Origin of the sequence: Prevotella sp. Sow4_E9_plate, from assembly GCF_052116205.1 — a bacterium.
GTDB lineage: Bacteria > Bacteroidota > Bacteroidia > Bacteroidales > Bacteroidaceae > Prevotella.
Map to the genome: position 1 here is coordinate 1 of NZ_JBQKLN010000033.1, position 44,034 is coordinate 44,034.

The window sequence follows — 44,034 nt, forward strand, 5'->3', positions numbered from 1 at the left end:
GTACACCCCGAACCGAACTTTAATTAGCAAGATTTTCAAAGATCTCTCGTGCTTACAGCGTATAGCTGCTTAGCACATTATTGAATTATTAACGAACTATTGTTATAGATAAAACTGATTTTATATCGACGGGTTGCCTTGTCTAAATCCTTCAGGACTTCAGACATGGAACGGTTGCTATAGCTTCGAGAGATGCGCTGTCCAAACGATGCCTGTACCAACAGACACATCAGGAAAGCGAACATATATTTCTTCATAATCTTTATATTGATTTGATACATATTACAAATAAGCCAACTTGTAAACAGACCTGTCAGCGACAGGGTTATTCTACAACAAGTTGCTCATTGTCCAAAGAGAGAACTATCTGCTGTGAATGATTCAATTCATCCACTACACTCTGCAGAATGTTCTCGCTGTTCCATTCATAATAGAAACGAAGCTGCTTGGCTTCCTGGTTCTGGAACACAATCTTCACTCCATAATACTCTGCCATTTCTCCGAGCATCGTTTCTAAGGAAACATTGTCGAAAGTCTTATGCACAATTTCCTTCTTGACATCAGATGACGTAGCTTTATCACTGACAGCAGCAGTATTTGGACTGGATACTACTTTTACCTGAGACGTATCCCCTGCCGATGTTTCTTCTACCTGACGATGCGAACTGAATGTATGAATGGCAGCAAAGGCGATGCAAGACAGCAAACATACACCTATAAAGGAAGCAGCGAGTTTGCGCCAATCAAAACGGGACTTCACTACCGGATGCTGGTCAGCAAACAATTGCCATTCCTTATCTACATCCAAATCTTTCTCTGTCGCTTCTTTATCAAAAGCCATACGCATCTCCATCATCGTGAGATAGGTCTGGCGAGACTTCTCATCTTGGAGAATCTCTTTCATCTGAGACTCAGAATAATGCTCTGGGTGCTCACTCATGTCGATTACTTGTGTTAACTTATCCATTGTTCTTGGGATTAAAATGTTCTTTTATTCGTTTGATACCTTGAGCAAGATGCTTATAGACGGCAGCCTCACTGATACCTAACTCTTCTGAGATTTCACGATAAGTGAGTTTCTGGCGATAATGCATATTGACCACGCGGCGGGTTTGGAGCGTCAATTCTTCATCTACAAAACTAAGCATCTGATCTGCCTTGCTCATCTCATGGTCTATCTCGTGAATGATTCGGTTTTCATCATGCACGATATCTACCGTATGGTCCACTTTAAGACCAGCCTTGACCTTTTCGTGAAGGGTCATCTTTCTGAGATAATTCAAACATCGGTTTCGAGTAAGAACGAGAAAGTAACCTTCCGTACTTTTAGGTGGAAGCCGAAGCTTTCCACTGAGCAAATCTGCAAAAATATCGCTCACCACATCCCTTGCGGTCTCTTCATCCCCTAGAATCATCCTCGAAACGAGAAACATCTTTGAATAATGCTGGCGAAAAAGTTGTTCTATCTTTTCCATTTCTATTTTTATCTGTATTGTTTATCCCAAGAACACATCAAGGTACAAAATTCCCAACCCATGAAGAAGAAAAAATATAAAAAAGTTAGCGCATAACAGTAGACCGCCGCATGCACATCACCTGTCATGCAAGCGCATATCAGCTGATATGCAAGCTCACAACAGCTGTTGTGCGACCAGAGATACTAGCTTTTCCAAAAACTTTAGCTGTCTTTTCCAACAATATATCAATAGCATACAAAAGAAAAAGAGGGTGCATCATAATCTTATGACACACCCTCCTTATTATATATGTGACTCTATTCTACTGATTAGTCCACGATAGGAGTATCTGCATAGTCGAGTACATTCTTTCTATTAGCTTGCATACGCTCGTACTCTTCCTTAGAGCCGACGATGAGCTTCTCCCACTGACGGAGACCAGTACCTGCAGGAATCAAGTGACCGCAGATTACATTCTCCTTCATACCCTCAAGGTAATCAACCTTACCACGGATAGCAGCCTCGTTCAAGACCTTAGTAGTTTCCTGGAAGGAAGCAGCACTCATGAAGCTCTTTGTACCAAGAGCAGCACGGGTGATACCCTGAAGAATCTGAGTAGAAGTAGCAGCTACGGCATCACGAACCTGTACAAGTTTCTTGTCACGACGCTTCAAGGCAGAGTTCTCATCACGCAATCTGCGTGCTGTGATAATCTGACCTGGCTTAAGTTCGGTGCTGTCGCCGGCATCGGTAACAACCTTCTTACCCCAGATACGATCATTTTCCTCAGCGAAGTCGAGCTTGTCAACCAACTCCTGCTCCAGGAATGTTGTATCACCTGGATCGTCGATACGAACCTTACGCATCATCTGACGTACCACAACCTCGAAGTGCTTATCGTTGATAGCCACACCCTGGAGACGGTAAACGTCCTGAATCTGGTTAACGATATACTCCTGAACAGCAGTAGGACCCATGATGGCGAGGATATCGCCAGGAGTTACACTACCATCAGAAAGAGGAGTACCAGCACGTACAGCATCATGCTCCTGTACCAGAATCTGCTTAGAGAGAGATACGAGATACTTCTTCTGATCACCAGTCTTAGATGTTACGATGATCTCACGGTTACCACGCTTTACCTTACCCATGGTTACCTCACCATCGATTTCTGATACGACAGCAGGGTTAGATGGGTTACGAGCCTCGAGAAGCTCGGTAACACGTGGAAGACCACCGGTGATATCACCAGCACCACCAACCGCACGAGGAATCTTAACCAACACCTCACCGGTCTTGATAGTCTGACCATCCTCAACAATGAGGTGACCACCTACAGGGAAGTTGTATGTACCAACTACCTCACCATTAGCATCGATAACATCACAAGAAGGAACCATCGCCTTATTCTTTGAATCAGTGATGATCTTCTCCTCCAAACCAGTGGTCTCATCGACCTCGGCACGGTAGGTCTGATCCTTCTGAACGTCATTGAACTTCAATGTACCGGCATACTGGCTGACGATAACGGCGTTGAATGGGTCCCAACGGGCAATCACAGTATCCTTTTCAACAACTTCACCTTCCTTATGATACAGAGAAGAACCGTAAGGAACATTCAATGTAGCAAGGATGATGTTTGTATTTGGATCAACGAAACGGATTTCGGCCAAGTGGCTTACTACCTTCTCGCACTTGATATCATTTCCTTCCTCATCTTCCTCGATGAAAGGAACAGTGCTCAATTCATCAAACTCGATACGAGACTTGTTCTTCGCAGCAATCTTAGCATTGGCAGCAGCGTTAGACGCAATACCACCGGCGTGGAATGTACGGAGAGTAAGCTGAGTACCAGGCTCACCAATAGCCTGAGCTGCGATGACACCGACAGCCTCACCAAGCTGAACCATGCGGGCTGTAGCCAAGTTACGACCGTAACACTTCATGCAGACACCCTTCTTGCTCTCACAGGTAAGTACGGAACGAATCTCAACGCTCTCGATAGGAGACTCATCGATTGCCTTAGCCTTTGGCTCAGTAATTTCCTCACCTGCCTTGACTATCAACTCACCTGTAGTTGGGTGGATAATGTCATGAACTGATACACGACCCAGGATACGCTCATAGAGTGAAGAAATAATCTCATCACCATTCTTCAATGCTGTACATACCAGACCGCGCAATGTACCACAATCCTCCTCAGTAATGATGACGTCATGAGAAACGTCAACAAGACGACGAGTCAGGTAACCAGCATCGGCAGTCTTCATAGCGGTATCCGCAAGACCCTTACGGGCACCATGAGAAGCGATAAAGTACTCCAACACTGACATACCCTCCTTAAAGTTAGAAAGGATAGGGTTCTCAATGATCTGCGCACCCTCTGCACCAGCCTTCTGAGGCTTAGCCATCAAACCACGCATACCTGACAACTGCTTAATCTGATCCTTAGAACCACGGGCTCCGGAATCAAGCATCATGTATACAGCGTTGAATCCCTGGTCAGCTTCAGTCATCTCCTTCATCAAGATGTTACCCAAGTCGGTATTTACGTGAGTCCATGCATCGATAACCTGGTTGTAACGCTCCTTGTTGGTGATGAAACCCATATTATAGTTGTTGGTGATTTCCTCAACCTCCTTGCGACCACGCTCAACGATAGCCTCCTTCTCTGGTGGGATAATGATATCACCAAGGTTAAATGACAAACCTGCAACGTATGCCATACGATAACCCAAGTTCTTGATACCATCGAGGAATTCACATGCCTCAGCCATACCTACGGCCTTGATTACACTAGAAATCAAGCCACGGAGAGTCTTCTTGGAGATGACATCGTTGAAGAATCCTACCTCATCAGGGATGATACCATTCACGATAACACGACCTACAGAAGTCTCAACCATACGCTTCTGAATCTTACCGTCAACCAAGTCGTCAACGACAACCTTTACCAAAGCGTGGAGATCACAACGACCCTCGTTACGGGCAATCAAAGCCTCCTCAGGACCGTAGAATGTCAATCCCTCGCCCTTTGCACCTGGACGAATCTTTGTAATATAGTAGAGACCAAGCACCATATCCTGAGAAGGAACGGTGATAGGTGCACCATTAGCAGGGTTCAGAATGTTATGGCTCTGGAGCATCAGAATCTGAGTCTCCAAGATAGCCTCATTGCTCAATGGAAGGTGAACAGCCATCTGGTCACCATCGAAGTCGGCGTTGAACGCTGTACATGCCAATGGGTGCAACTGGATAGCCTTACCCTCAATCATCTTAGGCTGGAAAGCCTGAATACCGAGACGGTGAAGTGTAGGGGCACGGTTCAACATAACCGGATGACCCTTCATCACGTTCTCGAGGATATCCCAGATAACAGGCTCGCGACGGTCAACAATCTTCTTGGCACTCTTAACAGTCTTGACAATACCACGCTCAATCAACTTGCGGATGATAAATGGTTTGTAAAGCTCAGCAGCCATCAACTTAGGAAGACCACACTCACCCATCTTCAACTCAGGACCTACAACGATTACCGAACGAGCAGAGTAGTCAACACGCTTACCCAACAAGTTCTGACGGAAACGACCCTGCTTACCCTTCAAAGAGTCAGAGAGAGACTTCAATGGACGATTGCTCTCACTCTTGACAGCAGAACTCTTGCGAGAGTTGTCGAACAAGCTGTCAACAGCCTCCTGCAACATACGCTTCTCGTTTCGGAGAATCACTTCAGGAGCCTTGATTTCAACCAATCTCTTCAAACGGTTGTTACGGATGATAACACGACGATAGAGGTCGTTCAAGTCTGATGTAGCGAAACGACCACCGTCCAGCGGTACCAATGGGCGAAGCTCTGGAGGAGTAACAGGAATAATCTTCATGATCATCCATTCAGGCTTGTTAATACCCTTGCTGGCACGGAAACCCTCTACTACCTGAAGACGCTTCAAAGCCTCAGTCTTACGCTGCTGGCTAGAATCGTTGTTAGCTCGGTCACGAAGTTCGTATGACAGATTGTCGAGGTCTACATCCTGAAGAAGCTCATAGATAGCCTCTGCACCCATCTTGGCAATGAACTTGTTAGGATCAGAATCATCCAAACGATCATTTTCCTCGCTGATCTGGTTGTCGATAATGTCGATATACTCATCTTCTGTCAGGAGATCGAGCTTATGAGAACCGTTTACTTCCAATCCATCAGCATCTGTCTTACCTTCCATCACACCAGGCTGGATAACTACATACTTCTCGTAGTAGATAACAGCATCAAGTTTCTTGGTTGGCATACCGAGGAGGTAACCAATCTTGTTAGGAAGAGAACGGAAATACCAGATGTGAGCTACAGGAACAACGAGTTCGATGTGACCAGAACGCTCACGACGAACCTTCTTCTCAGTAACCTCTACACCGCATCGGTCGCAGACGATTCCCTTGTAGCGGATGCGCTTGTACTTACCGCAGGCGCACTCATAGTCCTTGGTAGGACCAAAAATGCGCTCGCAGAAGAGACCATCACGCTCCGGCTTGTATGTTCGATAATTAATGGTTTCAGGCTTAGTAACCTCACCATACGAATTTTCCAGGATCTCCTCAGGAGAAGCGAGACCGATGGTAATCTTCGTAAAATTATTCTTTACCTTTGTATCTTTTTTGAAAGCCATGTTTCTATATCTTAATTAGGGGTTCTCAAAATTAATCCAGCTTGATGCTCAAGCCAAGGCCGCGAAGCTCATGGAGCAATACGTTGAGTGACTCTGGAATGCCAGGTGTTGGCATTGGATCACCCTTCACGATTGCCTCGTATGCCTTGCTACGTCCTACAACGTCATCTGACTTGATAGTCAGAATCTCCTGCAATACGTGGCTGGCACCGAATGCCTCGATGGCCCAAACCTCCATCTCTCCGAATCGCTGACCACCAAACTGTGCCTTACCACCAAGTGGCTGCTGAGTAATCAGAGAGTAAGGACCGATGGAACGTGCGTGCATCTTATCCTCAACCATGTGACCCAACTTCAAGAAGTAAGTCATACCAACTGTAGCTGGCTGGTCGAACTGCTCACCTGTCTCACCATCATAGAGGTAAGTAGAACAGAAGCGAGGCAAACCAGCCTTATCTGTCCATTCAGAAAGGTCTTCCAGCTTAGCACCGTCAAAGATAGGAGTAGCGAACTTAACACCCAACTTCTTACCTGCAGCACCGAGGATACACTCAAAGATCTGACCAAGGTTCATTCGAGAAGGCACACCCAATGGGTTCAATACCATATCAACAGGACGACCGTCTGCCATGAATGGCATATCCTCAAGACGAACTACCTTAGAAACGATACCCTTATTACCGTGACGACCAGCAAGCTTATCACCTACCTGAATCTTACGCTTCTTAGCGATGTAAACCTTAGCCATCTGAAGAATTCCTGATGGAAGCTCATCACCGATAGTAATAGCAAACTTGCGACGCTTCAACTCAGCATCAAGCTGCTTGTACTTGCGGATATAGTTCATGATCAAACGCTGGATCAAACCATTGGTATGGTCATCATCTGTCCAACCATTAGACTGAACGCCATCATACTCCAGGTTCTTCAAGGCAGTAGCAGTGAACTTGCTACCCTTGGTAATGATTTCAGCACCTGTATAATCCTTGACGCCCTCAGAAGTCTTTCCCTCTGTCAGAGTGAGCAACTTATCAACGAGGATATCCTTCAAGTCGTCTCCCTTTGCCTCGTACTCCTCATCAATCTTTGCAAGTATAATCTTATCCTGCTTCTTGGATTCACGAGTCTTCACTGCACGTGAGAACAACTTCTTGTCAATAACAACACCACTCAAAGATGGATTAGCCTTCAATGAAGAATCCTTCACATCACCAGCCTTGTCACCGAAGATAGCACGGAGCAACTTCTCTTCTGGTGAAGGATCGCTCTCACCCTTAGGTGAAATCTTACCAATCATGATATCGCCTGGTTCAATTCTAGCACCTACGCGAACGATACCATTATCATCGAGGTCCTTTGTAGCTTCTTCGCTTACGTTTGGAATATCAGAAGTAAATTCCTCTACACCACGCTTAGTCTCACGAACATCAAGAGAATACTCGTCTACGTGAACAGAAGTCAACACGTCATCGCGAACCATGCGCTCAGAGATAACGACGGCATCCTCATAGTTATAACCCTTCCAAGGGATATAAGCAACGAGCAAGTTACGACCCAAAGCCAACTCACCATTTTCAGTAGCATAACCCTCAGTCAGGATATCGCCAGCCTTCACACGTTGACCCTTATTGCAGATAGGACGCAAGTCGATGGTCATATTCTGGTTGGTACGACGGAACTTAGGAATACGATACTCCTTCAAAGCAGGCTCGAAGCTTACGAACTCATCATCCTCTGTACGATCGTAAAGAATACGGATGGTTGTAGCATCTACATATTCGATAACACCCTCGCCTTCTGCAGTAACCATAGTACGTGAATCTTCACAAACCTGCTTCTCAAGACCAGTACCTACGATAGGTGCATCATTGTGAAGCAATGGAACAGCCTGGCGCATCATGTTACATCCCATCAACGCACGGTGACCGTCATCATGCTCCAAGAATGGAATCAAACCTGCTGATACAGAAGCAATCTGCTGAGGTGACACGTCAACATAATCAACGTCTGCAGGAGGAACAACTGGGTAATCAGCATCCTGACGGCACTTAACAACGTCACGGATAAATTCACCTTCTTCTGTCAAAGGAGCATTACCCTGACCAATAATCTTAGCCTCTTCATCCTCAGCGGTCAAGAATACGACATCAGCATTATCCATGTCAACCTTGCTGTCGTTAACCTTACGGTAAGGAGTAACGATAAAGCCAAGGTCATTGATCTTTGCATACATACAGAGAGAAGAAATCAAACCGATGTTTGGACCTTCAGGACTCTCAATAGGACAAAGACGACCATAGTGAGTATAGTGTACGTCACGAACCTCGAAACCTGCACGCTCACGAGACAAACCACCAGGACCGAGGGCAGAAAGACGACGCTTGTGAGTTACCTCAGCCAATGGGTTGGTCTGGTCCATGAACTGTGACAATGGGTTTGTACCGAAGAATGAGTTGATAACACTAGAGATGGTCTTGGCATTGATCAAATCTGTTGGTGTAAACACCTCATTGTCACGAACGTTCATACGCTCACGGATTGTACGGCTCATACGTGCCAAACCGATAGAGAACTGGTTAGCCAACTGCTCGCCAACGGTACGAACACGACGGTTAGACAAGTGGTCGATATCATCAACTGTAGCACTTGAGTTGATGAGCTGAATCAAATATTTGATAATCTCGATGATATCGTCCTTAGTCAAAACGCGGACATCCATATCTGTATCGAGACCCAACTTCTTATTAATACGGTAGCGACCTACCTCACCCAAATCATAACGCTTGTCTGAGAAGAACAAGTTCTGGAATACTTCGCGTGCACTGGCATCATCAGCAGGATCAGCATTACGCAACTGACGATAAATGTAGTTGACAGCCTCTTTTTCAGAGTTACTTGGGTCCTTTGCCAATGTATTGAAGATGATGGTAAACTTGTTTGCAGCCTCTTCATTCTTGTGAAGAAGAACAGTAGAAGCACCACTCTCAACAATCTCCTCGATGTTATCGACAGTCAACTCGGTTTCACGTTCCATGATAACCTCGTTACGTTCGATAGATACAACTTCACCAGTATCCTCATCAACGAAGTCCTCATACCAACTCTTCAGGACACGTGCAGCAAGCTTGCGACCGATAGCAGCCTTCATATTCTTCTTGTTAACCTTAACCTCCTCAGCAAGGTCGAAAATCTGGAGAATATCCTTATCCTGCTCATAGCCGATAGCACGAAGCAAGGTAGTAACAGGCAACTTCTTCTTACGGTCGATGTAAGCATACATCACATTATTGATGTCAGTAGCAAACTCAATCCAGCTACCCTTGAAAGGAATGATACGGGCAGAATAGAGAAGAGTACCATTTGCATGAACACCCTGTCCAAAGAACACACCAGGTGAACGGTGCAACTGAGAAACAACAACACGCTCAGCACCATTGATGACGAATGTACCGTTAGAAGTCATGTAAGGGATAGTACCCAAGAATACATCTTGAATGAAAGTACCGAAATCCTCATGGTCAGGATCAGTACAATACAGTTTCATCTTAGCCTTCAAAGGTACGCTATATGTAAGACCGCGCTCCAAGCACTCATCGATAGAATAACGAGGAGGGTCAATATAGTAATCCAAGAACTCAAGAACGAAATTATTACGAGTATCGGTGATAGGGAAATTCTCAGAGAACACCTTATACAAACCGTCATTCTTGCGTTCCTCAGGCGGAGTATCCAACTGTAAGAAGTCCTTAAAAGACTTTAACTGCACATCGAGAAAATCCGGATATGGGTACGGATTATGGACGCTGGCAAAATTTACTCTGTTATCAACAATTTTTGTAGCCATTAGAAGTTATTAAATGGGGTTTTATTAACATGATAATAAAAGACACAAAAAGGTTAGGACTCGCCTACTAGGAGAATCCTAACCATTATGTAAGAGATGTAATTAATCTAATTACTTGAGCTCTACCTTAGCACCAGCCTCTTCGATAGCCTTCTTAAGGTTCTCAGCCTCGTCCTTAGATACACCCTCCTTGATTGTAGAAGGAGCACCGTCTACGAGATCCTTAGCCTCTTTCAAACCGAGACCACAAGCCTCCTTAACAGCCTTTACTACCTGGAGCTTAGCGCCACCAACTTCAGCGAGAACTACGTCGAATGAAGACTTCTCCTCAGCTGCAGCTGCACCACCAGCAGCAGGACCAGCAGCTACAGCTACAGCTGCAGCAGCAGGCTCAATTCCATACTCGTCCTTGAGGACTGTTGCCAACTCATTAACTTCCTTAACAGTAAGATTTACTAACTCTTCTGCAATAGCTTTGATATCTGCCATTTTATTCTAAATTTTTATTTGTTTATACTATTAAAATTGATAACATTGTGATTGATTACTCAGGACGCTCGCCCAATGTCTTAAGCACACCGTGAATAGTGTTGCTTCCTGATTGAAGAGCAGAAACAACGTTCTTTGCTGGAGACTGGAGCAAAGCAACAATCTCTGCGATAACCTCGCTCTTGCTCTTGATTGCTGAAAGTTCTGCGAGCTTGTCTGCACCAACATAAAATCCTTCCTCTGCATAAGCAGCCTTCAATGCTGGGATGCCTTCCTTCTCGTATTCCTTCAACAACTTAGCTGGTACATTAGCTACGTTAGTGAACATAACTGCTGTAGTACCCTTCAAGCTGCCATAAAGCTCAGAGAAATCGATGTCTGATGCCTCAAATGCCTTGTGAAGCAAGGTATTCTTAACAACAACCATCTTAATCTCACTCTTGAAACACTTGCGACGAAGATTGCTTGTCTTCTCTGCATCCAATCCTGTAACATCTACAAGATAGAAGTGAGGGAATTCCTGAAGCAACTGTCCAAGTTTGGTGATGATAGTATCTTTAACTTCTTTCTTCATTTTACAAAACTTTTAGAGTTATTCAACTGATTTAGGATCAATCTTGATACCCTTACTCATAGTGCTAGAAATAAAGATACTCTTGATATATGTACCTTTAGCAGCAGCAGGCTTCAACTTGATAACTGTATTGATGAACTCCTTAGCATTTCCGTAGATCTGCTCTGAGGTCATACTAACCTTACCGATTGAAGTGTGGATAATACCAGCCTTATCAACCTTAAAGTCAATCTTACCTTGCTTAACTTCCTTAACTGCCTTAGCAACATCCATAGTTACAGTGCCACTCTTAGGGTTTGGCATCAATCCACGAGGACCGAGAACACGACCCAAAGGACCAATCTTACCCATGCAAGATGGCATTGTGATGATGACATCAATATCTGTCCAACCACCCTTAATCTTCTCAACATATTCGTCGAGACCTACGTAGTCAGCGCCTGCTTCCTTAGCAGCAGCTTCCTGATCAGGAGTACAGAGAGCGAGCACGCGAGTAACCTTACCGGTACCGTTTGGCAATGAAACAACGCCACGAACCATCTGGTTAGCCTTACGTGGGTCAACACCTAAACGTACATCAATATCAAGAGATGCATCAAACTTGGTTGTGGTAATTTCCTTAACCAACTCTGCAGCCTCTTTCAAAGTGTACATCTTCCCTGCTTCAACCTTATCAGCTACTGATTTTTGATTTTTTGTCAGTTTACTCATTTTTCTAATTGAAGTTTTAAATTATTTACCAGGGAAGTCTCCCTTTACAGTAATACCCATACTTCTTGCAGTACCAGCGATGAGCTTCATAGCTGACTCTACAGTAAAGCAGTTCAAGTCCTTCATCTTATCCTCAGCGATTACCTTTACCTGATCCCAAGTAAGAGAAGCAACCTTCTGACGATTAGGCTGAGCAGAACCACTCTTGATTTTTGCAGCCTCTTTCAACTGTACAGCAGCAGGAGGAGTCTTGATAACGAAATCGAACGACTTGTCAGTGTAGTATGTAATAACAACTGGCAATACCTTACCTGCTTTGTCCTGGGTACGGGCGTTGAACTCCTTGCAGAATCCCATGATATTAATACCTTTAGAACCCAGAGCAGGTCCTACTGGAGGTGAAGGATTTGCAGCGCCACCTTTAATCTGTAATTTGATTAATCCAGCAACTTCTTTAGCCATTTTCTTGTTAATATTTAAAATTGAAACTTATAAAAGGATCTAAAATTCTCGTAACAGAATCCTATTCCTTTTCTACTTGCATAAAACCTAATTCCAACGGAGTTTTACGTCCGAAGATCTTAACCGTTACCTTCAGCTTATGTTTCTCCAAGTTAACCTCTTCGATAACACCACTGAATCCACTGAATGGACCTTCCATTACCTTAACAGTATCATTAACGAGATAAGGACAATCAAGATTCTCCTCAAACTCAGTCTCTTCTGCTGCTCCCAACATTCGATTGATATCTCTCTGTGGGACAGGTGTAGGCTCATCCAATCCTCCAAGGAAACCTAGAACGTTAGGCATGAAACGCAGTGTATGCGCAACATCACCCTTCAGTTTAGCCTCCACAAAAACATAACCTGGAAGAGATACTTTTTCTTTAACGACTCTCTTACCATTACGCACAGCCGCATGCTTCTCAACTGGTATAAGCACCTGAGAAACATTTGCTGCAAGTAAGTCATTGTGCTTCATCTCAGCTTCGATGTATTCTTTCACCTTAGCCTCTTTACCGCTTACGGCCTTGAGCACATACCATTTATTTCCTGCGTCTGCCATTTCCTTTAAAAATTAACCTGGATAAACAACACCCATAAAGGCTTTGAATATAGAGTCCATCGCGAACACCACCAATGCAATGACTAGGGAAGCAGATAATACAACCATTGCACTATGAGTAAGTTCGGCACGTGATGGCCAAGTAGTCTTATGCGCAAGTTCATCGTAACATGCCTTGCAATAATTTACTATTTTATTCATATTATCTTCTATTTTGCACGGGTTGAAGGGCTCGAACCCTCGACACCTGGTTTTGGAGACCAGTGCTCTACCAACTGAGCTAAACCCGTAAGTTGACTTCCGCCTCCGCAGAAGCGGAAGTCATATATAGTAAGTCTAGATAATTCTAAAATTACTGAATATCGTCGAGGAGTGCTGTAATCTGACCAGAACCTACTGTACGACCACCCTCACGGATAGCGAAACGAAGACCCTCGTTCAAAGCAACCTTGTAGATCAACACTACCTCAATCTCTACGTTATCACCAGGCATTACCATCTCAACTCCCTCTGGAAGCTTGATTTCACCTGTACAGTCCATAGTACGGAGATAGAACTGAGGACGATACTTGTTACCGAATGGAGTATGACGTCCACCCTCTTCCTTCTTCAATACATAGATAGAAGCCTTGAAGTGATCGTGAGGAGTAATAGCACCTGGGTGTACAACTACCATACCACGCTTAACTTCTGCCTTGTCAATACCACGGAGAAGCAAACCTACGTTATCACCTGCCTCACCCTCAGCGAGTACCTTACGGAACATCTCAACACCAGTGATAACAGACTTCTTATCCTCACCAAGACCGAGCAACTGAACTTCGTCACCTACCTTGCAACGACCAGTCTCGATACGACCAGTAGCAACAGTACCACGACCTGTGATTGAGAATACGTCCTCGATAGGCATCAAGAATGGCTTGTCAACCTCACGCTCAGGCTCCTGAATCCACTCATCAACTACGTCCATCAAGTTCTCAACAGACTTAACCCACTTCTCTACACCGTTCAAAGCACCGAGAGCAGAACCGCGTACGATTGGAGTATCCTCCTCATAACCGTACTGTTCGAGGATCTCATGAAGCTCCATCTCAACGAGCTCAAGCATCTCCTCATCGTCAACCATATCACACTTGTTCAAGAAAACAACCAAGCGAGGAACGTTTACCTGACGTGCAAGAAGTACGTGCTCACGTGTCTGTGGCATAGGACCATCAGTAGCAGCACAAACCAAGATAGCACCATCCATCTGAGCAGCACCAGTAACCATGTTCTTTACATAGTCAGCGTGTCCAGGACAGTCAACGTGCGCATAGTGACGCTTTGCAGTCTCATACTCGATGTGAGCAGAGTTGATAGTGATACCACGCTCTTTCTCCTCAGGAGCATTATCAATCTGATCGAATGACTTAACTTCCTCAGTTGTACCGAGCTTCTCATTCAATACCTTAGAGATAGCAGCGGTCAGAGTAGTCTTACCATGGTCAACATGACCAATTGTACCAATGTTAACATGCGGTTTGGTACGCACGAATTCTTCTTTAGCCATAGCTTTTCTTTTTATTTATATAAATGAATAATCTGTTCCTCTACCATCCTAAAGCATCTAGAACGATAGAGCTGTAACTGAGAGTTGAACTCAGGACCTCTTCCTTACCAAGGAAGTGCTCTACCACTGAGCTATTACAGCAAGTTAATAAATTGAGCGGAAAACGGGGCTCAAACCCGCGACCCCCAGCTTGGAAGGCTAGTGCTCTATCAACTGAGCTATTTCCGCTTATCAAAGAAAGTGGGTAGTGATGGATTCGAACCACCGAAGGCATAGCCAGCAGATTTACAGTCTGCCCCATTTGGCCACTCTGGTAACTACCCATAAACTTTCCTTTCGAGCCTCTTGTCGGATTCGAACCAACGACCCCGAGATTACAAATCACGTGCTCTGGCCAACTGAGCTAAAGAGGCAATCTTTACAGCCGCAATACGGCTAAGTTTTCGACCTATCGGAAAACGGCTGCAAAGATACAACTATTTTTTGAATCCACAAAATTTTTTCGTGTTTTTTTTATCGATTCCTTGTTTTTTCTTTAAATTTGGTCAATTGAACCTTCATAGAATCCACTGCCTGGTCAACTCCCTCCTCAAAAGTATCGCATGTCTTCTCCACGAACAAATGGGTTCCTGGGACTGCAACATCGAGATGGACTTCCTTGTTAAGGGCAGTAGCAGGTTTTACGACCTTTAATTGCACCTCTACTTTCTGTATATCTTCATAAGTTTTCTCCAACTTGGCGATTTTCTTCTCGATAAACGCCTGTAACTTCTCAGTAGCGTCGAAATGAATCGACTGAATCTTAATTTCCATAGTGACCTCCAATTTTAAAAGGTTATGCCCTTGGATGGGCTTCATTATAAACTCGCTTTAACTGTTCGAACGTTGTATGCGTATAAATCTCCGTAGTAGAGAGCTTGGCATGTCCCAACAGTTTTTTCAAACTTTCAATACCAACATGATGATTCAACATTGCCGTAGCAAACGTATGCCTCAAGACATGTGGACTTTTCTTTTTCAACGAGCAGACCCTCGAGAGGTTTTCCTTCACAATAGAGCGAACATTTGCAGTACTCATCCTCATCCCCTTTCTAGAAAGAAACAAAGCATCCGACTTTCGCTCCAAGCTAAGATTCCTTAGCCTTATATATCCTTGTAAAGTTTCACAAAGCTCGTCACCAAACGGAATGACACGCTGCTTATTTCCCTTTCCCGTGACCTTCAACTCTTTATTCAGAAAGTTGACATCCTCATCATTCAAGCCAACCAGTTCCGAGACTCGCATCCCAGTTTCATAGAACGTTATAATTAAGGTACGCGCACGTACACTATTATAATCAGCCCCCCACTGTTGCTTATCCAGCAAATCCTCCAACTCACTCTCTTTCAAGAATTGCGGCAGAGGTTTTTCTTTTTTCGGCCCTTGGACTTGATAAACAGGATCACTTCCCACATAATGCCTCGACAAGGCAAAACGATAAAAAGTCTTCAAAGCACTCAACCTTCTACAGACTGAAGTAGCCTTATTTCCCTCGTCAATCATCTGAGCCATCCAGTTACGGACGAGATCAGCATCAACGGTTTCCCAAGAGAAGGAATCAGACAAGTCCCTAGCAAACTTCTCGAAGTGTTTCAAATCATCCCGATAGCTTTCTACTGTCCTTTGCGACCTATTCAGTTCACACTCTAAGTATTCTAAGAACTTGTCAATATTCAGCATAAGGTTGCTCATTCTGTTATTCGGCAACGAAGTTACGAAAATTAATTCAAACTACCAAATTTTTTGAGGATTTTTTACTATTATTCCTCGTTTGCGCGCAACTGCTGTACGTAAATGGCGTGTTCCATCTTGAGACGCTTCAAAACAGATGGCTTGTCGTACTGCTGACGAGCACGCAACTCCTTAACAACACCTGTCTTTTCAAACTTTCTCTTAAACTTCTTGAGAGCTCTCTCGATGTTCTCACCGTCCTTAACTGGTACAATAATCATTTTTTTGCTTTTAATTTATAATGTTAAACTTATATTATTTCTTGCGTAATGGGCATGATGCCACAATTTGCGGGTGCAAAATTACATCTTATTTTTCAGATAACCAAGAATTTAGACGTTTTTTTTGTTTTAACGCCTTCATTTTATGGTTTTTGTGGCATTTTCCAGCCATTTTTTCTCCTCTTCATCAAGATAAGGAGCCAATTCTGCATACACCTTAGCATGATATTCATTGAGCCAAGCCAGCTCTTCCGGCATGAGCATTGTCAAATCAATTGGTGCTGTATCTATTGGACAAAGGGTTAGAGGTTCTATCTGTAAGAACTTACCGAATTCCGTTTTCATATAATCGGAAAGCAAGACTGTGTTTTCGATACGTACTCCAAACTTTCCCGCCAGATAGAGTCCTGGTTCATCCGTCAAAGTCATGCCGGCACGTAATGGAGTCGGCATATACTCCATTCGGATTTGGTGAGGTCCTTCATGCACGCTCAGATAGGATCCAACACCGTGACCTGTACCATGCAGGAAATTGAATCCTTCTCTCCACATGCACTCTCGTCCCAAAGCATCGAGTTGAGTACCGGAAGCGCCATCAGGGAATTTAGCCAATTCCAACTGTATATGAGCCTTCAGTACCAACGTATAGATGTGTTTCATTTCCTCGGTAATCGGCCCCAGAGCAATGGTACGGGTAATATCGGTAGTGCCATCCTGATATTGTGCACCAGAATCAAGGAGCAGCAATCCCTCCGGCTTCAAAGGAATATCAGTTTCCGGCGTTGCCTCATAATGAACGATAGCTCCATGAGCCTGATATCCAGCAATTGTGTCAAATGAGATATCACGGAACAATTTCTGTTCTGCACGCAAAGCAGTCAACTTCTTATCGATTGAGATTTCGGTTTCCCCTCCAGCCTCAACAGCCGGAAGCAGCCATTTGAGGAATTTCACCATCGCCACACCGTCTTTCAACATCGCACTACGATATCCGGCTATCTCGGCCTCATTCTTCACAGCCTTCATTGCCGGTATTGGGGAAGAAGCTTGAACTATCTCCTGACATCTTACTGCTTTCCAAAGATAATAGCTGGTTTCGTTACCATCCAGGAGAATATTATATTCAGAATAAGCCTTCAGCCCCTCTTCCACCTTATTATATTTATATATAGAGACACCGTTGGATTCCAGATATGCACGTATCTCGGAGCTGACTTTAGCTTCATCAACAAAAAGTGACACCTTGTCCGAAGCTATCAGGAGATAGCTGACAAACACAGGGACGCAATGCACGTCAGTACCACGCAGATTCAGAGTCCAGGCGATATCATCCAGGGCAGAAACCAACATGCCATCAGCATGCTGAGCTCTTAAAGCCTGTCTGATACGCTTAATCTTAGAAGAAACATCCTCACCAGCAAATTCCATTGGCTGAATTTCTACAGGTTTCAAAGGAATGGAAGGACGATCTTTCCAAATTTCCTCCAACGGATCAAAATTGGTACGAACCGTGATGCCACCTGCTTTACGCAAATCAGCAATCAATCCAGAAGTTGAGGAATAGGAATTAACCCATCCGTCCAAACCCACTTCTGGAGAGTCTACATCCTGCAGCTCCTTCCCCAGCCATTCTGCAATCGAAAGAGTTCCCGGAATTTTCAATTTCATCAACTGAAACTCAGTACCTTTCAACTGTTCCTCAGCAGCAAGAAAATAGCGGGAGTCTGTCCACAACGCAGCAGAATGCATGGTCACGACTGCTGTTCCTGCAGAACCATCAAAGCCTGATATCCAAGCCCTACCCATCCAATGGTCAGCAACATACTCACTTTGATGAGCATCAGTACTAGGAAAAATGAACGCAGCAAGATGCTCACGCTTCATAACCTCCCTTAAACTTTCCAATCTTTGATTAATCATATTCATCGGCACACATTTTATTATAATTATGCATTTCGTTTATTACTACCATTCCTCTCTGGAAAGAGAAGAAAATATAGTATTTTGCTAATTAGAGATTACAAAGATACGAATTTTAAGAATTAATCACAAATTTAAGCGGAAATAAATGCACGTTTTACATTACTTTTTAGTAATTTTGCGGTCGGAAAGCCAAAAGAGCGAGATTTACGGTCTTTTTATCTGATGACAATCCAGCAAAACAAAAGTTGCAACACATTGCAACTCAGTAAGCAAGAAATTTATAAACATCTTAAATAAAATATTGTAGTTATGGAATTTTTAACAAATGACAAGCTCGTTATCGTCGGTGCAGGCGGTATGATTGGTTCAAACATGGTTCAGAGCGCTTTGATGCTCGGTCTTACTCCTAATATTTGTCTCTACGACATCTTCGAGCCAGGTGTTCACGGTGTTTTCGATGAGATTCAGCAGTGCGCATTCCCTGGTGTTAACGTTACTTATACAGTAAATCCAGAGGAAGCTTTTACTGGCGCTAAGTACATCATCTCTTCTGGTGGTGCTCCTCGTAAGGAGGGTATGACTCGTGAGGACCTTCTCAAGGGTAACTGCAAGATCGCTGCTGAGTTCGGTGATAATATCAAGAAGTACTGCCCAGAGGTTGAGCATGTAGTTGTTATCTTCAACCCAGCTGACGTTACAGCTTTGACAGCTCTTATCCACTCTGGTTTGAAGCCAAATCAGTTGACTTCACTCGCAGCTCTCGACTCTACTCGTTTGCAGCAGGCTTTGGCTCTCGAGTTCGGTGTACAGCAGGATAAGGTTACTGGTGCTCACACTTATGGTGGTCACGGCGAGCAGATGGCAGTATTTGCTTCTCAGGTTAAGGTTGACGGCAAGCCATTGGCAGAGATGGGTCTTTCTGACGAGCGTTGGGAGGAGATCAAGCACCACACAGTACAGGGTGGTTCTAACATCATCAAGCTCCGTGGCCGTTCTTCATTCCAGAGCCCAGCTTACAACGCAGTTAAGATGATCGAGGCTGCTATGGGTGGTGAGAAGTTCACATTGCCAGCAGGTTGCTATGTAAACTGCGACAAGTGCGGTTTCAAGAACGTAATGATGGCTATGCCTACTACTATCGACAAGACTGGTGTTCACTTCACAGAGCCTACAGGTACTGAGGAAGAGCTCGCTAGCCTCCAGAAGTCTTACGAGCACCTTTGCAAGATGCGCGATGAGATCGTAGAGCTTGGCATCGTACCTCCAGTAGCTGAGTGGAAAGAGATGAACCCTAACTTGTAATTCTCCACTTCGGATTTTTAGAAGTTAACTCGATAAGGGCTGAATCGTGAAAATGCTTCATGATTCAGCCTTTTTTGATTTCCATTTTTCCTGCCTTCAGCAACTTTATCCGCAAATACGCCATAAAGTTACACTTTTCAGTAAATCAGGTTATACGACTTTGGCATTATTTTTGTAATTTTGCAAACAGAAATAACAAATAAAAAAGGATAATAGAAAATTATGGAATTGATAAAGACCAAATCATTCGGAGGCGAGCGCCCTCTCTTCGGTGCTCACGATGTGCGTTTAGAAGATATTACGATTACAGATGGCGAATCGGGCATCAAGTGCTGCCAAAACATAGAATGCCACCATTCCAAGTTTTATGGCAAATACCCTTGGTGGCATGTGGATGGTTCCCTCATCACAGACTGCTACTTCGCCCCAGAAAGCCGTTCGGCCATCTGGTATAGTGATAATATGGTGATGAAAGACTGCACCATCGATGGTCCTAAGTTCTTCCGCGAAATGAAGAATCTGGATTTGGAGAACGTCAACATCACGGATGCAGACGAGACTTTCTGGAAGGTAGATGGACTGAAACTGAAGAACGTAAAGCTCCACGACGGCACCTATCCATTCATGTTTTCCAAGAACATCTATGTAGATGGACTGGAGAGCGATTCCAAGTATGTATTCCAATACTGCAGGAATGTGGAGATTCACAACGCCAAGATTACAACCAAGGACAGTTTCTGGGAATGCGAGAATGTAACCGTCTATGATTCGGAACTGAATGGTGAGTATCTGGCCTGGCACAGCAAGAACATCAAGTTCGTACGTTGCGACATCAGCGGCGAGCAGCCTCTCTGCTACATGGACCATGTAACTCTGGAGGATTGCACCTTTGATAAGGAATGCGACCGTGCCTTCGAGGATTGCACCAACATCGATGCACAGATTAAGGGAAGTATCACCAATATCAAGAACCCCATCTCCGGAAGAATCGAGGCAGACGAAGTGGGAAGCGTAACATATACTGAGTTTGCCAAAGCGCCAAAGGGTGCATGTAAAATCACAGATAAATCGAAATAGTTTAAGAGGTAATTACAGAAATGACAACAATCAAGTAAATTACTTATGGTTCCCATAACTAATTATTCTTACACTTAACTGAAATCTCCGTTCATAGACACTGAACGGCCGTTCAAAAGCTTTGAATGTACGTTCAATGTCTTTGAACGGAGATTCAAAGTCTATGAACGAAGATTTCGATTAGGAGAAAAAGAGAATCATCCTATATAAATAAGAGATTTATCCTATATAGATAGAAGAAACAACATAGATAGAAAACAAATATGAAATACAATTTTGATGAAATCATCGAACGTCGTGGAACCAACTCATACAAATGGGATCTGGTGAAGGAAGACGGCGTTATTCCGATGTGGGTAGCAGATATGGACTTCCAGACTGCTCCCTGCATCATCGAAGCTCTGCAGAAGCGCGTAGCTCACGGCATCTTCGGCTATACCCTCGTACCTGATTCTTATTACGAGGCTATCATCAGCTGGTTCTCCCGCCGCCACCAGTGGAAGATAGAGAAAGACTGGATTCTCTATACTTCAGGCGTTGTACCAGCCATTTCTTGCTGTCTGAAAGCCATCTGCATGCCTGGCGAAAAGGTATTGGTACAGACACCTGTCTACAACTGCTTCTTCTCCTGCATTACAAACAGCGGCTGCGAAGTAGTAGAAAACGAACTGAAACGTGTGGGCAACTGCACTTATGAGATTGATTTCGAAGACTTCGAGCGCAAATGTGCCGACGAGAAGACCACAGCCTTCATCCTCTGCAATCCTCACAATCCAGCCGGAAGAGTGTGGAAGAAAGAGGAACTTGAGCGAATAAACGACATCTGTCTCAGGCACGGTGTAAAGGTCATCGCAGATGAAATTCATTGCGAACTCATCATGCCTGGCTATCAGTATACTCCATTTGCCAGCATCAGCGAGGCTTGCCGTGACAACTGCGTAGTATTGAATTCTCCATCAAAGTCATTCAATATTGCAGGACTTCAGATAGCCAACATTATCAGTCCGGATGCAACATTGCGCCGCCGCATCAACCGTGCCATCAACATCAACGAGGTTTGTGACGTAAACCCATTCGGCGTTATCGCTCTCCAGGCAGCTTACAATGAGGGAGAAGAATGGTTGGATGAATTGAACCAATATCTCTACGAGAACTATCAGGCAGTAAAGGAATTCTTCAATACCGAATTGCCACAAGTTCGCGTTACCCGCCTTGAAGGCACCTACCTGGTATGGCTCGATATCCTGCCATTCGAACTGTCAAGCGACGAGGCTTATGAGAAGCTGATGAATGATGGCAAGGTATTCGTCAACAGCGGTACGATGTATGGCAGGAAGGCAGGCCAGGGCTACCTGCGCCTCAACATCGCCTGTCCTCGCAAGACCCTGATGCAGGGTTTGATTCGCATCGCACGAGTTCTAAGCCAGTATATGGATGAAGAGGATTTGAGCGGATGCCCTGCATAAAAAAGAGCGGATGCCCTGCATAAAAGAGCGAAGAAAGAGAAAAGAATACTAAATACAATGTTTAAAACAAGATAATATGGAAAATGAAGTTTTGAAAGCCATCAAGGAGAGAAGAAGCATTCGTCGCTTCAAGGCAGACCAGATTACCGACGAAGAGTTGAAGACTGTATTGGAGGCCGGCACATGGGCAGCAACAGGTCATGGAACCCAGGAGCCATTCATCATAGCAGTTCAGAATCCTGAGATTTGCGCACAGCTTCGCAAGATGAACGCAGACATCATGGGTGTAGAGAGTGATCCATACTACGGAGCGCCAACCATCGTCATCGTCCTGGCTCCAGAAAGTAATGTGAACGGAGTAAAAGACGGCAGCCTCATCTTGGGCAATATGATGCTTGCAGCCCACTCTATCAGCCTTGCATCTTGCTGGATTAACCGTGAAGACGGCATGTTTGCATCAGAAGAAGGCAAGAAGTTGATGAAGGATTGGAATCTTCCTGAAGGTTTGATGGGAGTAGGAGCTCTGGCTTTAGGTTACGCATCTGCTCATCCTCATACCGTTAAGCCTCGCAAGGAGGATTACTACCGCATCATCAAATAAAAAAAAGCAAAAAGAACAATGCAAGCATGGAAGGAAACAAATAGAATTCTATGCCAAACATCAAAAAAAAGGTCTCATGATTTCAAAAACCATGAGACCTTTTATTTATATATAAGATTCTATATATTATATAATGTAACTAAAGTTTCCCACCCCAAAATAATGGGGTAAAAATAACTGTTTCTCAATAAAAAGTTGTATCTTTGTAATCGCTAAAGAAAAAAAACAACGATTTAAAGAGTAACTGTTATGGATGCAAAATTAAGACTCATGGGATGAATCATGTGGAATAGGGAATGCTGATAAAGCCGGAAATCATGTCTTATATTGCCAAATTGTCCATTGGGGCGATATGGCGAAAGTAGTATTCCAGTCAGCCAGCGTCCACTTCCAAATCTTCAGTTTTGCGCCTATCAGTGACTGCACCCCGCATTTCAGGCTTGCATTGAATGCGAATGTCGGATCACCTTTTGCCGGCACCGTGATGGAAGCATCGGCATCAAGTCCTAACCGCGGGCCGACAGCGATTTCCGGACCGGCGAAACCGTAGATCATCGCATCGCAAGAGACATAGAAGCCTATGCCTGTTCTCAAGTTCACGTTGCCCTTGATGACATCCATGGAAAACTTGTTCTCTATCTGCCTGTATTCACCATAGGCCTTCCATGAGCCCTCATAGAGGACACCGGCCTTGAGTTTATTCTCAAACCTATACGACAGGCCGGTGCTGAGGCTGCCTGTCAGCGTACCGTCAACCTTGAAAATGACACCAGGACTGAAAGTGATGCTCACGGGGACAATGCCAGCCATGAAGACCGCGGTATAGCCGGGAAAACTTATCAGCCGCTGGGTGAACTTGTCTTTTGGCAATGTAAGGCTCTTGCCAACATTCAAGTTCATTTCGGGCTTGAAAGCGAGTCCGCCATAGACACCGGCATCAAATTTCTTTAACGTTATGCCTTTCTTAAACGAGAAGCCGGTCTTTAATTGCAGCTTGGCGTTGACCTTTGCCTTAACGGGAACTTTCAGTCCGATGCTCGCATCCGCTTTTGAATCCAACTTGATGTTTGCTTTCAGCGTGACATCCTTATTGACAATAGCCCAGTCGATGTCAGACTTGTCCAGATCCTCTGCCGTTGCATAAGCATAGCCGTCCGTCCCGGAGGCCCGGGTGAACTGGCTGCGTGCAAGTGCCATGTCTTCCGTCACCTGCACGTCCTCTCCAGCGCCACCATTGTCGGTATAGAGGATAACTGCCGGATGGATGGTGTCTCCCTCCATATATCGGGCGGACATGTCTTCAACAGCATTGGTGCCACCGGCGCGCGTCCAGGCTTTTGCGGCTTGATGGTTGACATGGATTTTTGTATCGAAATTTATCTCCGCATCCTCCGGCAGTACGTCTGCCAACGAAGCGCTCTTGTCAACAGTGAGCACATAGCGGCCGTTATCCAGCATTTCAGATGTGACGCGCCGGATGTAAGGAAGGCTGTTCACTTTTTGCCATACCGCCATTGGTCTGCCAGAGAAGCGGGTGATGCCCATCTTGTCGGCCAATGCCTTGCTGACAGCAATCCGTGTGGTGTCGGCATTTAGGATAATGACATCATTGGATGCCGTGAAGTGGTGGTAGGTCAGTGAGATAGCGGATGAGTCAGCCGTCTCAGCCCCGCTGCCTCCCGGGGATGCTGCGTCGTCTGAGCAACCTGTTACAAAGAAGGCAGGGATTATCAGCATGATAGCTAGCCAATGAAAGCAATTGGCTTGCCTTAGTGCCGGAATAAGTTTGAATAAGGTCTTGTTCATCATGCCAGTGTTAAATTATTTTATCTTGAAGTTAAACGTCTTGCCATATTCGCGAAGAATGGACAGACGGAGCGTCTTTTCAGAAAGGTCGTAGAGGGCTGACCATTGGGTCTGCGACGTGAGTTCCTCGGTCGGAGGCTGTGAGACGGCCTGAAGCAGCGGCATGGCATCGGCCGCTTTCAGTACATAGTTGTTGGCACGCAGGGTGTTTCTCAGTGTATCATAACGCACCTTGCCGTGTTTTGATCCCCAGCCGTCGGTAGTGCCAACCATCGTCGGCGAGACATAGAAATTGGTGACACAGCGCAGGGTGTCGTTCCCTTTCAGCACCTCCATTACTCTCGGTGTGGTCTCGCCTTTGGAACGGGTATATTCCACAATGGCATAGTCGCCAGTGGCATCGGCCATGAAGTAGTGGTAGTTGCCGCGTCCGCTGCCGCGCATGTCCATATCGTAACTGCCCAGGAGCTGTATGGCCTCATTCACGGTTGAGGCCTTGTCGAGCAACATTCTTATAGCTGTCGTCGTACCAATGCGCGGCTTGCCTGTCTGCTGGTTGGTCTGGTTCTCGTTAAGTGACAGCACACCGATGGCAAAGCCGTCCTCATTGATGCCGTCGAGGGCGGCATAAGGCAGTCCCATCAAGAGTGAGAGATCAGTTGTTCCATCGGTATAGAACCCCTTGCCATAGCCTAAGTTCATGCCATCGACCATCGAAATGGACCGCTTCCCGCCAGCCGGTGCCGTATGCACTAAGATGGCCGCTATTGACTTGTAGCTCTTTCCGTCGGCAGTGGAATGACGGTAGTCGTAGTTGCGTCCCATCATGAAGTTGCCGCTTTGACGCTCAGGTGCAGCGAAGGCGCTACAGCCTGTGCCAAGAGAGACCTTTGCCTGACTTTTAGGAATACTGTCATAGAGCAGGTAGGCGATGTAGCTGAAGAGCTGGTTGGTTTGTGTGTAACCGGCCTTCAGTACGTCATCCAGTCTGTAATCGGCCGTATAGTCGATTTCGTACAGTCGGCCGGTCCCGTCAACATCCCTCATGGCATGCAGCATTGCCAATTTGCCGTCGTCTTTGATGAAGGCTGCTGGATTGTGTGTGATGACGGTCGGAGCATCGTTGTCATCATTGCCGCACGAAGTTGTAAGGATTGCAATAATCACGCACGCTACTGACAACAAGTTGCGTGTGAGAACAGTGTTGGAGCATCTTTTCTTTAGCATTTGTTTCTTTGTCATATTTGTCATATTTGTGATATTTGTTAATATTCGCACCGGTTGGTGTCGGCAAAGATACGAAATGTTTAAGACATACGAAAGTCCAATCCTCTGTGGAACAGAGATTTTTGTGCGTAGAACAAAAACTTGCTGTTAGCGCAATAGCTAAGTTTGCTGATAGAGCAAAAATTGTGGATAGCGCAACTTTGGCCTCAGCCATTTGCGATAGCCCTCTTTCGCCATTTGGACGGCGGACAGCCTTCTTTCGTCGTGAATATCTTCGTGAAATAGCTCAGCGAAAGAAACCCCGATGCCTCGGATATAGCGGCGACCGTCAGTTCCGGATGCTGCGCCAACTGTTGTTTGGCGTAGGCAATGCGGAGTTCGGCAATCCATTCGCGGAATGACACGTGATAAACCATCTTGATGTATGATGAGAGGTAGGTGCGGTTGGTTACGAGTGTGGCTGCCAGTTCCTCAATGGTCAGCCCTTGACGGGTATAGCCGTCGGCAGTAATCCACTTGTCCAACCGCTCCTTGATGGTGGCGTGATAAGTTGGAAGGAGCGCATCATCATGTTCATTGCAGTTAAGCGTTTGGCTTGTTTCCTCCATCATCTCTTTCTCTAAAATACTTTCCACCTGTTCGTAAAAAAGCAGATAGTTCAGATAGGAGCAGTAAAGATAAATGTAGAAAGGAATGCTCGACAAAATCCAAAGGAAAACGAAGCGGTCGGGGAGGAAAGTGAGCAGTCCGCAGCCAACGCCATATATCAGCGCCCACCATGTGAAGATGGACATCCAGTGGATGTAGGCGCCGATGTCCTCTGAGTGCATGTCGTCGAACAGTCGCACGGCACGGCGGTATGTGAGGATGATGTTGCGTGAAAGACAGATGCCGTAGGCAATAAGCCAAAGTGCCATGAGTGCAATTGCGGCATGTTGCATTGTTCCCTTTGACACGCCCAACAACAGCACAATGGAGAGAAGAACGTAGGCCAGCCATCCAGCGATATGCATAAGGAACCGCCTCACTGTAAAGTAATGGGGCTTGAGCAGTACCATGAAGGCGCAGTTGAAGAGCCAGTAAGTAAGGTAATAGGTGGAGAGATTCATCATGATGGCTGCCTCTTTCCAAAGAAACCGGGGAGCCACAAATAAATGCACCGAATAATTGGCTGACAGTGCCAGCAGCGCTCCGGCCATGAGGCGACGCGACATGAGATAATTGCTGAAGATGCGCTTGTCGGGTGTCTTTGCCAAAAGAAAATAGAAAGCAAAGAACAGCATCAGCACAAGAGCTATGCCGAGGGAATTGTCGTATAATGTGTAATTTGGAGAAATCATGATGTTGCGATAAATGTTGTTTGTCAATATCTGTATGGCGGAGTCAATTAGCAAGTGCAAATTTATGATTTATGCCTTAATTCCGCAACTAAGCGTGTAATTTGTTATTAACAAAAGTTTCCCTCCCAAAAATAATGGGGTGAAAATAACAGTTTCTCGATAAAAAGTTGTATCTTTGTAATCGCTAAAGAACAAAAACAACGATTTAAAGAGTAACTGTTGTGGATGCAAAATTAAGCAATTTTTCTGAGTTATCAAACATATTAAGTATTAAAAGTTCATAGCGAACCAATTTAATGGCACTTTTTACCCGTTTTGCCAAACAGCGTAATGCCGAGAACCCAAACGCCATCCGCTTTAACGAGTCTACGGAATCGAAACTGAAGGTTGCCGTTGACATGATAAAGAGAGCTTGGAGTCATAAGTGCCTGCGAGCCAAGTATGTTCTTTGTGACAGCTGGTTTACTTGTGAATATCTCATCGCCGAAGTTAGAAAGCTTGGCAAAGGAGCCTTGCATCTTGTAGGATTGGCGAAAATGGAAAAGAAGTGGCATAAAAAACTTTTTAGGTAACCGTTAAAATGCCCTGTTTATAGGGATTGATGGAACATTAAGGACTCAAAAATGCCCTATAAACTGGGATGGGAAACCTTAGTAATGTAATCCTTTTATACATTATAATTTAACCTTTGCCAAAACCTTACCGGTGGCACCCGAAAGACTCGCTACGAAGGCTCCAGCCTTATCACCAGCCTGCTTCAGGAAAGCCGCATCGTTCATCATGGAACTCATCAAGCCCTCGAAGTCCTCATAGGTATTGATTTCAAAACCGCCACCCGACTTCAGCAAGCCCTGAGCCTCCTGAAACTTCTTGTTGTTTGGACCAAAGATAACCGGCATATTCCATACAGCAGCTTCCAGAGTATTATGAATACCCACACCGAAACCACCGCCGATATAAGCCACATCACCATAATTATACATGCTGCTCAGCAATCCGAAGCAATCGATAATCAGCACATCAGCCTTGGCTGCCTCCTCAGGGGTAGTCTGCGTATAGCGTACCACCTTCTTATCCTTCAAGAGAGAAAGAATCAGCTTCAGATGCTCCTCGGCAATCACATGAGGAGCAATCAGCAGTCGCCAATCCTTATGCTCATTGAAGAAACGGATAAAGATTTCCTCATCTGGAGGCCATGAACTACCAGCCACAAAGACCTTGTAGTCTGGATGAGATGCTTTCTCAGAAGACGCAGCAGAATCAGAACCAGCCACCCCACTTCTGAAAGCTTCGCAGATAGGCAAGTGCTTTGCCGCCTGCTTAATCTGGAGCACACGGTCGAAACGGGTATCTCCTACCACATCCACATCAGTGATTCCGATGCTTTCAAGCAATCGCTTGCTTTCCTCATTCTGAACAAAGAAACGGGTAAAGCACTTCAACACACCAGCATAACTCCTGCCATACCACTTGAAGAACACCTGATCCTCACGGAAAATACTGCTCACACTATAGGTAGGAATATTGCGATGCTTCAGGATATGAAGAAAATTAGACCAGAACTCATACTTGATGAAGAAAGCCATCACAGGACGTACAAGGCGGAGGAAACGAATGGCATTCAGACGGGTATCTACTGGCATATAACAGATGATGTCTGCACCCTCATAGTTCTTGCGCACCTCATAACCTGAAGGAGAATAGAAGGTAAGCAAAATCTTATACTGCGGATATTCCTTGCGGATGCGTTCCATCAAAGGACGTCCCTGTTCAAACTCGCCGAGCGAAGCCGCATGAAACCAAATGTACTTAGCTGTAGGATCCACCTTCTGCTTCAATATCTTGAAAGCCTCACGTTCGCCACGCCACATCTTGCGCACCTTTTCATTAAACAAGCTAGCTATGGCTATGCCCCAAAGGACGAAATAGATTACGATATTATAGATCATGATATTTCTTTATATTGGTTACTATCTATAAATACGTGAACTCTCTGAGGAAAATGCCGCCACATGTGCAGAACATATTTCCCCAGAGAGATATTTATATCTGTGAATTAACCCAAAACTTCGATAGCCTTGCGAAGACGACGCAATGTCTCCTCCTTACCGAGGAAGGCAGAGATGTCGAACATTCCAGGGCCCTTACCCTCACCCACAAGAGTCAGGCGGAAGGCGTTCATCACATCACCGAGCTTATAGCCCTTGTCCTCTACCCATTTCATCACGATAGGCTCCTGACCCTCGATTGAGAAATCCTCTATACCCTCGAGTACCTCAGCGAGTTCGGTCATCTGCTGTGCAGAATACTCCTTCCAGCGCTTCTTGGCTGTCTTTGCATCATACTCTGTAGGAGGAATGAAGAAGAATGAGCACAATGGCCACAACTCATAGACGAAGTTCACACGGTCCTTCATCATGTGTACCACCTGCTTTACGCGGTCCAGAGTCTCCTCTACACCATTGTTTGCCACAATAGGTGCAAAGAGATTGGCAATCTCATCGTCACTCTTCATGAGGATATACTCATGGTTGAACCAGATGCCCTTCTTGAAGTCAAACTTGGCACCAGCCTTAGAGCAACGGGAGATATCGAATGCCTTCACCAACTCATCGAGAGAGAAGATTTCCTGCTCTGTACCAGGATTCCAGCCTAGGAGCGCCAGGAAGTTGACTACAGCCTCTGGGAAGTAGCCACTCTCACGATAACCAGAAGAAACCTCACCCGTCTTAGGGTCATGCCACTCCAATGGGAATACAGGGAAACCAAGTCGATCGCCATCACGCTTAGAGAGCTTACCCTTACCCTCTGGCTTGAGGAGCAAAGGCAGGTGGGCGAAGCGAGGCATAGTATCCTCCCAACCGAAAGCCTGATAAAGGAGAACGTGCAATGGAGCACTAGGCAACCACTCCTCACCACGAATCACGTGAGAGATTTCCATCAAGTGGTCGTCCACGATATTTGCCAGGTGATAAGTAGGCAATTCATCAGCACTCTTATAAAGCACCTTGTCATCCAGGATATCGCTCATCACCTTCACATCGCCACGAATCATATCGTTCACGTGAATCTCCTGACCCGGTTCAATCTTGAAGCGTACAGTATATTGCTTACCATCAGCGACGAGCTGATCTACCTCCTCCTTGGAAAGGGTAAGAGAGTTGCGCATCTGCATACGGGTATGAGCATCATACTGGAAGTTCTGAATCTCGGCACGCTTTGCCTCCAACTCCTCTGGAGTATCAAAAGCGATGTAAGCCTTGCCGTTGTCCAGGAGCTGCTGCACATACTTCTTATAGATGTCGCGACGCTCACTCTGGCGATAAGGACCATGCTCACCACCGAAGCTCACACCCTCGTCAAACTGGATGCCGAGCCATTTGAAAGATTCCAGGATATACTCCTCAGCTCCAGGAACGAAACGATGAGAGTCAGTATCCTCAATACGGAACACAAGCTCACCACCATGCTGGCGAGCAAACAAATAATTATAGAGGGCGGTACGAACACCACCAATGTGCAATGCACCTGTAGGACTTGGGGCGAAACGCACCCTTACTTTTCTATCTGTCATGTCTTATTTTATAGCTTATTTCAAATTTTTCTGCAAATTTACATCTTTTTTTGCGATTATAATAGTTTTTTTTCGTATTTTCGCACTGTAAATAGAATAATTAGACGAAAATGAGCATATTCAACAACCCAGAACACAATTATTGGCGTAATTTTGCCACAAAAGCAGTTCTTATCTGCGTAACCGTTGCCATCATTGTTTGGTTCTTGCCACACAATGAAGGAAGACAGTATCGGTATGATGTAGGAAAGCCTTGGATGTACGGTTCCGTCATCGCAAAATTTGATTTTCCTATTTACAAGACAGATGAATCTATCAAGCATGAGCAAGACTCTTTGCTGAAACAGTTTCTGCCTTATTATACCGTCAATCCTAATACGGAAAATGTACAGGTGCACCGGTTCCGACACGACTTCAGCCAGGGCATTCCCGGACTGCCTAAAGAGTATGTTGAGCTCATAGCCCAGCAGCTGCACAAAATCTATCAAACCGGAATCATCAATACCCCGGAATACAACCGTATCTATAAAGACTCCACGAGCATGATTCGCATCATCAGCGGAAAGAATGTCCGTAGCGTCCCTATCGGCAGTTTCTATTCTACCATTGCTGCCTACGAGCGAATATTCTTCGACGAAAGGATAGCCGCCCAGCGCCAGATTCTGTCACGCTGCAACCTTAATAATTATATCGAGGCAAACCTCATTTACGACAAAGAACGAAGTGAAACCGAGAAGAATGATATGCTCAGCAGTATTCCGCTCGCCAGTGGCATGGTGATGAGCGGTCAGAAAATCATAGACCGTGGTGAAGTGATTACCGACAACACCTACCGTGTGCTTTGTTCTTTTGACAAAGAGATGAAGCGCCGAAGTTCTACAGCAGACGAAATCACGACAACCATCATCGGTCAGATTCTTTTCGTCTTCATCCTGGTCATCATGTTCACCAGCTACCTCAGCCTGTTCCGGAAAGACTATTTCGACAAGCCCCGCAGCATCACCATGCTCTATGCGATGATAACGCTGTTCCCTATTTTTGTTTCACTCATCATGAGTCATAACTTCTTCAGCGTTTATATCATCCCATTTGCCATGACACCAATATTCGTGCGCGTCTTCATGGATTCGCGTACGGCATTCATCACCCATGTCACGATGATACTTATCTGTGCGGCAGCCGTAAAATACCAGTACGAGTTTATCATCGTACAGTTGGCTTCCGGTCTGGTTGCCATCTATACGTTACGCGAACTTTCCAAGCGTTCTCAAATATTCATCACAGCCTTGCTGGTTGCCCTTGCCAGTGGCGTGGTATACTTTGCACTTCAGCTGATGCAGGATAATCAGGTGTTCAATATCGATCGCAATATGTACACCTATTTTACCATCAACGGTATTTTCCTCCTGTTGTCTTACCCGCTGATGTATATCATCGAAAAGATGTTCGGATTCACCTCCAACGTGACGCTCTTCGAGTTGTCAAACACCAACAAGGGACTGCTCCGCAATCTGAGTGAGATAGCACCGGGTACCTTCCAGCATTCCATCACCGTAGGTAACCTGGCTGCAGAAATCGCCAACCGCATCGAGGCAAACAGTCTGCTGGTACGTACAGGAGCCCTCTATCACGATATCGGAAAAATGACCAACCCGGTTTTCTTTACCGAAAATCAGGCTGGCGTAAATCCACACGACCAGCTGAGTGACCTGGAAAGTGCACAAATCATCATCAATCACGTATACGAAGGCTTGAAGATGGCAGAGAAGGTTGGCTTACCGGGCATCATCAAAGACTTCATTACTACGCATCATGGCATGGGAATCACCAAATTTTTCTATGTCAACTATTGCAATGCCCATCCTACAGAGGTGGTTGATAAATCCCTGTTCCAGTATCCGGGTCCTAACCCTTTCACCCGTGAACAGGCGATATTGATGATGGCAGATACTGTAGAAGCTGCCTCCCGTTCAATGCATGAATATACCGAGGAAAGCATCAGCAACCTGGTGAACAAGTTGATTGATGGTCAGGTAGCTGATGGTTTCTTCAAGGAATGTCCGATTACATTCCGCGATATAGCTCTTGCCAAACAGGTTCTTATCGAACGTTTGAAGGCAATTTACCACACTCGCATCTCCTATCCTCATTTAAATGGAGATGCCAAGAGTGCAACAACAGCCAAGGCATAGAAAACGCCATGTAAGGCAATCCCCCAAAACGGCAACAATGAGCCTATTATTTTGCACACAAATTAACTTCTGTGCAGATTAATGGGCTTTTTGCGTTAATATACTTTAAATAAACACGCCAAACGACAGTAAAATAGAACATTCTTGTTACCTTTGCGGACGTTTTTGTTTAAAATAATTAAAATGAAGAAACTAAAATTAGTTAGTCTTGCCATTGCGATGGCTTCAGCAGCCCCTTCTTTTGCAGGTGGTTTGCTCACTAACACCAATCAACATGTAGCATTCAACAGAATGATGAGCCGTGAGGCTTCTATTGGTATCGACGGTGTTTATTACAATCCAGCAGGAGTTGTATTCATGGGTGAAGGAAAGCATCTTGCCATCAACTGGCAGTTGGCTTACCAGACACGTAGCATTGAGAATGATTATGCATTGTTCACAAACAATGTGAACAATCCTATTACTCCTCGTACATTCAAGGGCAAAGCTTTTGCACCTGTTATCCCTTCTTTCCAGTATGCTTATAATAAAGGTAGATGGTCTCTCCAGGCTGGCTTCGCCCTCACCGGTGGTGGCGGTAAGTGTACTTTTGATAATGGATTGGGCTCTTTCGAGAAAATCGTAGCTGAGACTGCAATGGCTGCTTGCGGTTTGGCAAGAACTGTTGACAACGTATTGGGCAATACACTTGGACAGCCAGGAATGCAAATGTTTACAACCGACCAAGCTTTCGGTCAGAAAGGCGAATATAGTTACAATAGCTATATGCATGGACGTCAGTACTATTACGGTCTCTCTGTAGGTGCTGCATACAAATTCAGCGACAATTTCAGCGCATTTGCAGGCGTACGTGGTGTCTATGCTTCAACAAACTACTATGGATATGTTGAAAACATCAAGGTAGGCAACATGCCTCTGTACAAGGTTCTCGACCCTAACAAGGAAAATGCAGCCAACATTGAATTGAGCTGTGACCAGAGCGGCATCGGCTTTACTCCTATCATCGGTGTAGACTTCAAGACAGGCAAGTGGAACTTCTCTGCAAAATATGAGTTCAAGACTCGCATACGTTTGAAGAACAAGGCTGTAAATCAGGCTCCTAGTATCAGTGCTCTCCCAGACAACTTGTCCAGACAGATGGTTGAAACATTGACTCAGGTGTTCACAAATAAGGGGATGACTCCAGAGAATGCTCAAGCTGTAGCAGCAAATACTACTCAAGCTGTTTTGACTAACGATGATGTAGTAAAGACAATGGCTGGCTTGAAGACCGAGTTCGACGCCAAGCTCGAAGAGGCTATCGGCGAATACGAAGATGGCAAGAAGATTGCTGGTGATATGCCTGCTTATCTGGCACTCGGTGTTGGCTACAGTCCAGTAAATACAGTAAGAGTAAACGTAGGTTTCCACTGGTTCGATGACAAGCACGCTACATCTTACAACAACCGACAGGAGAAGTTAAAGCGTGGTACATTGGAGTACAACGCAGGTGTCGAGGTAGACGTAAACAAGAAGATTACCTTGAGTACTGGCTGGCAGAATACCAACTATGGTTTGCCTGATGAGAACCTTGACACCCCAACTTCAAAAAGATACATGGACGACAAATCGTTCGTTGTCAGCTCCAACTCTGCTGCCATCGGTGGTGTCTACCACATCAATAAGAAGATGGATTTGAACGTGGCTTATTTCCATACCTTCTATCAGCACAAGAAGACTTCAGAGAATGTCCAGCTCACAGCCCAGAAGAACTTCAGCTACAACTCTGACTATACTCGTAACAACAATGTGTTTGCAGTTGGGCTCGACATCAATTTCTAAAAAGAATTCACTTTCTTTTCATAAGAAAACACATAACTACAATTATAAAGGCTATCCCGCAGCAGGCAGGATAGCCTTTTCAATTATAGCGGATCTACATCATAGTAGATTTGCAAAGCTCCATATCTCGGATCTTTCAGCATCATGTTCTGGGCATACTTCAAGTATTCCCTTACCTTCATCTGGTCGATTCCATTCTCCAACTTGATGACTAACTTGCGGATATTCATGGTCTTTACCCTTGCTACGGCTGGCTTATCCGGACCTAGCACACGCTCACCAAACCATCCTCTTAAGGTTTTGCCCAGTTCAAAACTAGCCTGCTGACATATCTTTTCATGCTTATGTTTCAGGAACACGTTGATAAGATGAAAAAAAGGCGGATAATGAAACATCTTTCTCTCTTCCAGGATTCCCTTGAACAATCCCTCGTAATCATTATGCACCACCTGTCCGATAACTGGCAAGGTAGGATTCTTGGTTTGCAGGATTACCAGTCCCCGCTTTCCCTTTCTTCCTGCTCTTCCACTCACCTGTGCCATCATCATAAAAGCATGCTCATAAGCACGGAAATCAGGATAGCTGAGCATCGAATCAGCATTCAGGATACCCACCACACTCACTTTATCGAAATCCAAGCCCTTCGAAATCATCTGCGTACCTATCAGAAGGTTCGTCTTTCCCGAAGAGAAATCGGATATCAGTCGCTCATAGGCATTTCGGGTACGGGTTGTATCTAAGTCCATTCGGGCGATACGGGCTTCGGGGAAGATTTCTGCTATCTGGTCTTCGATGCGTTCCGTTCCTATTCCCCTGCCCATCAACTCGGTACTTCCACAGTTCGGACATTCCGTTGGTACAGGATAGGTATAGCCGCAATAATGACAGGTCAGGAGATTGATACTCTTATGCAACGTAAGCGATACGTCACAGTTCTTGCATTTTGGTACCCATCCGCACACCTTGCATTCTATCATCGGAGCAAATCCTCTTCGGTTTTGGAAGAGGATGGCTTGCTCTCCATTCTTCAATGCCTGTCTTACTGCCGCCAGAAGTTGAGGAGAATAAGCTCCTGTCATCATCTTGCGATGGCGCAGATCTTTCACATCCACCACTTGTATCTCTGGCAGTTGGATGTCCTTATATCTTGTTTTCAGTTCTACCAGTCCGTATTTCCCCTGCTGCGCATTATAATAACTCTCCATGGAAGGAGTAGCTGTTCCCAGCAGAACCTTGGCGTCAGCATACATATTAGCCAGCATGATGGCTGCACTGCGGGCATGATAGCGTGGAGCCGGATCCTGCTGCTTGAAGGATGTCTCGTGCTCTTCATCTATGATGACAAGTCCCAGCCTTTGGAAAGGCAGGAAGACGGCACTTCTCGCTCCCAATATCACGTCATAAGGCTTGCCAGACAACTGCTTTTGCCAGATTTCCACACGCTCAGCATCACTGTATTTCGAGTGATAGATACCCAGACGGTCACCGAAGACCTTGTGCAACCGCTCCATAATCTGTACGGTTAGGGCGATTTCCGGCAACAGATAAAGCACCTGTTTGTGCTCTTCGATGGCTTTTCTGATGAGATGGATATAGATTTCCGTCTTTCCACTGGAAGTAACACCATGCAGAAGTACCACGTTTTTCTTCATCATCTGCATCAGTATCTGATTATAGGCATCCTGCTGCGCCATGGATAAGGGTTTGATCAAATCCAGATGCGCCTCACCCGAAGTATTCAATCTGCCCACTTCCAACTCGTAAGTAAAGAGAATGCCACGGTCGATAAGCGCCTTCACGACAGCCGCCGTACAGTGGGCTTCGTTCATCAGCTCTTCCTTCGTTACCTTCCTGATACCTTCCCGTGGAGTATCTCCCTCCAGACTATCCCAATGAGAAAGGGTGAGGAAGGTGGTAAGAGCCTTCGACTGCTTCAACGCACGCTGCACCATATTGAGAGCCACATGCAGCGCCTGCTCATTCCGGAATCCACTTGCCAGTTCCACATAGAGTTCCATCTTGGGCTTGAATTTCTCGGTAGATTTCATTCCCGAAGGCATGGCAGCATTATATACATCTCCCAGTGAAGACATATAGTAACTGCTGATCCATTGCCAGAGCCGGTATTGCTGCGGCAGAAGAGAAGGACATTCATCCAGCACCGCATCTATCGGCTTGCAGTCGAAGTTAGGCTTCTCCGAATGAACATCCGCAACCATGGCAATATACTTCTTGCTTTTGCCTAATGGCACCAGCACTCGCATACCGGGCACGACCTTTTCTTCCATCCCTGCAGGGATAGAATAAGTAAAGGTTCCGTCGAGCGGAAGGGGTAATATCACATCTACGTATCTCATATCTTTATCTTCTGAAACGATGGGATGCTCCACTTAGGAGCATTCGTTTTGCAAAGTTAGCAAAAAAAAAGCAGATATCCATCATTGGATACCTGCTTTTAAATATTTTAATAGGTATAGACCTCTTCCTGTCTTTGGTTAGAACCAGTAACCCAAGGCAATCTGCCAGGAATTGTTGTGGCTCTTGTCCTTACCGGCATTAGCAGCTGCATCAAGTGCTTTAGAAAGACTGGCATCAGCAGACTTGCCGCAAGCGATGTTGTAGTTTGCAGAAACCTGAAGATGATTCAACAAGGTTACACCGGCACCTACGTTTACACTGAAGTTAGACTTCTTCAAAGAATAGCTGCTTGATTTATTCCACTTGAAGTTTTTGTCACCAACGTTGATGCCCCACTGTGGACCAGCAAAGAGGAAAATATTAGCCAAACTGCTCAAGCCGAATCCGTAACGCACGTTCACAGGAATGTTGATGGACTGCTGCTTCACGTTAACCTTACCAAGTTCACCTTCAGTACCGGTATACTTGACATCAGCTTCTTTCTGGTCGTACAAAGCTGCAGCATCGAAACTCAATCCAACGATAGGCACAGTAACCTTCACCATTGGACCAACAAAGAAGCCTGTCTTGTTGGAAGCATCGAAAACTTCCTCGCTAAAAGACATGCTTGTCACATTCAAACCACCCTTCAAACCGAACTTGATCTGGGCATTTGCATTTGCGGCAAACAGCATGGCTGCCACCAGGAATACAATTGATAAAACTTTTTTCATTTTCTCTTTTTTATTTATTCTGTTAATAAAAAACATTCTTATCCTCATTTTTAATGGCGCTCACGACGAACCGTTACACGTGCAGAACCATTAGAAGAGGAACTACTCTTCGGACGGCGAGTCTTGACAGAAGCAGACTTGGAAGCTCTCACAGAAGAACTGCCACCAGCTCTACGGTTCTTCACCTTAGCCTTTCCCTTCACAGCATTGGCTGCATTGGCAATGCTGTCGAGTGAATCCTTCTTAGCCTGATCGCCCCATACATTCTTTTCGAAAGCAGCCAATTCTGCTTCTATGCGCTTCTGTTCCTTTGCCATTGCAGAATCATTAGGACAGTATTGCGCCAAAGTCTTACCCAACATATTATTGGTCTTGTAAATCTTTCCCTTATATTGGGTACGTATAAAATAATCATCCACGCTCATCACCGCAGCATTGTTCAGATTGCTGGTCATCATCTGCTGCTTGGCAAGGAAAGGAGCCAGATCATCATATTTCACCCAGAAGAGAGGATACTTGGTACCACCATCTCCGAAGTCGTCATCACGTGTCATGATAGGACAAAGTGCCAGCACCTTGGTATGGAAAGTAGCCGAACGCTGGTCGTAATAGGTAGACTCCTTGATATAATAGGTTTTCACCTCACTGGAAGGAATATCACTGTTATCCAACTTGATTCTACCGTTATTCTGCTTTTCATAATAGATATGGTAGTTGTCCAGGAAAGCCAACGGCTGCACACGGTCGGCAGCAGCAAAACTCTCGTTTCCATCCATACGATACTGATAGACGTTAATCTTGCCCGTCATCATCAGTCTGAATATTGATGTAAAGAGATTCATCTGGTTACCAATTGGCTCTACCGGATAATACAATCCTGCATTGGCATCCTCATTGAGATCCAACTCACGGTAGATATCTCTTCTCCATACCACATCCTCATCCATTGGGGCTGCAGTAGGAAAGGAAATCTGCGCACGGGTAGTCATGTTGTTGGCATTAGACTGCTGAGCCTTCTGCTGTGCCTGCTGTCTGCGAGCCTGAGGCTGAGCTATAATACCCTGCGTCATTCCCAAGAGTATGATTATGAATAATATCTTTTTCATTACTTTATACTTTGAAAATTGAACTTACTTCACGATTACTTCCATCGCAGCCGGCAGTTTTCGGGTAATCCCGTCAGGACCTACAGCCTTGATATGAGAAATATAGAAGCGTCGGTTTCTTGACAGTTTTCTGAACTCTTCGCGCTGTCGTTCAGAGAAGTTGGAACCAGCTGAAGCCAGCGGGATAGCATTTCCCATGTTGTCAAAGAAAACGGTCTCGAAGCCCAACACCTTGAATGGAATATCGAGAAGTCCATCATCAATGGCAGCATGAATGGTTGTTGCACCCATCAGAGCACCTTTCGATAGGGCACCACCTTTGAATCTATCTGTTCCCATCGCAATATAGGCGGTTGGATCAGGAAGTTTTCTTACATGGAAGACGAATGGAGGCAGACTTCTCACCTGTCCCTTATCGCGGGCTGTCACATGGATGGTAACATCCTTACCCACCGCTGAAGGTGTAGCCACGAAATGACCATTGCCCTTAGCTACGAAAGAACCGCCTGTCATGGTTGCAGAAATGGCATTTGCCGGAACACCAGGAACGCTGATACTGATAGGATTGGCATAGCCTGCATAGAGCACGTTCATCAGGTCGGCAGCAACGGTAGCTGTATTAGGAACTGGCAATACGGTATATTTCTGACTGAAGTTACGACGGATTTCCTCGCCATCCTTACCTTTCATCAGGATATAACCACTAAACCGGTGTTCTCCTACCCCACCAGCAGTAAAGCTATATCTACCATCAGCAGCCTGAAGCCGACTGCCATTGACATAAATTTCAGGTCGCTGGGTACTATCCACAGCCGCCATCACCACATGTGAATTGAAACGCTCACCGGCATACAGGGTTGTCTTTTCAGGAATCACGAAGGCATCCATTTCGCTTACATTCAGTTCTACGAGTTTCACATCCTTCTTCTTCTCGTCGCCCTTTCTCGGCTCATCCAGCAAACTTCTCTTCACCTTCTCCACCAACGACTTTCCCTTGACACCGAGTTCCTCTTCTGTAGGAGTATTCAGTGCCAACATAGCCATCAAGACGACATACATTAGATTGATCATCTTCTGGCGTGGTGATATCGGTCTTTTCTTTATTGCCATTTATTTTTCTTTTAAGTTTGCGGTCATCGCTGCAATCATACGTGCATAAATGCTGTTCAGTTGCTCTATCTGCTGAGCCATCTTCCGGGTCTGTTCATTAATCTGATCGATGGTACCAATCTGCTGACTGGCACTTTTCAACTGCATCTCATAAACCTTGGTAATACCGGTAAGCGTGCGGTTCAGGTTTTCCATCTCCTCGCTGTCACGAGTCAGACGGGAGCTCTGCTCATTAACCTTGCCAAGGGTATCTACCAGATTCTTCAGTTCATCCACATAGCTGCTCTGCACTTTCTGCATTTCCTCAGAAGCTACCTGCATTTCTGCCAAGGCATCCGTCTGAACTATTTGGGAAGCCTGGTTGGCAATACCAGCAATTGGAGAAGAAGACGCTCCTATGGTAGGAGCAGCCACATTCTTATCCTGGTATTCTACTTTATCGCCCTCCAGATATTCCTCCGTCACATGAGTGGGAAGATCTCTACCTTCAGCAGTCTTATCGAAAGGACGGTCGAAAGCTGACAGGAAGAACACGATAATCTCAGTGCCCATTCCCAGGAAGATCATCAGTTTGGCTCCGGGAAGATGCGTCAACGTGAAGAGAGTACCAGCAATAACGATACTCGCACCCCAACTATATGCATAGTTCAGGAAAGTCTGTCCCGGAACGCTATCCATCCACTTCTGCAGACGATAGACAATATTATATTTACTATAGTCACCCATTTTAATTATCTCCTATTCTTATTTCTTGATGGTTTCTGCTTGGCACTCGATGTAGTAGCCAGACTTCTTACGCAACGGAATCCAATATACGAACGTGGCTGGTTCTGATATTCCCAGGAGCGCCATGCCGAACGGATAAACGATTCAGGATCTTTCCAGGAACCTCCTCTCACACTCTTCTTTTTCAATCGGTAAGGATCTTCCTTGGCTGCATTGTATTTCAGTTCCGGATTCAAGTCGTTCATGGCGTCAACACCAGCCTCTGTATAAACGGTACTGGTCCATTCTGCCACGTTTCCCGCCATGTCGAAGAGTCCGTTTGAGTTTGGAGAGTAAATACCTACCTTACTCGTTATCAGATTTCCATCCTTGGTATAGTTACCGCGGTCTGGCTTGAAGTTGGCGTAGTAACAGCCGTCTCCATTCTTCACATCCTGATTGTCCCAAGGAAATTCACTCTGGTTCTTGCCTCTTGCAGCAAACTCCCATTCTGCTTCTGTAGGCAGACGGTAACGCTGTACGAATCTGGCTTCCGGTCCCAGACCTTTCAGCAGATAATCGGTACGCCATGCACAGAAGGCATTTGCCTGTTCCCATGTCACGCCCACGACCGGATAGTCATTATAGGCAGGATTACTGAAATAACTTCTCAGATAGATTTCACTTTCCGTATTGCGGAAGTCGTTTACCCAACAGGTAGTATCAGGATAGACATTCACGATATAGGTATTCAGGAAATCCCAAGGTCCGCTCAACGGACGGTTGATGGTTTCGCTGATGATTCTTCCTTCATCATCGATATAAGCAGTATCCTTGGAAATCATCACCACTTCGTCAGGATTCACGGTAACATCCGTGTTCAGGTTACGTTCCTTCGGATTGATACGGTTTCTGCGAAGGGCTGCTGCCGAATAGTCGTAGATTTCGTATTTGTAGTTGAGCTGTCGCCAGTCTATCAGCTTTTCTCCTGTTACGGGATTGGTTTCATACAGACTTTCGTATGCTCGCATTTCATCCTCATTCGGTTTCTTTGGCAACATTTTCTTCCAGTTTACTCTCGGAGGAACAGGATCACCATTCTTATCCTCGGTAATCATATAGGTTTCATCACCACCGTAGGCTGGATCAGCCAGACGGGTACGAAGGATAGAGTCTCTCACATAAGCCACAAACTGCTTATATTCTGAATTGGTGATTTCTGTATCATCCATCCAGAATCCATCTACAGATACATCCTTTCTCGGAGTCTTCTGTCCCCATAGGGAATCCTGACTTTCCAAACCCATTTTCAGAAAGCCACGGTTCACCTTTACCATACCAAAAGGGGCTGGCTCGGCAAAACTCTTACCACTAACGCCAACAACCTCACCGCCTCTGCCAGCCATTGAAGTATACTTGGCACCGAAGCAACTGCTCAGCGTCAAGACAGCAATCAATGCACCTAGAAGCCATATATTCTTTTTCATATTCATGAGTCTTATATTATTTATTCCTGCATATCCACTTTTGTCAGAGTATTCGTACACTCTTATGTTTGTTCTTTCCTTTTTTCACAAGATTGATGTCTGTCTGATAACCGATGAAGAGTTCATGACTGCCATTTCCGGCACTGATAGACGAGGTATAGAATTCGTAGCTATATCCAAGGACTACCCCATGAAAACTTCCGCCCAAGAGAAGCGTTACAGAATGGTCAGGACTGTAGGAAGCACCGCCATACAGAAGCTTCTTGTCATATTGGTAGACCAGTCTGCCTGTCACATCTCCTCGCCAGGTGGTTCCGTCATACTTCACCAACATAGACGATTTTATTTTTAAGAACGGATTTCTCAACTGAATATTGTATCCACCTGTCAAATAATATACGGCATCTATCTTCATTTCATTGGTTTCTCCGAGTTCGATGGTGGGAGAAGTCAGATGTTGAGCAGAAAGTCCCACATACCAAGGTCCGCGCATATAATAAAGACCTACGCCAAAATCCATGCCACTACCATTAACATCGGAGGTGGCAAGAGCAGGGTCACCAGACTCTCCGGCATCCACCTTGCTACCGTCAAACTTCTCGCTGATCATGCCACCCTGCAATCCTATACCCAGCATACCCCCCAGGAGCGGTCGCTTCAGAGAATACTGTAAGGAAAGACGCTGATGAGTGAAAAGACCAATCTGGTCGTTCATCAGGTTGATTCCCACGCCATGATAGTTTTTCAGCGCATAAAGAGGCATATCCGCAGCCACATACATCGTACGGGGATTGTGTTCGAATCCTGCCATATCCAGAGCGTAAGCAGCCGTCAAGTTCAGTTTTGCCTGCTTACCCACTGCTGCCGGATTAAAAGAAGGTTCCATGTCGAAGTAATGACTGAAAGAAGCGTCATACTGCGCCCAGGAACACAGGGCATCCGCCAGCACCAAACATAATATGATAAATCTTTTAAACACAATCTAATAACGGAAGAAACACGATTTTATTATATATAGAAATGAAAAAGGCTGCCCTAAGAAAAGAGCAGCCCTATCATCGACTTTAATATTCGTCGTCATTCCAGAGGAAATCATCCTTTGAAGGATAATCAGGCCAGATGTCTTCGATGCTTTCGTAAACATCCCCTTCGTCCTCTATTTCCTGCAAATTCTCCAGAACTTCCAGAGGCGCACCAGAACGAGTTGCATAGTCAATCAACTCTTCTTTTGTTGCAGGCCATGGTGCATCTTCAAGCTTTGAAGCTAATTCAAGTGTCCAATACATAGCTTAATTATTTAACGTTTTATGAATTTGGCTGCAAAAGTAATAAAATATATTGTAACTACAAGTTTTTCTCTCATTTTTTTTCAAAAAAGAACATAAATTCTCTAGAAAACATATCAAACAAGAAAAAAACGGGGGATAAAAGTAAAAAGGTAAAAAAGTAAAAGGGTAAAAAGGTAAAAGAGTAAAAAGGTAAAAGAGTAAAAAGGTAAAAGGAAAAAACAGCTAAAAGAATCTGCGTCATCTGCGAATTGAAAATCGGCGGCCGAAGGGAAAGCCAAATCTGCGTGATAAAAAAACAATCAGCATAAAAAAGCAATCAGCGTGAGAAAACAAAATCCGCATGAAAACAAAAAAGCCCCGACTACTTTCGTAATCGAGGCTTCTGAAATTGAAAGAAGGCGGCTACCTACTCTCCCGCATTGCATTGCAGTACCATCGGCGCAAGTGAGCTTAACTTCTCTGTTCGGAATGGGAAGAGGTGGGACCTCACCGCAATAACCACCTGATAATGGGGTATGACGTATTTGCACACAA

General features: G+C 45.1%; 35 protein-coding genes, 5 tRNA genes, 1 rRNA gene and 1 pseudogene. 7 read left to right on the top strand and 35 right to left on the bottom strand.

Going from position 1 to position 44,034, the window contains the following annotated elements; all coding sequences use genetic code 11:
• Positions 1 to 77: 77 nt before the first annotated feature.
• From ACTQ53_RS12080 to ACTQ53_RS12180, 21 genes are all read right to left on the bottom strand, one after another.
• The gene (locus ACTQ53_RS12080; RefSeq protein ID WP_441933156.1) at positions 78 to 257 is read right to left on the bottom strand and encodes a hypothetical protein; all 180 of its coding nucleotides are present in this window, start codon (positions 255 to 257) and stop codon (positions 78 to 80) included.
• Positions 258 to 325: 68 nt separating this feature from the next.
• The gene (locus ACTQ53_RS12085; RefSeq protein ID WP_441933157.1) at positions 326 to 967 is read right to left on the bottom strand and encodes a DUF4974 domain-containing protein; all 642 of its coding nucleotides are present in this window, start codon (positions 965 to 967) and stop codon (positions 326 to 328) included.
• The gene (locus tag ACTQ53_RS12090; RefSeq protein WP_441933159.1) at positions 960 to 1,475 is read right to left on the bottom strand and encodes a sigma-70 family RNA polymerase sigma factor; all 516 of its coding nucleotides are present in this window, start codon (positions 1,473 to 1,475) and stop codon (positions 960 to 962) included. The genes ACTQ53_RS12085 and ACTQ53_RS12090 overlap by 8 nt, the downstream gene beginning before the upstream one ends.
• Positions 1,476 to 1,786: 311 nt before the next feature.
• On the bottom strand, positions 1,787 to 6,118 hold the full coding sequence (gene rpoC / locus ACTQ53_RS12095; protein ID WP_294969760.1) for a DNA-directed RNA polymerase subunit beta': 4,332 nt from the start codon (positions 6,116 to 6,118) through the stop codon (positions 1,787 to 1,789).
• A gap of 31 nt (positions 6,119 to 6,149) precedes the next feature.
• Entirely contained in the window at positions 6,150 to 9,962 is a 3,813-nt protein-coding gene (gene rpoB / locus ACTQ53_RS12100) for a DNA-directed RNA polymerase subunit beta (protein WP_294969762.1), read from the bottom strand.
• Between the two features lie 111 nt (positions 9,963 to 10,073).
• Positions 10,074 to 10,451: a 50S ribosomal protein L7/L12 gene (gene rplL / locus ACTQ53_RS12105; protein WP_089543935.1), complete on the bottom strand. Its 378-nt coding sequence runs from the start codon at positions 10,449 to 10,451 to the stop codon at positions 10,074 to 10,076.
• A gap of 55 nt (positions 10,452 to 10,506) precedes the next feature.
• Positions 10,507 to 11,025: a 50S ribosomal protein L10 gene (rplJ, locus tag ACTQ53_RS12110; RefSeq protein WP_294969765.1), complete on the bottom strand. Its 519-nt coding sequence runs from the start codon at positions 11,023 to 11,025 to the stop codon at positions 10,507 to 10,509.
• Positions 11,026 to 11,043: 18 nt separating this feature from the next.
• Complete coding sequence (rplA, locus tag ACTQ53_RS12115) at positions 11,044 to 11,736, bottom strand: 50S ribosomal protein L1 (RefSeq protein ID WP_294700320.1); 693 nt, start codon at positions 11,734 to 11,736, stop codon at positions 11,044 to 11,046.
• A gap of 21 nt (positions 11,737 to 11,757) precedes the next feature.
• Entirely contained in the window at positions 11,758 to 12,198 is a 441-nt protein-coding gene (gene rplK / locus ACTQ53_RS12120) for a 50S ribosomal protein L11 (protein ID WP_089543938.1), read from the bottom strand.
• Positions 12,199 to 12,259: 61 nt separating this feature from the next.
• A complete protein-coding gene (gene nusG, locus ACTQ53_RS12125; protein ID WP_153125275.1) occupies positions 12,260 to 12,802 on the bottom strand; it encodes a transcription termination/antitermination protein NusG in 543 nt (180 codons plus the stop codon).
• Between the two features lie 12 nt (positions 12,803 to 12,814).
• Positions 12,815 to 13,003: a preprotein translocase subunit SecE gene (gene secE, locus ACTQ53_RS12130; RefSeq protein WP_006848848.1), complete on the bottom strand. Its 189-nt coding sequence runs from the start codon at positions 13,001 to 13,003 to the stop codon at positions 12,815 to 12,817.
• 16 nt (positions 13,004 to 13,019) lie between these two features.
• Positions 13,020 to 13,092, bottom strand: a tRNA-Trp gene (locus ACTQ53_RS12135).
• Positions 13,093 to 13,154: 62 nt separating this feature from the next.
• Entirely contained in the window at positions 13,155 to 14,351 is a 1,197-nt protein-coding gene (gene tuf / locus ACTQ53_RS12140) for an elongation factor Tu (protein WP_441933164.1), read from the bottom strand.
• Positions 14,352 to 14,420: 69 nt separating this feature from the next.
• Positions 14,421 to 14,492: transfer RNA gene (locus tag ACTQ53_RS12145), tRNA-Thr, on the bottom strand.
• A 14-nt stretch (positions 14,493 to 14,506) separates the two neighbouring features.
• Positions 14,507 to 14,579: transfer RNA gene (locus ACTQ53_RS12150), tRNA-Gly, on the bottom strand.
• 13 nt (positions 14,580 to 14,592) lie between these two features.
• Positions 14,593 to 14,674: transfer RNA gene (locus tag ACTQ53_RS12155), tRNA-Tyr, on the bottom strand.
• Positions 14,675 to 14,690: 16 nt separating this feature from the next.
• Positions 14,691 to 14,764, bottom strand: a tRNA-Thr gene (locus ACTQ53_RS12160).
• Positions 14,765 to 14,864: 100 nt separating this feature from the next.
• Positions 14,865 to 15,164, bottom strand: a complete 300-nt coding sequence (gene hpf, locus ACTQ53_RS12165) for a ribosome hibernation-promoting factor, HPF/YfiA family (RefSeq protein WP_217760866.1) — start codon at positions 15,162 to 15,164, stop codon at positions 14,865 to 14,867.
• 22 nt (positions 15,165 to 15,186) lie between these two features.
• Positions 15,187 to 16,068, bottom strand: coding sequence for a tyrosine-type recombinase/integrase (locus ACTQ53_RS12170; RefSeq protein WP_441933191.1), 882 nt, complete (start codon positions 16,066 to 16,068; stop codon positions 15,187 to 15,189).
• An 83-nt stretch (positions 16,069 to 16,151) separates the two neighbouring features.
• A complete protein-coding gene (gene rpsU / locus ACTQ53_RS12175; protein ID WP_006848852.1) occupies positions 16,152 to 16,343 on the bottom strand; it encodes a 30S ribosomal protein S21 in 192 nt (63 codons plus the stop codon).
• A 138-nt stretch (positions 16,344 to 16,481) separates the two neighbouring features.
• Positions 16,482 to 18,269: an aminopeptidase P family protein gene (locus tag ACTQ53_RS12180; protein WP_295348176.1), complete on the bottom strand. Its 1,788-nt coding sequence runs from the start codon at positions 18,267 to 18,269 to the stop codon at positions 16,482 to 16,484.
• A gap of 306 nt (positions 18,270 to 18,575) precedes the next feature.
• On the opposite strand from ACTQ53_RS12180, the gene ACTQ53_RS12185 reads away from it, so the two are divergent.
• The 4 genes from ACTQ53_RS12185 to ACTQ53_RS12200 all read left to right on the top strand — a co-directional run bounded on the left by ACTQ53_RS12185 (position 18,576) and on the right by ACTQ53_RS12200 (position 22,712).
• Positions 18,576 to 19,568, top strand: a complete 993-nt coding sequence (locus ACTQ53_RS12185) for a malate dehydrogenase (RefSeq protein WP_270531200.1) — start codon at positions 18,576 to 18,578, stop codon at positions 19,566 to 19,568.
• A gap of 222 nt (positions 19,569 to 19,790) precedes the next feature.
• Complete coding sequence (locus ACTQ53_RS12190) at positions 19,791 to 20,645, top strand: DUF3737 family protein (protein ID WP_441933167.1); 855 nt, start codon at positions 19,791 to 19,793, stop codon at positions 20,643 to 20,645.
• A gap of 263 nt (positions 20,646 to 20,908) precedes the next feature.
• Complete coding sequence (locus ACTQ53_RS12195; protein WP_295348181.1) at positions 20,909 to 22,111, top strand: MalY/PatB family protein; 1,203 nt, start codon at positions 20,909 to 20,911, stop codon at positions 22,109 to 22,111.
• 76 nt (positions 22,112 to 22,187) lie between these two features.
• Entirely contained in the window at positions 22,188 to 22,712 is a 525-nt protein-coding gene (locus ACTQ53_RS12200; protein ID WP_441933170.1) for a nitroreductase family protein, read from the top strand.
• A gap of 315 nt (positions 22,713 to 23,027) precedes the next feature.
• Here the strand turns inward: ACTQ53_RS12200 and ACTQ53_RS12205 are convergent, their stop codons facing one another.
• The 3 genes from ACTQ53_RS12205 to ACTQ53_RS12215 form a co-directional block, all read right to left on the bottom strand.
• On the bottom strand, positions 23,028 to 24,521 hold the full coding sequence (locus ACTQ53_RS12205) for a hypothetical protein (RefSeq protein WP_441933172.1): 1,494 nt from the start codon (positions 24,519 to 24,521) through the stop codon (positions 23,028 to 23,030).
• 12 nt (positions 24,522 to 24,533) lie between these two features.
• Entirely contained in the window at positions 24,534 to 25,760 is a 1,227-nt protein-coding gene (locus ACTQ53_RS12210) for a carcinine hydrolase/isopenicillin-N N-acyltransferase family protein (RefSeq protein WP_441933174.1), read from the bottom strand.
• Positions 25,761 to 25,951: 191 nt separating this feature from the next.
• Positions 25,952 to 26,662, bottom strand: coding sequence for a helix-turn-helix domain-containing protein (locus tag ACTQ53_RS12215; protein ID WP_441933176.1), 711 nt, complete (start codon positions 26,660 to 26,662; stop codon positions 25,952 to 25,954).
• A 719-nt stretch (positions 26,663 to 27,381) separates the two neighbouring features.
• Here ACTQ53_RS12215 and ACTQ53_RS12220 point away from each other — a divergent pair.
• Positions 27,382 to 27,657, top strand: coding sequence for a hypothetical protein (locus tag ACTQ53_RS12220; RefSeq protein WP_294969659.1), 276 nt, complete (start codon positions 27,382 to 27,384; stop codon positions 27,655 to 27,657).
• Positions 27,658 to 27,759: 102 nt separating this feature from the next.
• Here the strand turns inward: ACTQ53_RS12220 and ACTQ53_RS12225 are convergent, their stop codons facing one another.
• Both ACTQ53_RS12225 and gltX read right to left on the bottom strand, forming a co-directional pair.
• A complete protein-coding gene (locus ACTQ53_RS12225) occupies positions 27,760 to 29,031 on the bottom strand; it encodes a 3-deoxy-D-manno-octulosonic acid transferase (protein WP_441933193.1) in 1,272 nt (423 codons plus the stop codon).
• Positions 29,032 to 29,141: 110 nt separating this feature from the next.
• Positions 29,142 to 30,659 carry a glutamate--tRNA ligase gene (gene gltX, locus ACTQ53_RS12230; RefSeq protein ID WP_441933178.1) on the bottom strand — a complete coding sequence of 506 codons (1,518 nt, stop codon included), beginning with the start codon at positions 30,657 to 30,659 and terminating at the stop codon, positions 29,142 to 29,144.
• Between the two features lie 110 nt (positions 30,660 to 30,769).
• Between gltX and ACTQ53_RS12235 the strand changes: the two genes are divergently transcribed.
• Positions 30,770 to 32,851, top strand: coding sequence for an HDIG domain-containing metalloprotein (locus ACTQ53_RS12235; protein ID WP_295348192.1), 2,082 nt, complete (start codon positions 30,770 to 30,772; stop codon positions 32,849 to 32,851).
• A 183-nt stretch (positions 32,852 to 33,034) separates the two neighbouring features.
• Positions 33,035 to 34,672, top strand: a complete 1,638-nt coding sequence (locus tag ACTQ53_RS12240; RefSeq protein ID WP_294969653.1) for a hypothetical protein — start codon at positions 33,035 to 33,037, stop codon at positions 34,670 to 34,672.
• Positions 34,673 to 34,755: 83 nt separating this feature from the next.
• Here the strand turns inward: ACTQ53_RS12240 and priA are convergent, their stop codons facing one another.
• From priA to rrf, 9 genes and pseudogenes are all read right to left on the bottom strand, one after another.
• The gene (gene priA, locus ACTQ53_RS12245; protein ID WP_441933181.1) at positions 34,756 to 37,029 is read right to left on the bottom strand and encodes a replication restart helicase PriA; all 2,274 of its coding nucleotides are present in this window, start codon (positions 37,027 to 37,029) and stop codon (positions 34,756 to 34,758) included.
• 138 nt (positions 37,030 to 37,167) lie between these two features.
• Positions 37,168 to 37,803, bottom strand: a complete 636-nt coding sequence (locus tag ACTQ53_RS12250) for a porin family protein (RefSeq protein ID WP_441933183.1) — start codon at positions 37,801 to 37,803, stop codon at positions 37,168 to 37,170.
• 50 nt (positions 37,804 to 37,853) lie between these two features.
• A complete protein-coding gene (gene gldN / locus ACTQ53_RS12255) occupies positions 37,854 to 38,909 on the bottom strand; it encodes a type IX secretion system ring protein PorN/GldN (RefSeq protein ID WP_441933185.1) in 1,056 nt (351 codons plus the stop codon).
• Between the two features lie 24 nt (positions 38,910 to 38,933).
• Positions 38,934 to 39,830, bottom strand: a pseudogene (gene gldM / locus ACTQ53_RS12260) (gliding motility protein GldM); the annotation flags it as partial.
• A gap of 189 nt (positions 39,831 to 40,019) precedes the next feature.
• Positions 40,020 to 40,745 (bottom strand): type IX secretion system motor protein PorL/GldL, encoded by a 726-nt coding sequence (gene gldL, locus ACTQ53_RS12265; protein ID WP_294969642.1) that lies wholly within the window; start codon positions 40,743 to 40,745, stop codon positions 40,020 to 40,022.
• 5 nt (positions 40,746 to 40,750) lie between these two features.
• Positions 40,751 to 42,211: a type IX secretion system lipoprotein PorK/GldK gene (locus ACTQ53_RS12270; protein WP_294969639.1), complete on the bottom strand. Its 1,461-nt coding sequence runs from the start codon at positions 42,209 to 42,211 to the stop codon at positions 40,751 to 40,753.
• 43 nt (positions 42,212 to 42,254) lie between these two features.
• Entirely contained in the window at positions 42,255 to 43,190 is a 936-nt protein-coding gene (locus ACTQ53_RS12275; protein ID WP_441933188.1) for a PorP/SprF family type IX secretion system membrane protein, read from the bottom strand.
• A gap of 85 nt (positions 43,191 to 43,275) precedes the next feature.
• Entirely contained in the window at positions 43,276 to 43,497 is a 222-nt protein-coding gene (locus tag ACTQ53_RS12280; protein ID WP_006848869.1) for a DUF2795 domain-containing protein, read from the bottom strand.
• Between the two features lie 396 nt (positions 43,498 to 43,893).
• Positions 43,894 to 44,006, bottom strand: a 5S ribosomal RNA gene (rrf, locus tag ACTQ53_RS12285).
• Positions 44,007 to 44,034: the final 28 nt, after the last annotated feature.

Excerpts from the sequence above, each read along its gene's own strand:
- gldL (WP_294969642.1), bottom strand. The coding sequence starts at position 40,745 with ATGGGTGACTATAGTAAATATAATATTGTCTATCGTCTGCAGAAGTGG.
- ACTQ53_RS12220 (WP_294969659.1), top strand. The coding sequence starts at position 27,382 with ATGGCACTTTTTACCCGTTTTGCCAAACAGCGTAATGCCGAGAACCCA.
- rpsU (WP_006848852.1), bottom strand. The coding sequence starts at position 16,343 with ATGATTATTGTACCAGTTAAGGACGGTGAGAACATCGAGAGAGCTCTC.
- ACTQ53_RS12185 (WP_270531200.1), top strand. The coding sequence starts at position 18,576 with ATGGAATTTTTAACAAATGACAAGCTCGTTATCGTCGGTGCAGGCGGT.
- ACTQ53_RS12270 (WP_294969639.1), bottom strand. The coding sequence starts at position 42,211 with ATGAAAAAGAATATATGGCTTCTAGGTGCATTGATTGCTGTCTTGACG.
- rpoB (WP_294969762.1), bottom strand. The coding sequence starts at position 9,962 with ATGGCTACAAAAATTGTTGATAACAGAGTAAATTTTGCCAGCGTCCAT.
- ACTQ53_RS12080 (WP_441933156.1), bottom strand. The coding sequence starts at position 257 with ATGAAGAAATATATGTTCGCTTTCCTGATGTGTCTGTTGGTACAGGCA.
- tuf (WP_441933164.1), bottom strand. The coding sequence starts at position 14,351 with ATGGCTAAAGAAGAATTCGTGCGTACCAAACCGCATGTTAACATTGGT.
- ACTQ53_RS12250 (WP_441933183.1), bottom strand. The coding sequence starts at position 37,803 with ATGAAAAAAGTTTTATCAATTGTATTCCTGGTGGCAGCCATGCTGTTT.
- ACTQ53_RS12190 (WP_441933167.1), top strand. The coding sequence starts at position 19,791 with ATGGAATTGATAAAGACCAAATCATTCGGAGGCGAGCGCCCTCTCTTC.
- secE (WP_006848848.1), bottom strand. The coding sequence starts at position 13,003 with ATGAATAAAATAGTAAATTATTGCAAGGCATGTTACGATGAACTTGCG.
- ACTQ53_RS12235 (WP_295348192.1), top strand. The coding sequence starts at position 30,770 with ATGAGCATATTCAACAACCCAGAACACAATTATTGGCGTAATTTTGCC.
- ACTQ53_RS12180 (WP_295348176.1), bottom strand. The coding sequence starts at position 18,269 with ATGAATATGATTAATCAAAGATTGGAAAGTTTAAGGGAGGTTATGAAG.
- ACTQ53_RS12240 (WP_294969653.1), top strand. The coding sequence starts at position 33,035 with ATGAAGAAACTAAAATTAGTTAGTCTTGCCATTGCGATGGCTTCAGCA.
- ACTQ53_RS12215 (WP_441933176.1), bottom strand. The coding sequence starts at position 26,662 with ATGGCACTTTGGCTTATTGCCTACGGCATCTGTCTTTCACGCAACATC.
- rplJ (WP_294969765.1), bottom strand. The coding sequence starts at position 11,025 with ATGAAGAAAGAAGTTAAAGATACTATCATCACCAAACTTGGACAGTTG.
- rplL (WP_089543935.1), bottom strand. The coding sequence starts at position 10,451 with ATGGCAGATATCAAAGCTATTGCAGAAGAGTTAGTAAATCTTACTGTT.
- ACTQ53_RS12090 (WP_441933159.1), bottom strand. The coding sequence starts at position 1,475 with ATGGAAAAGATAGAACAACTTTTTCGCCAGCATTATTCAAAGATGTTT.
- rplA (WP_294700320.1), bottom strand. The coding sequence starts at position 11,736 with ATGAGTAAACTGACAAAAAATCAAAAATCAGTAGCTGATAAGGTTGAA.
- ACTQ53_RS12205 (WP_441933172.1), bottom strand. The coding sequence starts at position 24,521 with ATGATGAACAAGACCTTATTCAAACTTATTCCGGCACTAAGGCAAGCC.
- hpf (WP_217760866.1), bottom strand. The coding sequence starts at position 15,164 with ATGGAAATTAAGATTCAGTCGATTCATTTCGACGCTACTGAGAAGTTA.
- ACTQ53_RS12280 (WP_006848869.1), bottom strand. The coding sequence starts at position 43,497 with ATGTATTGGACACTTGAATTAGCTTCAAAGCTTGAAGATGCACCATGG.
- rplK (WP_089543938.1), bottom strand. The coding sequence starts at position 12,198 with ATGGCTAAAGAAGTTGCTGGATTAATCAAATTACAGATTAAAGGTGGC.
- ACTQ53_RS12200 (WP_441933170.1), top strand. The coding sequence starts at position 22,188 with ATGGAAAATGAAGTTTTGAAAGCCATCAAGGAGAGAAGAAGCATTCGT.
- priA (WP_441933181.1), bottom strand. The coding sequence starts at position 37,029 with ATGAGATACGTAGATGTGATATTACCCCTTCCGCTCGACGGAACCTTT.
- gltX (WP_441933178.1), bottom strand. The coding sequence starts at position 30,659 with ATGACAGATAGAAAAGTAAGGGTGCGTTTCGCCCCAAGTCCTACAGGT.
- ACTQ53_RS12210 (WP_441933174.1), bottom strand. The coding sequence starts at position 25,760 with ATGACAAAGAAACAAATGCTAAAGAAAAGATGCTCCAACACTGTTCTC.
- ACTQ53_RS12195 (WP_295348181.1), top strand. The coding sequence starts at position 20,909 with ATGAAATACAATTTTGATGAAATCATCGAACGTCGTGGAACCAACTCA.
- ACTQ53_RS12085 (WP_441933157.1), bottom strand. The coding sequence starts at position 967 with ATGGATAAGTTAACACAAGTAATCGACATGAGTGAGCACCCAGAGCAT.
- rpoC (WP_294969760.1), bottom strand. The coding sequence starts at position 6,118 with ATGGCTTTCAAAAAAGATACAAAGGTAAAGAATAATTTTACGAAGATT.
- gldN (WP_441933185.1), bottom strand. The coding sequence starts at position 38,909 with ATGAAAAAGATATTATTCATAATCATACTCTTGGGAATGACGCAGGGT.
- nusG (WP_153125275.1), bottom strand. The coding sequence starts at position 12,802 with ATGGCAGACGCAGGAAATAAATGGTATGTGCTCAAGGCCGTAAGCGGT.